Here is a 57,363-nt window from a genome sequence, read left to right as displayed (position 1 = left end):
TTGCACTCAGTCACCCCGAGCGGATCGCCGCGATCATCTCGCAGAACGGTAACGCGTACGAAGAAGGCTTGAGCGAGGGTTGGAATCCAATCCGCGCTTACTGGCAGGATCCTTCTCATGCCAATCGCGAGGCACTTCGCGCAATGCTGACGCACGAAACGACCGTGTGGCAGTACACGCATGGTGTACAGGACCCCACTGCCGTGTCGCCAGACGGCTACTCACTCGACGACTTCTACCTGAGCCGGCCAGGTGTGGACGAGATTCAGCTCGATCTGTTCCGGGACTACCGGAACAACGTCGCGTTGTATCCGGCATTCCAGCAATATTTCCGCACCCACCAGCCCCCTCTTCTTGCCGTATGGGGGAAGAACGATCCGTTTTTTCTGCCGCCCGGTGCCGAAGCATTCAAGCGCGACATACCGAACGCTGAGGTGCGTTTTTTCGACACCGGCCACTTCGCGCTGGAAACGCATGCAGCAGAGATCGCCGCGGCTATTTCCGGGTTTCTTATTCGCTGACATGCGAACAGCGAGCGATGGTTGTCGCTTGAATCCCCATTCAGGCGGCTCATTCACGAGTGAAGGAGAAAGGAAATGTCCAAGAGGGTACCAATCGTTACAGGGGCGAGCCAGGGCATCGGCCGTTCCACCGCCATCACGTTGGCGCGAGACTTCGCGTCGGTCGTGCTGGTTGCGCGCAATCGCGAGAACCTCGCCCAGACCGCTGACGAGGTAAAGAAAGCCGGTGCCGAACCGGTTCCCATCGAATCTGAAGCAGACGATAAAGTCATCGACCTCAGCGTCTGCTGCCAGGTCAGAAATGGACGTGTTCAAGTATGCCTGGTGTGACTGTCTCTGGGCCGGTTCTTGCCGTTCGATCATCGCTAGAAATCGGCCTGACAGGCGATGCCAATGCATACATCGTCGGTCCACCACTCACACGCTCCGAGCGCCGGAATCGACAACGACGCCCTGAGCCGCCATCGCAAGCAACAAGCGTTCTGCACCGATGCCGAAACCCGCACCCTCCCGATAAGCGCCACCGCCGACGATCTGCTGTTGCGCCCCGAGTTCGCGACAGCGCATCTCGAAGCCCATGCCATTCAGGTAATAGCTCAGACCGCGCCGGGCCGTGCTGTCGACTTCGTAACGCAGTCCGAATGAATCCAGAAAACCCGTCACGACCTCCTGACTGCGTGCGTTAGCCCGCTGAGGATCCGCGCAAAGATATTCGAATCCGAGTTGCGAGAATTCGCGGTACCGCCCCGCCTGAGGCCGCTCGTAGCGATAGCACCGCGCCACATAAAACAACATGCGTTCAGTCTGCCGCCCCAGCAATTCCTTGCAGCGCTCCTGGAAAAGCGCCGTTGCTTCCGGGATCAGACAGCAGGGTCTGCCTTTCTTGTCCGGGAAGGCCCACATCTGTCCGATGACCTCGCTGCCGCCTGCTTTCTCGATGAAGGTGTCTTGTCCCCACAACGCAGGAACGATCGCCTCCTCTGCCCCGGCTTCAATGAAGATAGCTCCGGAAGCGGTTTTCGAGAGCACGAATCTGTGCGGCTTCGTTTCCGACGATAAAACGGGTTCCACGAATCATGGTCATGTCTGGTCCTTTGTGCGTAGAAATAAAAAAAGGCGCCATAGGCGCCTTGGTCGTTTATGCAGGAAACGGGATCGGTGAAGTTCCGTTTCCTTGCTATGGACGTAACGAACCACGGCACAACAGCATGCGGCCGTGATGGTGGTGAGCGTTGAGCAGGTCGTTACGGAGGTCCATGGCGTACATAGTCGCATATTGACTTGAATTTGGGAACACGTCGGTACAGCCCCTTTCCATAGCCGTCTCCGACGTGTCAGTTTCGTCGTCGCAAGCTTGCGGCGATTGCGCTCCCAGGCAATCGCCGCAACGCGCCGATCAATGCCGCCACGACCCATGCGGTAACTCGACGTCCCGCTTCGCCGCAGCCAATCCTTCAGCAATGCCCGCGCGATCCAGCGCGATACAGTAGACCGGTTTCGCACGCTCGAAGCGCCAACTGTCGGCGAGCACGCCGGCATCGACCGGATCGAAACCGAACTGATCGAGAAGTCCGCTCACCACGTGTTTAGCCTGCGTGTTATCGCTGGCAATCGGCAGTGCCCGGCGCTTCGGCGCACCGGCAGGCTTGCCGTCCGTTTCGAGGTCCCTCGCCAGAATCGCGTTGAACGCCTTCACCACCTTCGCGCCCGGCAACGCGGCCGCCAGCAACTGACTGGTGGTCGTCGACCGACTGTCGAGTGCTTCGATCTGGCCGTCACGATCGGGATAGTAGTTGCACGTGTCGATCACGATCTTGCCGTCGAGTGCCGCAACCGGCAGCGCATCAATGCTGCTGAACGGCACGGTCACCACGACCACGTCACCGAACTTCGCCGCCTCCTCAGCGGTACCGAGTGCACAGCCTAGTGCCGCGGCCGTGCTGATCAAGGTCCGCGGATTACGGGAATTGCTGATCATCACGTCGTGACCATGGTTCTTCGCGAGCGTCGCCATCGCGCGGCCGAGAAAACCGGCGCCGAGAATGCCTATCTTCATGTTTCACACTCCATGTCGTTCAGGGGATCGCTCGGTTGAGCGCACCCATCGGTGAGAAACACTATGATTCAAAACCTCAATCGGGTAAACAGGCATAATTTGACGACTGTCGAAACTACCAATAGGGAATAATGGATCGTTTGACCAGCATGGCCGTGTTCGTGAAAACAGCCGACAGCGGTTCGTTCGCCGCGGCCGCACTCGCCTTCGGCATCTCCTCGCAGATGGCCGGCAAGCATGTCAGCACGCTAGAGGAGCGCGTCGGCGCGCGTTTGCTCAACCGGACCACGCGCCGCCAGAGCCTCACGGAGATCGGCCAGATTTTTTACGAACGCTGCAAGGCGCTGCTGGCGGACGCCGAAGCGGCCGAATCGGTCGCGCAGGAGCTGTCGGCCTCGCCGCGCGGACGTTTGCGCATCACCGCGCCGGTTACCTTCGGCACCTGCTGTCTCGCGCCGATGATCACGCGCTACCTGAAGGCCCATCCCGAGGTTCGGGTCGAGTTGGCGCTGACCGATCGCTTCGTCGATCTGATCGACGAAGGGTATGAGGCCGCGATCCGTCTCGGCTCGCTGTCGGATTCGTCGTTGATCGCGCGGCCGTTAATGCCGTACCGGCTGATCGCCTGCGCGTCGCCCGGCTACCTGGCCGAGCGCGGCGAGCCGCAGACGCCGCAAGCGCTGGCAGAGCACGAGTGCCTGAGCTTCGTCTATACAAGCTTGCCGGTTGAGACTGAATGGCGTTTCGCTAACGCACAAGGCGAACACGTGGTGCCGATCTCGGGCCGCTTTCAGGCAAACGACGTGAAAGCGCTGCTGGCCGCCGCCCTCAATGGCGGGGGCGTGATCCTCGCGCCCGAAGTGGCGGTGAAAGACGAACTTGCGGCGGGCCGGCTGGTACGGCTGCTCAACGGCTATGAAGCGCCCGCGCGCCCGATGCATCTGGTGTTTCCGGCAAGCCGCGCCACCCCGAAATTGCGCGCATTTATCGACCAGGTGGTGGCCGAATTCGGGCCGCACGCCGCCTGAAATCAGCAGCCGGGCATCGCTCGCGGGCATCCTTCGTCATCCGCCAATCTCCACCCATTGACCGCTAGAATGGCCGGCTTTGCCCGCTTCGGGCGCGCGACAAGGCAAAATACGGGTTTGCGCGCGCAAAACGCGCCGCAAGACCGGATGAATCAGACCTCGGTGGCATGCTTGCCGCCGACCCTCGCAAAGACGCATGACGACAGCCCATCGCGCCAATCTGGCACGTCGGGCCGGTAGCGTGCGGCGCAGCCAGGACAGCTCGTCCTTTAACAGAGCCCCTCAGGAGCATTCATGACCGATTCGAACCCGTCTTTCCTCGGCAGGATTTCACTTGCCGTCAGTACGTTTTTTAGCATCCTCGGCGATGGTGAGTTCGCCGGCGGGGTGCTGCGCCTGCGTAAGGGCGGCGCCGCTGCCGCGAGCGCTGCACCTGCCGCTGCACCCACACCCGCGCCTGCCGCTGCGCCGGCGCCCGCCCCGCAACCGGTGCCCACGCTGAAGGAAGCGAGCCCGGACGCTGCGCTCCAGTTGCTCGGCCTGCTGCAACGCGACGCGCGCTTCATCGATTTCGTCGAAGAAGACATCAAGGGCTATAGCGACGCTGACATCGGCGCCGCGGCCCGCCTCGTGCACGACGGCTGCCGCGCGACGCTGCGCGAGCATTTCACGATCCGTCCGGTGCGCGACGAAGCCGAAGGCAGTCGCGTGACACTGGCCGAAGGCTTCGACGCGACCTCGATTCGCCTGACCGGCAACGTCGTCGGCAAGGCGCCGTTTAACGGCAGCATCAGCCACCGCGGCTGGTGCGTCGACGAAGTGCGTCTGCCGAAATTGACCGACAGCCATAACGCCAAGGTGATCGCGCCGGCCGAGGTGGAGCTATGAGCGACGCACGCTTCTCGATCGGTATCGACCTCGGCACCACGCACTGCGCGCTGTCCTACGTGGACACGACCGCCAGCGACGGCGAAAAGACCACTCAAGGCGTGCTCCCGGTCGCGCAACTCACGGGCCCCGGCGCGATCGACAACCTCGATCTGCTGCCCTCGTTCCTCTACCTGCCGCATCCGGACGAACTCGCCTCGGGCGACCTGTACCTGCCGTGGACCGGCCAGCGCGAATTCGCGGTCGGCGAATTTGCCCGCAGCCGCGGCGCGGCTACGCCGATCCGGCTTGTGTCGAGCGCCAAGAGCTGGCTGTGTCATCCGGGCGTCGACCGCCGCGCGGCGATTCTGCCGAACGATGCGCCGCCTGAAGTCGCGCGCGTCTCGCCGCTCGAAAGCTCGGTGCGCTATCTGACGCACCTGCGCGAAGCGTGGGATCACGCGCATCCGGACGCACCGTTCAGCCAGCAGGACATCACGGTAACGATCCCCGCATCGTTCGATCCAGCCGCGCGCGAATTGACCGCCGAAGCCGCGGAAGCTGCCGGCTACGGCCGCATGACGCTGCTCGAAGAACCGCAAGCCGCGCTGTATAGCTGGATTCAGAAGAGCGGCGGCCAGTGGCGCAAGCAGGTCAAGGTCGGCGACATCATTCTTGTGGTCGATGTGGGCGGCGGCACGACCGACCTCTCGCTGATCGCCGTGATCGAGCGCGAAGGCAACCTCGAACTGCATCGCGTCGCGGTCGGCGAACACATTCTGCTGGGCGGCGACAACATGGATCTTGCGCTGGCTCACGTGGTCGCGCGCAAGCTCGCGGCACTTGGTACCCAGGCCGACGCGTGGCAACTGCGCGCCCTCACCTACGCCTGCCGCTCGGCGAAGGAAGCGCTGCTTGGCGACCCGTCGACCGATACGGTGCCGCTCGTCGTGCCGAGCCGCGGTTCGAAGCTGATCGGCGGTTCGATCCGCACCGAGCTGACGCGTGCGGAGTTGACCCAGACGATTCTCGAAGGCTTCTTCCCGCAGGTGGAAAGCGCGGCGCGTCCGGTGAGCCGCGCGCGTGCCGGTCTGACGCAACTCGGTCTGCCATATGCACAGGATGCGGGCATCACGCGGCATCTGGCGGCCTTCCTTGGTCGGCAGGTTGGCGCCCTGGCCGAACTCGAAGGCTTGCGCGATATCGCCACGGCGGAAGGCGCGACCTTCCTCCACCCCACCGCCGTGCTCTTCAACGGCGGCGTGTTCAAGTCGCCGCTGCTGGTCGAACGGATCATGGGCACACTCAATGGCTGGCTCGGCGCCGAAGGTGCACCACCAGCACGCCTGCTCGAAGGCGCGGATCTCGATCTCGCCGTCGCGCGCGGCGCGGCTTATTACGGCTACGTGCGACGCGGTCAGGGCGTGCGCATTCGTGGCGGCACGGCGCGCGCGTACTACATCGCGATCGAATCGGCGATGCCCGCCGTCCCCGGTCTAGAGCCGCCGGTGCAGGCACTGTGCGTCGCACCGTTCGGCATGGAGGAAGGCACGGACGCCGAACTGCCGGCGCAGGAGTTCGGACTGGTCGTCGGCGAGCCGGTGCATTTCCGCTTCTTCGGATCGTCGGTGCGTCGTCAGGATCAGGTCGGCACGCTGCTCGACTTCTGGGGCCCCGAGGAACTGCAGGAGCTCGAAGAAATCCAGGCGACGCTGCCCGCCGCCGGCCGCACGGCCGGTGAGATCGTGCCGGTGAAACTGCATGCGCGCGTGACGGAAGCCGGCACGCTCGAACTCGAAGCCATGCCGCGCGGCACCGACGAACGCTGGAAGGTCGAGTTCGACGTGCGCGGCGGCGTCAATGCATGACTGAGTTGAAGCGCTACAGCGTCGGCATTGATCTCGGCACCAGCAACACGGTGCTGGCCTATGCTGCGGCGGGCGACCCCGCTGCGGGCTCGCAGCAGATCCGCGTCTTCGAGATCGATCAGTTGGTGAGTCTCGGTGAAGTCGCTGCGCGGCCGCTCCTGCCGTCGGTGCGGTATCACGCGGCGCCGGGCGAGCTGAGCGCGGGCGATTTGCACTTGCCCTGGCGTACGGCAAAGGGTTCGGTCGATGGCGCTGGCGGCGCTCAGGTGGATCAGCCGGTCGTGATCGGCAGGCTCGCGCGTGCGCTCGGCGGCCAGGTGCCTGGACGGCTGGTAGCGAGCGCGAAAAGCTGGCTGTCGCACGCATCAGTCGATCGCACCGCGCCGATCCTGCCATGGGGCGCCGCGGACGAGGTCCGCAAGGTCTCGCCGGTCGAGGCCAGCGCGAGCTATCTGGCGCACGTGCGGGCGTCCTGGAATCAGCGCTTTCCAGACGCGCCGCTCGAAGCGCAGGACGTCGTGCTAACGGTGCCCGCTTCCTTCGACGAAGGTGCGCGAGCGTTGACTGTAGAAGCGGCGCGGATGGCGGGCCTGCCCACGTTGAGGCTGCTGGAAGAACCGCAGGCGGCATTCTACGACTGGCTGTTTCATCATCGCGAAAGCCTTGCAACGGAACTGTCGGATACACGGCTCGTGCTGATCTGCGACGTGGGCGGCGGCACCACCGACCTCACGCTGATCGAAGTCAACATGCGCGACGGCGAGCCGCAGCTCACGCGCATCGGCGTGGGCAATCATCTGATGCTCGGCGGCGACAACATGGATCTCGCGCTCGCGCATCGGGTCGAGGCGCGGTTGCCTCAAGCAGGCAACGAGCGCGCGCGTTTGTCGGCGGCGAGTCTGTCGCAACTGGTCGAGCGTTGCCGCGGCGCGAAAGAGCAACTGCTCGGTCCGCAAGCGCCGGAGTCGGCTTCGATCACGCTGCTCGGCGCAGGTTCGAAGCTGATCGGCGGCGCGCGCACGGCGCAGATCACGCGCGAGGAAGTCGAGCAGATCATCGTCGACGGCTTCTTTCCGGCGGTGGCGTCGAACGAACGGCCCGGACGGCCGCGAGGCGCGATCGTCGAGTTCGGCTTGCCCTATGCCACCGATGCAGCGGTCACGCGTCATATCGCGGCGTTTCTGAGTCGCTTCGCAGCGCAGTCGCGCAAGGCACTGGGTTCCTCTCCCGCTTCCCCTCATGCGGGCGAAGCTCAGGACGAGCCTTTACCCGTGCCTGACACGCTACTGCTGAACGGCGGCGTGTTTCGCGCCGAGGCTTTGACGCAGCGTCTGTCCAGCACCTTGGGCACGTGGCGCGGCGAACCGCTCAATGTTCTGCACAACGACAATCCCGACGTCGCCGTGGCGCGCGGCGCGGTTGCTTACGCTCTCGCCCGCACGGGCCAGGCGCCGAAAATCGGCGGCGGCTCGGCACGCAGTTACTTTCTTGTGCTGGACGAAGCCGCTGATAGCGAACGCGATGCCGACCCGGCGCAACGCGGCATCTGCCTGCTGCCGCGCGGCACCGAAGAAGGCCACGAAATTCGTATCGAAGACCACACATTTGCACTGCGCCTCGGGCATCCGGTGCGCTTTCACCTCGCCTCTTCAAGCGCGGATACGGTCTACCAGCCAGGCGAGCTGGCCGATCTTACGCAAGGCGATTTCGTTCGGCTGCCACCGATCGCGACGATCGTGCAGCCGCGCGGCGCAAGCACGGCGCGCGGCGAAACCACGGTACACATCGCGACGTCCCTGACCGAAGTGGGCACGCTCGAAGTCCACTGTATCGAGCTCGACAATCCCGCACAGCGCTGGCTGCTTGAATTCCAGTTGCGTCGTGAAGATGCCCAGGTGAACTTGCAGGCGGATCCGGCACAAAGCCGGCACCCTGCGCTCGACGAAGCGATCGACCATATCGACCGATGCTTCGGCTCCCGTACGCAAAAAGTCGACCCGAAGGAAGTCAAACGCCTGCGCTCGCAACTCGAACAGCTGCTCGGGCCGCGCGAGAGTTGGAATAGCGCGCTACTGCGCGAACTGTTCGGTGCGCTGTGGGAACGCGCGCGCCGCCGGCGGCGCTCGGCGGACCACGAGCGCTTGTGGCTGAATCTCGCCGGTTATTGCGTACGGCCGGGCTTCGGCTATCCGCTCGACGAATGGCGCGTCGAGCAGCTCTGGTCGCTCTTCGACGACGGCATTCAATACGTCAACGAAAGCCAGGTCTGGTCCGAATGGTGGACGCTGTGGCGCCGCGCTGCGGGCGGCCTCGATGAAAGCGCGCAACTGCGCGTGCTCGACGCGATGGCCTATCTGCAAACGGCCGCGCAATCGCGCCACAAGCTGCCATTCGACGTGTCGAAAACCGGTTTCACCGACATGGTCCGGCTGAGCGCATCGCTCGAACGCATTCCGGTCGAACGCAAGATCGAGCTCGGCGAGTCGATACTCACGCGGCTCAGGAAGCCCACGGAAAACCATCAGAGCTGGTGGGCTGTCGGCCGCATCGGTGCGCGGCGGCCGTTCTATGGCAGCGCGCATAGCGTCGTGCCGCCGGACATCGCGGCACAATGGCTGAACGCGATCCTCGCGCTCGACTGGAAGAAGGTCGACCCTGCGGCATTCGCCGCGGTACAGATCGCCCGTATGACCGGCGACCGCTCGCGCGACCCGCCCGACGACTTGCGCCATACCGTGGTGCGCCGGCTCGAAGCAGCTAACGCGCCGCGCGCGTGGATCGCGATGGTCAGCGAGACCGTGGAGCTCGATAACGCCGACGAAGGCCGGGTGTTCGGCGAATCGCTGCCCGCAGGGCTGAAACTGATCACGGCAACGCAATGACGGATCGACGAACACGTATTTCGCACTAACATGATCAATCTTTTTCAGGCCATGCAGGCTTTCGTCAAGGTCGCCGACGCGGGCAGCTTCGCGCAAGCCGCCGAGCAACTCAATGTCTCGACCTCGGTCGTAACGCGCCATGTGTCGAGCCTCGAGAAGCACCTCGGCATCCGGCTGTTCCAGCGCACCACGCGCAAGGTCGTGCTGACCGAAGCCGGCGCGGATTATGCCGACGGCTGCCGCGTTCTGCTGGCGGAACTCGAAGAGGTCGAATCACGTGCGACCACCACCTCGAAGGAAGTCGCGGGGGATCTGCGAATCGTGGCATTGGGCAGTTTCTCGCTGTTCCGGCTCACACCACTTTTTGCGGAGTACCAGGCAAATTTTCCGCAGGTGAATCTGCGCGTCACACTCACCGAAAAACGTGTCGATCTGCTCGAAGGCGGCTTCGATGTGGGTATCGTGACCGAACATATGATCCGCTCGGAATCGCTGGTGGCACGCCGCCTCATCAACGCTCACGCGGTACCGGTGGCGTCCACCGCCTATCTGGCCAAGGCCGGCTATCCGGCAAGCCCGGCCGATCTCGCGCAACATCGGGTGATCGCCGCGCCGCTCGACACCAGTCCGCAAACCTGGGTGTTCAGTAACCGCAATGGCAGCGAAGAAAGCATCACGCTCGATCCGTCGTTCACAGTCAATAGCATGATCATGCAGAAGCAGGCGACACTCGGCGCAATGGGCATCGCGTTGCTGCCGCTTGAAATGGTCAGCGATGAATTGCGCGCCGGCTCATTGGTGCGGATCCTCAACGAATACACCATGCTCAATGGCGACGTCGCGGTCTCGCTCGTTTATCCAAGCCGAGAGTTCGTGCCGCGCAAGATCCGTGAATTCATCGATCTCGCTGTCGGCTACTTCAACTGACATTACAAAAATAAAAGTCAGACTGACTGAATTGAAAGCCCAGGCACGGCTTCGCGCCACGGCAAAATCTTCATAAGCCCATTGCACACCGTCATCAGTTTGACTACGATTGGTCGCGCGAACAAAACGCTCGCGGAAAGTGAAAGCCCCCTAGGCAAACGCCAATGGGACGTCTGGGAAACATGGAGGTAGTTCTATGTCCGACGAAAATAATCAGGCTTCCGCATCAAAACGTAGAGGTTTTCTAAAGGGTGTCGTTTCAGTCGGTATCGCCAGCGGCATCGGCACCGTCGCCGGAGAAGCACTGGCACAAACCGCAGCCGGTCCGGCGGCTACCGGCATTGGCTTCAAGCCACCCACCAAGGCCACCCGAGAGGCCAACGCGGTTTATGCAAATCAGCTAGCATTCAACGATACACAAGACTTTCAGGACGCCAGCCGCGGGCTGATCGCGACCTTGCCGGACGGCGTCATTCCAAGTTCAAAGGGTGGCGCAGCCTGGGATCTTAGCCAGTTTGCCTTTATTAAAGGCGGCCCGGAAAACAACGCTCCCGACTCGGTCAACCCCAGCTTATGGCGCAATGCCAAGCTGAATATGAATCACGGTCTGTTCGAGGTCGTCGACGGCGTCTGGCAGGTGCGAGGTTACGATATCTCGGTGATGAGCATCGTCCGCGGCGACACCGGCTGGATCGTGATCGATCCGCTGATGACAGCGGACGTATCGACCGTGGTGTGGAAGCAATTAGTCGTTCCGCATCTCGGCGACAAACCGATCACCCATGTGATCTACACGCATAGCCACGCAGACCACTACGGCGGCGTCCGCGGCATTGTCGACGAAGCCGATCTGAAGTCGGGCAAGGTCAAGATCTATGCACCGGCCGGCTTCACGGAAGCCGCGGTGGGTGAAAACGTGATCGCCGGCAATGCAATGAGCCGCCGCGCGGCCTACATGTACGGCAACCTGCTGCCGCGCGGACCGGCCGGCGTAGTGGATGGCGGCCTCGGCAAGACCACGTCGGTCGGCGCGATTACGCTGATCGTGCCGACCGACTTTGCGACCACAACCGGACAGAAGCTGGTGCTCGATGGCGTCGAGATGACGATCATCATGGCGCCGGAGTCCGAGGCGCCGTCGGAGTTCATGTTCTACATCCCGAAGTACAAGGCGTTCTGCGCAGCCGAAGACGCAACCCATACGCTGCACAATCTCTACACGCTGCGCGGCGCGAAAGTACGCGATGCACTGTTGTGGTCGAAGTATCTGCAAGCCGCGATCGACATGTTCGGCAGCGACATGCAGGTGCTGTTCGCGTCTCACTACTGGCCGACGTGGGGGAACGAACGCATCATCGCCTTCCTGAAAGCACAGCGCGACATGTACCGGTATCTGCACGATCAGACCATGCGCCTTGCGAACACCGGCTATACGCCGCTGGAAATCGCCGAGTCCGTGCGTCTGCCCGACTCGCTTGCCAGGCAATGGTATTGCCGCAGTTACTACGGCACGGTGTTCCATGATCTCGTCGCGCAATACAACTTGCGCCTCGGTTTCTTCGACGGCGTACCAGCGAATCTGCATCGCTTGCCGCCGGTCGAGAACGGCAAGCATTATGTCGAATTCATGGGTGGCGCCGCCGCGGTTCTGCACAAGGCGCAGCAGTCCTACGACAAGGGCGAATACCGCTGGGTCGCTGAAGTCGTGAACCACGTGGTATTCGCGGATCCGCAAAATGTAGCCGCGAGGCACATGCTGGCGGACGCCTATGAGCAAATGGGCTACCAGGCGGAATCGGCGAGCTGGCGCAACTTCTATCTGACCGGCGCGATGGAGTTGCGTAATGGCGTGCATAAAGTGCCGTTCGGCAGTTCGCAAAGCCCGGACACGATCAAGGCCATGCCGCTGGAGATGTTCCTGGATTATCAGGGCGTCCGTTTGAACGCGGAGCGCGCCGCCGGCAAGACCATTTCGTTCAACTTCGTGATGACCGATACGAACGAAAACTATGTAGTCGGTGTCGAAAATTCCGCGCTTCACTATTCGAAAGGCATGACGTCGAATACCGCGGACGCCACCGTCACGATGACACGCTCGGATCTGAACGACGTCATGATGGGCAACACGTCGATGGAAAAACTCGTGATGGGCGGCAAGGCAAAGCTCACCGGCGACACCAAAAAACTCGGAGAGTTTGTGTCGTGGCTCGACAACTTCGACTTCTGGTTCAACATCGTCACGCCCTGAACTTCACGCAACATCTGACCAAGGACGGAAAAGACGATGTGCGCTATCTGTGAGTTGAAGATCGAGTTCAACATCAGCCATCCACTGGCGCTCTCGGTGGCGGTTGCAACGCGAGAAGCGATCGACGCGGGGACGTTGCCCGAGAGCCTGATGGATGGTGCGTTGAGCAATGTGAAGATGCGTATGGCGGCGATCGATGCATTGAAGGGCTTGACGGCCCGGCTCGAAGCATCGAAGTCCGCCAGCGAGTTGCAGGCGCTGCCGGACTTTTATGTGCTGCTGATCGAAATCGGTACATGGGGATTTTTTCAGGCTACCGAAACCGGCTTCGATCCGGACGTGACGCCGGAACCGCCTAACGTCACGTCGGACGATCAGGCAGAGCGGGACGTGGTGTTCGTGACGTCGGAAACGGCGTTGCGCGCCGTGCTCGATGGCCGGATGACGATCGATGCCGCATTTGCCAGCGACCTGGTGATGCTGGACGCGAATGCGGACCACACGGCGCAGCTTCGCGCCGTGTTGAACGATGCGCTTCTGGCAAACGGTTCAGCGGTCTCCGTTTGGGACGATGCGCCGGTGCCCAAAATCGCGTAAGGCGGTTGTTTCTCTGTTGGTGTGACGTAGGGCTGCATGTGTGAGTTTTTAAGCAGCCCTACTCCACCCGTTCCCATTTTTTCTCTGACAGCGCAGACCGCGGTGTTTGCGGTGGAATTGACGAACGCCGTTGCCGTGACGGCTCAGTAGAACAGAACGCCACCGGGCAAGTGTTGCCCGGTGGCGTTTTCATGCTGTCCTGAAGCGGTGAGCGTGGTTCGGGATGGTGCGTCGCCTCACGACGCAAGAATATGCGAACACACGCTGCGCATCAGCCTGTTACCGTGAACCGCCACTGGCGATCAGGCTTTCACCGGTCATCCAACGCGAATCGTCGGAGGCAAGGAACACGGCAACGTCGGCGATATCGTCAGGCTGACCGATGCGGCCAAGCGGTGTCGTGCTGATCGCCCATGTTTCGAAGTCCGAGCCGACAAAGCCGGCACTATGCGTACCTTCCGTTTCCACCATGCCGGGATTCACGGAGTTGACGCGAATCTTGCGTGGGCCGAGTTCACGTGCAAGCACGCCGGTAATGGCGTCCACCGCGCCCTTGGTGGCGGTATAGACCGCGCTGCCCGGGGGCGTGATGCGGCTGACGACCGAACTGACGTTCACCACGCTGCCGCCTTCGCCCAGATGCTTCACCGCCGCCTGCGTGACCAATAGCAGACCCAGCACGTTCACATTAAAGTGCTTATGGAAATGCGCTTCGGTGATCTCTTCGATCGGCGCCATCTCATACACGCCTGAATTGTTGACAAGAATGTCGAGGCGGCCATACGTTTCGACCGCCGTATCGACGATGCCTTTCGCGTCGGCTGCCTTGGACACATCGCCTGCAACGGCCACTGCCTTGCCGCCCGCCGCGGTGATCGAGGCGACGACGTCGTCCGCGCCTGCCTTGCTGGACGCATAGTTCACCACTACCGAGGCGCCCTGCGCGGCCAGTGCCTTCGCAATCGCGGCACCAATGCCTTTCGATGCGCCCGTTACAACCGCAACCTTACCTGTGAGCTTGCTCATGATCGTGTCCTTTGGATGGAGTTCGCGCCGACGTCGCCATGGCGAAGATTCGCGGGGCTGACGTGGATGAAGCCGGAAAATGCAATGGCGCTGTCACAGGACACAATGTAGGCACACAAGCCGCATGGATAAAGCGGCTCAAAACGAATAGATACGTCGGATGAGCCGAACAATCGGTACGTGGCGCCCAGGAAACGCGTGCAGTGGGCCACGGTGGCTCACTACGCGCCGCGCAGCGAGTCAATGTCGCGATGAGCGAGTCACTATAATAGCCACCGGCAACGCCCTCGCTTGTCATCTTCAACCTGTTCGCTCCGTATCTGGCGCGCCCTTTTTCACCTTGAATCGTGCATGGAAAACGACAATAAATATTCTGTTCCCGGACTCGAGCGCGGCCTGCGAATCCTGCGCTGCTTCTCCGCGAAAGAACCCGTGCAGAACGGCGCCGATCTATCGCGACGCCTCGGTATTCCGCGCTCCACTGTATTTCGCCTGCTGCAAACGCTTGAAGCCGAGGGCTTCATCGAACGTGCCGGCGACGACAGCAACTATCGGCTCGGCATTGCCGTGCTGCAAATCGGTTTTGAGTATCTGAGCTCGCTTGAAGTGACCGATCTCGGCGCGTCGGTGATCGAGCGGCTGTGCCAGGAGACGGGTTTTTCCAGCCATATCGTCGCGTTGGACGGCCGCGAGGCCGTGTTCGTCGCGAAGGCTGCAAGCCCGGAGCGCGTCTTCGGCACGGTCAAGATCGGCACGCGCCTGCCCGCGCATGCGACCGGTGTAGGCCAGGTGCTGCTTGGCGACTACAACAAGGACGCGCTGCGCAAGCTGTTTCCCGAGCGCAAGCTCGAAGAGTTCACGCCGCATACGCCGGCCACCGTCGCGGCGCTCTACGACGCGGTGCAGGAAAGCACGCAGCGCGGCTACGGCGTCAGCGAGTCGTTCTTCGAGCAGGGCATTTCGACCATTGCGGCGCCTGTGCGCGACCATCAGGGCAAGATCGTCGCGGCGATCAGCATCACCGTGCCGCAACAGCGGCTCGACGCGGAATTGCTCGCGGACGGCCTGATCGACAAAGTCCGGGCTGCCGCCGCGGAACTGTCGCAACGGCTGAACTACCGGCCGGCCGCGCTCGTCGCCCGCTGACGCGGCACCCGCGGGCGAGCCGTCCGGCTCGTCCGCCAAAAACCTCCCTCTCGTCTTTACTGTCCACGCCTCGCAGGCCTCGCACGCTGGGCTGCACACGTCCACGGCACCCCCTCGCGCAACACATGTAGCGCTTCCGACAATTTATTTTCCACTTTGCGCTTACGCGCGACACTCCTATAATCGTCTCACTAATAAAGCACTGTCTCATATATAAAACACATAACAATCTGATCCGGCCCCCGGATCGTACCTTGGAGAACTGAAAGTGAAGCGTTGGACGGGGTTTTTTCTCGCAGCAGGCATCGCCACGGGCGCGAACGCGCAGAGCTCGATCACCTTGTACGGCACGGTCGATAACGGCGTGAACTACGTCAGCAATGTCGGCGGAGCCAGGAAGTATTTCACCTCGGCGGGTATCGGTCAGCCAGACCGGCTCGGCCTGCGCGGCGAGGAGTATCTCGGCGACGGCATGCGCGCTATCTTCCAACTGGAAAACGGCTTCAATACGACCACCGGATCGCTGATCAATAGCGGCGTCCTGTGGAATCGCGAAGCCTACGTCGGACTGGCAAGCAGCACCTACGGCGTGCTCACGCTCGGCCATCAGACCGATTTCCTGCAAGACTTCGCGCTACGCTATTCAAACGGTTTCTTCCAGCACAACCTGTACGCGTACCACCCCGGCAACCTGGACAACCTCGCCAACTCGTCGCAGGTCGACAACTCGGTGAAATACATCACCAACGATTATCGCGGCTTCATGGCCGGCGCGATGTACGGCTTTTCAGGCGGCGCAACCTCGCTCGGTCGCACACTCGGCGGCTTTGCGCGCTATCAGAACGGGCCGCTGTCGGTCGCGGCGATGTATGTGAGTATCAACGGCCGCACCTTCGATTTCAGCTCGCGGATGGGCTTCAACAGCCTGTTCGGCCAGAACGGCTTGACCAGCACCAACGTGTTCCGCTCGGAGGCCGTGAACAATACCGCGATCGGCGCGTCGTACCGGTTCTCGCAACAGTGGAACGTACATGCGCTCTACACACGCAGCGAAGTGAAGGCGGCGGGCGGCTCCGGCAACATGTTCAATTACGATACCGGTGTCGAATACCAGAACACCGTCGCCAATGCATTGACACTGGGCTATTCCTATTCGGCGTTCAATCACGTGCACTGGAATCAGCTCGAAGCGGGCGACATGTACTCCTTGTCGAAGGCGACCCAGTTGCAGGCACAAGTGACCTATCAACAAGCCAGCGGCAATGGCGTCGCCGACATTTACACAGTCGGTCCGGCAAGCGGGCACGAGCAACTGCTGGTGCGCGTCGGCATGTATCACCTGTTCTGAATTTCCCGAGTTTGCTGAGCGGCGTTGTCTGAACGCGCCGCTCACCGTTACCTTGAACGAGAGCCTGTCATGTCCGCTTCACGCCCCACCCGGGTACGCTACTGGATGCTGTTGCTGGTATTCGTTGGCACTGTCATCAACTATCTGGACCGCGCCAATCTCGCGGTCGCCGCGCCGCTGCTGAAAAACGAATTCGGGCTCGGCCCGGTCGAACTCGGTTTCATCTTCTCGGCATATTCATGGACGTATGTGCTGGCCAACATTCCGGGCGGCTGGGTGGTCGACCGCTTCGGCTCGCGCGTGATGTACGCTCTGGCGATTTTCAGCTGGTCCGTCTTCACCTTCGCACAAGGTTTCGCGGGCCGCTTCGCGACGCTGTTCGGTTTGCGTCTGGGTGTCGGCGTGGCTGAAGCACCGACCTTCCCTGTCAATAACCGCGTCGTCTCGATCTGGTTCGCGCAGCGCGAGCGCGGTTTTGCGACCAGCGTGTACCTGGTCGGTCAGTACATCGGCATGGCCGCGCTCACGCCGGCGTTGTTCTGGATCGCGCATAGCTACGGCTGGCGCGAGATCTTTATCCTGACCGGCGCACTCGGCATCGTGTGGGCCGGCATCTGGTATGCGATGTATCGCGACCCGGATCAAAGCAAATGGGTCAACACCGCAGAACTGGAGCATATCCGCAGTGGTGGCGCCCTGGTCGAAGCGAAGGACGCGCCGCAACAGCGTTCGTTTCCATGGCGCAAGCTCGGCATACTGTTTCGCAACCGTCAGATCATCGCGATCTGCGCCGGCAAGTTTGCGTCGCTGTCGTCGCTGTATTTCTTCCTGACCTGGTTCCCGACCTACCTGATCTCCGAACGTCATATGACGATTCTGAAGGCCGGCAGCGTGAGCGCCGTGCCTTTCGTCGCGGCGTCTTTCGGCGTGGTCGCGGGCGGCTTGTTGTCGGACTGGATGCTACGCCGTGGCGCGTCGGTTGCAACCGCCCGCAAGACGCCCATTATGACCGGCCTGCTGCTGGTACCGACCATGACCCTCGCGGTATTGACCGACACCAACTGGGTCGTGATCGCGATCATGTCGTTTGCGTTCTTCGCACAAGGCGTGGCGTCCGCGTCGTGGTCGCTAGTGGCGGACATTGCGCCGGAAGGGATGGTGGGAATCACCGGCGGCGCAGTCAATTTCGCCGGCAACCTGTCGGGTATCGTCACGCCGATCGCGATCGGCTTCATCTTGCGAGCAACCGGGTCGTTCGGCTGGGCATTGGGGCTCATCAGCATCTTCGCGGTGATCGCCGTGTTGTGCTACACCTTCCTGCTCGGCGAAGTGAAGCGTATCGAGATCGACGATGCGCCCGACGACCGCAATGGCGGCCACCGCAATGGCGGCCACCGCAATGGCGACCGCCGTGCGGCTAGCGACACGGCGCGCGAAACGAGCGTTTGACGCGCTCGGCACTGGTCGACATGGGCGAGTGAGAGGTGGATATAGAACAGCCTCGCCGGGTTCCGATCCGGCGAGGCTTCGTTGAGTGAAGCAGCGGCGTCGAGTTGCCCCGTCCGCTTACTTTATCGTTTCGACGTGAACCCGCCGAAGAACGATTGCGCGTTCGCGTCGAGCGACTCGATGTGATACCCGCCTTCCTGCACGATCAGCGTCGGCAGCTTCAGCGCGCCGAGCTTACCGCCTAGTTTGCCGAAGCCTTCGGTCGTCACGGCCACCATCGATTGCGGATCGTCCTTGTAGATGTCGAAGCCCAGTGCAACGACCAACGCGTCCGGTTGGAAACGTGCGACCACACGCAACGCCGCATCCAGTTGCTCGAAAAACACCGCTTCCGACGAGCCATGCGGCATTGGCAGATTGACGTTATAGCCCTCGCCTTGCTGCGCGCCACGTTCGTCTTCGAAACCGGCCACCACGGGATAGAAATTCGTGGGATCGCCATGAATCGACACGTACAGCACGTCGTCACGGCCGTAGAAAATCTCCTGAATACCTTGGCCGTGGTGCATGTCCGTATCGAGAATCGCGACGCGCCCGTACTTCTGCCGCAGCGCTTGCGCCGCGACCGCCGCGTTGTTCAGATAGCAGAAGCCCCCTGCCGCTTCGGCACGCGCATGATGGCCAGGCGGGCGGCATAACGCGTACGCTTCACTCGCGCCGTCGAGAATCGCGTGCGCGCCGGCCAACGCGCTTTGCGCGGACCAGTAAGCGGATTCGTAGGTATCCGCACCGACCGGGCAACTGCCATCGGCGAGATAGCGTGCCGCTTGCGCAAGCACACCACGTAAAGGATTATTCTCGCGGATGTATATGTTCGACATCACCTCGTCGCCCCATTCCGCCGGAATTTTCTTCCACTCGCGCTGCGCTTCTTCAAGGAAGCGCAGATAGTTCATCCCATGCACGTCGGCGAGCGGCGCAGCGCCGAAATCCGCCGGTTCACGCACGTCGAAGCCGAGCTTCTTCGCGGCTTCGACGAGCCGCAATGCGCGCTCGGGCACTTCCTGCGGCGAGCGCATCTGGCCACGCGACAGATAGCTGCGCGGATGATGCTTCAACTGTGCCGGGTGAAAAAATGTCTGCATGGTCCAGTTCCTTTGCTTCAGGCGTATTCAGCTGTATTCAGGCGCACTCAGGCACACTCAGGCGTAAGCCGGTGCGGCCACCTTCGCACGCGCCAGCACCGCATTGATCAACACATTCGCACCGGCGGTCACGTCGCCGGGCAATGCATCCTCGGCTTCATTGTGCGAGAGGCCGTCGACACACGGAATAAACACCATCGCGGTCGGCACATGCCGTGCCAGATGAATCGCATCGTGCCCCGCACCGCTGACGATACGCTCATAAGCGTAGCCGAGTTGCTGCGTCGCCTGTTCAACCAGCGCGACACAACCGGTATCGAAGGGTGTCGCAGGACTTTTCCAGTAAGTCGAGACCGCGGCTTGCAAACCGCGTTGCGTGGCGATTTGCTCGAATGCGACGCGCACGTCGCGCTCCATGGCGTCGATCTGTGCGTCGTCGGGATGACGAAGATCGACGGTGAATGAGACTTTTCCAGCGATCGTATTGCGCGATGAATTCGGCACGTCGATCTGGCCGATCGTGACCAGTCCCGAAGGCGCGTAGCGTTGGGCGATGGTCTCAAGCTCGAGCGCCATAGCCGAGGCGGCAAAGAAAGCATCTTTTCTATAAGGCATCGGCGTCGTGCCGGCGTGCGCCGCGACGCCGGTCACTTCGACGTCGAGCCAGCGAATCGCCTGACCGCCGGTGACGACACCGATCGGATGCCCGTGGCTTTCGAGAATCGGTCCCTGTTCGATATGCGCTTCGAAATACGCTTCAACCTGATTCGCATCCAGATGACGTGCATTTTCATAGCCACACGCTTTGAGCGCATCGGCCAGCGTCACGCCTTGTGCATCTTGCGTATCCAATGCCGCTTGCAAGGGCGTCGCACCGACGAACACCGCCGAGCCGAGCATCGCAGGCGTGAAGCGTGCGCCTTCCTCGTTGGTCCACGCGACGATTTCAATCGGGTGATGCGTCTGGATGTTCTGATCGTTCAGACTCCGAATCACTTCCAATGCGGCCAGCACCCCATAGACGCCATCGAAGCGGCCGCCTTCCGGCTGTGTGTCGAGATGGCTGCCGATCAACACAGGCTTCACGTCAACACGTGTTCCTGCGCGGCGCGCAAACAGATTACCCACTTTGTCCGTATGCACCGTCATGCCCGCCTGCTCGCACCAGCCGGCAAATAACTCACGCCCGTGGCGGTCTTCTTCCGTCAGCGCCAGACGCCGGACGCCACCGCGCGCGGTCGCGCCTATCTTCGCCATCTCCATCAAGCTCGCCCAAAGGCGTTTTCCATCGACTTTCAACATCTTTGATTTCCCTCTGATTCAATGTACCGGCAGTGCTTCGGGGGCATCGGCACGACGGTGTTTCAGCGCATCCAGCGCGACGATGCACGACAACGAGATGCCCGCGAGACACGTGTAAAACACCGCAAGCGGCCACCACTGGCCAACGAATTTGTGGGCGATCCATGTCCCCGCCAGCGGCGTCAAACCGCCTGCGATCGCTCCGCACACCTGGTACGAAAGGGAGATCGCGGAATAGCGTACACGCACCGGAAACACACCGCTGACAAAGCCCGCGATCACCGAATAGAAACTCGCCATACACACCACCGCAAGCGCGATGCCGACAATCATCGACAGTCGGCTGCCGCTTTGCACGAGCGTGAACATCGGATACGGCGAGAGCATCGCGGCAAACGCGGCGAGCTTCAGGAAGCGCGCACCGCCAATCTTTTCAGCAAGCCATGCGGCCAGCGGCTGCGCCAGAAACTGGATGATTGCGACCGCGAACAGACAATCGAGAATCAGCGATTTCGACACGCCGATGTTTTGCGTGGTGTACGAAATCATGAAGGTATTGGTGAAATACACACCCGCAATACCGATTGTGTTCGCGCCGATGCACAGCGCAACGAGCGCGCCGGAAGAACGGAACACTTCGGCGATGGGTAACTCGACGGTACGCTTCGCATCTTTCTCGCGCTGGAATTCCGGCGATTCGTTCACGCCCATGCGGATAAAGATGCCGACCGCGAGCAGCACCGCGCTCGCCAGAAATGGCAGGCGCCAGCCATATGCAATGAAATCGTCGTGCGGCATCGACGTGACCGCGCGAAATGCGATGAGCGAAAGAATCAATCCGGCCGGGCTGCCCAGTTGCGCGAACGAAGCGAAGAAGGTGCGCCGCCCTTGCGGCGCATGTTCGCCGGCCATCAGTACGGCGCCACCCCACTCGCCGCCCACGGCCACACCTTGCACCACGCGCAGCAACACCAGCAGCACGGGCGCAAGTACGCCGACTTTCGTATAAGCCGGCAGCAAGCCCACGCAAACGGTCGCGACGCCCATCATCATCAGCGTCGTCATCAGCGCCTTCTTGCGGCCGATGCGGTCGCCCAGGTGGCCGAAGATCACGCCGCCGATCGGCCGCGCAAAGAAGCCGACCGCGAAGGTCGCGAACGACGCCATCGTGCTGACAAACGGATCGTGCGAGGGAAAGTACAACTCGCCGAACACCAGCGCGGCGGCGGTGGCGTAGATGTAAAAGTCATACCACTCGATCATCGTGCCGATGAAAGCGGCGCTTGCCGCTCGCACGGGCTGACGGGTGGCTTGGGTTGAAGCGTTCATGGCGGCTCCTCAGTCGCGATTCCTGAGATCAGGGCATCTTGTGAGGTCTTTTATCGCCAGCCATAAAACATTAGTCAAATTTCGGTTTATTATCTCAACTATAAATTTGGCTAATATAGAAGGCGGTTCCATGACGCAACTGCGTGCGGACGTGACGCGTTTTTTGAATGACAGGCTCGACTGGAACCTGCTGCGCACCTTCCTCGTCATCATGCAGGAGCGCAGCGTGAGCCGTGCCGCGGCCCGTTTACATCTGACGCAACCCGCGGTCAGCCAGGCGCTCAAGCGGCTTGAAGACACGCTCGGGCGCAACCTGATCCAGCGCCGCGGCCCGCACTTCGAACCGACCCGCGCCGGCGAGGAGGTGTACCGGATCGCCAGCGATATTTACGGCCACATGTCGCGGCTCGAAACCGAACTCGACGACCGCAGCGACGACATCACCGGGTCGATCCGGCTCCTGACGGTAAGCCGCATCGACTCCGGCGTCTATGACGAATTCCTCGCGGAATTCCACAAGACCTATCCGCGCGTGGACTTGCAGATCGAAGTGATGCGCTCGTCGGACATCATTTCGTCGTTGCTGCAAAAGACGGCCACGGCCGGTCTCGGTCTGTGCCGAACACCCGTCGACAAACTCGAGCAACGCTGTTTTCTGCGGCAACGATATGCGCTTTTTTGCGGGCGGCATCATCGGCTATTCGGGCGGCATGCCCTCTCGATCGATCAATTGCTCGCGGAAAACTTCGTATCGTTCACCAGCGACCAGATCGGCGACAGCCTCTCGCCGCTTACCGTGTTTCGCGATCAACGCGGCTTCACCGGACGCATCGTGGCGGCCTCGCCGAGCCTCGACGAAGTGCGCCGGCTGATCTTCGCGGGATATGGCATCGGCTGCCTGCCCGAGCACATCGTGCGCGACGATCTCGCGCAGCAACGGCTATGGCGACTGCCGCCCGAAGAGGGACTGGTGGATGTCGACATCGATCTGCTGTGGTTGCGCGCCCGCAAGATGAACGCCGCCGAGCAGGCGTTTCTCGACGGCATGGAGCGCACAATGCAGCGCTACGCGCTACCCGAGCGGCTTGCGCCGCGTTGATTGGGGATCAACGGGAAGCCTCGCTGATTTCAGCGCTTACGGTTGAGCGCAATCTGCGTCGCGATGCTTGCCAGCACCGCCAATGCGCCGAGCGTATCCAGAATAGTCGGCCACACGATCCAGCCCTCCTTCATACACGGTACGATTTTCTATCAAACGAATGCACGCGCCAGCAACTGAATGCCCAGGGCGGGCAGCACGGCGAGCAGGGATTCGCCCAGATCGCCGACGGCAAACGCGGCGACCGGAGAAAGCGCTAGTGCGGCACCTGGCGGGTGTCCAGGGATAGCGACGGTGCACGGCTTGACACCCCTATTATCAGCGGCATTTATTCCATAACCGATTTTTAATCGATTTGCCTGATTGTCGGCGGTTTCTTATCCTTGACGCACAACCGGACGCCGCGCAATGCATGCGGCGTCCGCTCTGCCCCTCTCTGTCCTTTGGCCAGCAAGATCATGGAAAGAACCACCTTCAGCGTACGCGTCGACAGCGTGCGTGACGAAGCGCACGGCGTGCGCTCGTTCAGCGTATCGCGTGTGGACAGACAACCGTTCGACCGCTACGAACCCGGCGCCCATATCGACGTCACTGGGCCCTCTGGCATCACGCGGCAATATTCTTTGTGCGGCGACCCGGATCATCGTGAAGCGCACCTGTTTGCCGTCAAGCGTGAAGACGCGTCGCGCGGCGGCTCGCGCTCGCTGCATGACGACGTGACGGTCGGTTGCGAATTGACGATCGGCGCGCCGCGCAATCTGTTCCAACTCGCGTCCGGAGCGAGCGAACACATTCTGATTGCGGCAGGCATCGGCGTCACACCGTTATTGAGCATGGCGTACCGGTTGCTCAAGCAGGAGCAGCGTTTCGTGTTGCATTATTTCGCGCGCAGTGCGGAGCACGCGGCGTTCTTGCCGTTGCTGTCGCGCGCACCGTTCAGTGATTTCGTGCGGCCTCATTTCGGCGTCGAAAAAGAACTGCTCGATGCGGTGCTGGCCGACTGTGTGGCAAGTGCGCGCGAGGGGTCGCATATTTATACTTGCGGCCCAGGGCCCTTCATGGAGCGTGTGGTGGCGATCGGCGAACAGCGCGTGGCTGCCGAGGCGATTCACCTTGAACGCTTCGCCGCCGGGCCCGCTTCGGCGGCCAGTGACGAATCGAACATGCTCGATTCATTCGACGTGCGCATCGCCAGCAGCGGTGCAACGGTACACGTGGACAAACACACCACGATCGTCGCGGCGCTGGCATCGATCGGCATCGAAGTCGATACGTCATGTGGTGAAGGCGTATGCGGGACCTGTATGGTCGACGTGGTGAGCGGCACACCCGAGCATCGCGATCATTGCCTGAGCAAAGCGGAACGCGCAAGCGGCAAGGTGATCTGCTGCTGCGTCTCACGCGCTACTTCGCCACTGCTGGTACTCGATCTTTAAGACTTAATCTTCCATGCAATCCGGTGCTGCATTCGCAGCACCTTCTCTCTCGCGTCCTTACCGGTCGTCGTCGCGAATCGACGATGCATGCCGGCACAGCGCGCGTACTTCGACATTCATATATGGAAACAGCGGCAACTGGCTCAGCACATCGTGCAGATGCGCGGGGCTTTCCACGTCGAACACGCTGATATTCGCGTAGCGGCCGGCAATGCGCCACAGGTGGCGCCATACGCCCTCCTGCTGCAGCTTCTGCGACATCGCTTTTTCATCGGACTTCAAACGCGCAGCGCGCTCCGCGTCCATGTCGGGCGGCAGGTTGACGGTCATCTCAACGTGAAACAGCATGATTGCTCTCCTTCTCTTATCGGTAATAAAAAACCCTGGCTAGCCGGAAAACTACGCCGCGCAGCCAGGGTCGATAGATTTATGCGGTACGTCTATGCCCTTTCGGGCCTCAGAGCGTCAGAACCTCAGGCTTCGGCTCGCACGCGCTCCACTTCCGCGCCCGGCAGATTGTCGCGGTCCTTGAACAGCGTGAAGTCGAAATCGATCAGCGCGAACTTGCCCTCCACGCCGTAGGGCTTGCCTTCCGCACCCTCGGCCTGCTTGACGGCCGGCACGAGGCCGTCGCGCGTGGCGAAGGCGAAGTCGTCCCACAGATACGGATCGCCGTCGATGTTGATCTGCGTGGTCAGCTTGCGGCAGTCCGGCGCCGAGATAAAGAAGTGGATATGCGCCGGACGATGCCCATGACGGCCTAACTGATCGAGCAACAACTGCGTCTGCCCTTGCGGCGGCACCGAGTAACCCACCGGCACCACGCTGCGGAAGCTGTACCTGCCTTCGGCGTCCGTGCGAATCGAGCGGCGCAGATTGAAGGCCGGCTGCGACTTGTCGAAGTACGAGTAGTTGCCAAGGTGATTCGCGTGCCACACCTCAACCAGCGCATTCGCGAGCGGCTTGCCGTCTTCGCCGAACACGCGACCGCGCATTACCAGCGTCTGACCGGGATCGGTGCCGTCGTCGAGTCGTGCATGTCCCTCGGACACGGGTGCGCCGGCCACATACAACGGGCCTTCGATGGTGCGCGGCGTGCCGCCTTCGATCCCGGCCTTGGCTTCCGCTTCGTCCATACGCAGATCGAGAAAATGCTCGAAGCCGAGGCCTGCGGCCAGCAGGCCGAGCTCGCCGCTCTTGCCCGCGTCGCCGAGATAGTTCAGCGCGGTCCAGAATTCGGCCGGTTGCACGTCGAGGTCTTCGATCGTATAGAACAGATCGCGAACGATGCGGTTGACGATCTGCTTCGTGCGCGGATTGCCTTCGCTGGTGGCGCTGTCGTTGATCTTCTGCAGCAGCGCGTCGATAGCTTGCTTGTTCATGGGGTATCTCCTTCGTTTAATGGTCTTGGCGGCTAGCGGATGAACCGTCAGTTCGTGGTGACGCTTGCGCCCTTGCGCGTATCGCGCCGCAGGCGGTCGATCTTGTCCCAGTCGAGCGTGATGCCCAGACCCGGCCCTTCCGGAAGATGCAAAGCAAAATTCTCGTAGCGCAGCGGTTCAATGAGAATCTCTTCGGTCAGCAGCAACGGTCCGAACAGTTCAGTGCCCCACTTCAGTTCGCCGAAGGTGCTGAAGAGTTGCGCCGAGGCAATCGTGCCCACCGCGCCTTCGAGCATCGTGCCGCCATACAGGTCGATGTTCGCGGCGAGCGCAATCGCCGCCACATTCGCAGCGCCAGTCAGACCGCCCGATTGCGCGATCTTGACGGCGAAAACATCGGCCGCACGCGCGCTGGCGATGGCGAACGCATCCGCCGGGCCGTGCAATGCTTCGTCCGCCATGATCGGCACCAGAGCGAGATCGGTCAGACGTTTGAGGCCCGCGCGATTCTCCGCGGCGATTGGCTGCTCGATCAGTGCAACACCTGCGTCGGCGAAGCGCTTGCCGGCCCAGATCGCTTCGGATTCGGTCCACGCCTGGTTCACGTCGACACGCACTTCACCGCGTCCTTCCAGCGCTTTCTGAATGGCCACAACGTGCGCAACGTCGTCGGCAACGGCGCGCGAGCCGATCTTCAGTTTGAACACGCGATGCCGCCTCGCTTCGAAAACGCGCTCGGCCTCGTCGATATCGCGGGTCGTGTCACCACTTGCGAGGGTCCACGCCACGTCCACCGAATCGCGTACGCGGCCGCCGAACAGCTCCGACAAGGGCACGCCGAGGCGCTGTGCCTGGGCATCGAACAAAGCAGTTTCGACCGCCGATCTGGCAAAGCGGTTGCCCTGAAACAGCGCGCGCAGCTTCGCCATCGCCGCGCCTGGACGGGTTGCGTCCATGTCTTTGAGCAGCGGCGCGAAGTACGTATCGATGTTGACCTTGATACTTTCCGGGCTTTCCTCGCCGTATGCGAGGCCGCCAATGGTCGTGCCCTCGCCCACGCCGACCACGCCGTCGGCGCAGCGAATGCGCACCAGCACGAGCGTCTGGCAGTTCATCGTTGCGACCGAGAGCCGGTGTGGACGAATCGTCGGTACGTCGACGAGAATCGTCTCCACGCTCTCGATCTTCACGGGTGTTGCTATCATTCGTTGCCCTCCTGAACCGCTTTCCGGGAGCTCCATAGTAGAAACAACCCGCGAAGCAGTCCAACACCGATTCCGACTACTTCCATACCTTAGAGGTATGCATGGAACTTCGCCAACTCCGCTATTTCATCGCGGTCGCCGAAGAAATGAACATCACGCGGGCAGCTAACCGCCTGCATATGACGCAGCCGCCGCTCAGCCGCCAGATCCAGCAGATCGAGGAAAGCGTCGGCTTGCCGTTGTTCGAACGCGGCTCGCGGCCGCTGCGGCTGACCGAAGCCGGCCGGATTTTCTATGCGCAGGCGAGCCGTCTGGTCGGGCAAGCCGACGAACTCGCCCCGCTCACGCGACGCCTCGCGCAACTGGCCGAGCGCATCGTGATCGGCTTCGTGCCGTCCACGCTCTATGGCGCGCTGCCCGCCGTGATCCGCGCGTTTCGTGAGGCTGCGCCGCATATCGAGTTGTCGCTGATTGAAATGTTCACGATCGAGCAACTCGCCGCCCTCAAGGGCGGCCGTATCGATGTCGGTTTCGGCCGCTTGCGTTTCGACGATGCGCAATTGGCGCGCGAAGTGCTCGTCGAAGAACGGATGATTGCCGCACTGCCGCAAGACCATCCGCTCGCGCGCCAGAAGAAGCCGTTGACGCTTGCCGCGCTCGCGCAGGAAACGTTGATCGTCTATCCGAGCACGCCGCGACCGAGCTATGCGGACCAGCAACTATCGGCGATGCATGACCATGCGCTGGAGCCCAAGGCCGTTCATGAAGTGAGGGAATTGCAAACCGCACTGGGCCTGGTCGCGGCGCAAGTCGGCGTGTGTCTCGTACCGGAAAGTGTGGAAGGTTTGCGCGCGCATGGCGTGGTGTACCGGCCGGTTCCGGCCGCCAATATCGTGTCGCCGATTATCATGAGCCGCCGTCTGCAGGATGAATCGCCGACGACTATCCTGTTGTGTTCGCTAGCTCGGGAGTTGTTCAAACGGGCCTGAAGCGTCAACGCTCGTCGAACCGCCGCACGATGTCGCCCATCAGATCGCGCAACCACACATTGCCCTCGTCCTGATCGAAATGCTCGTGCCAATGCATTGTGACCGCCGCCATGGGCAACGTGACAGGCAACTCATAGAGCTGGAACTCGCCGTCCCGATTGAAAATCTGTGCAAGACGCCGCGGCAGCGTCGCGAACAGATCGGTCACGGCCAGCACGCTCGGCAAGGCCACGAAATGCGGCAATTCCAATGCAATATGGCGGCCCACACCTTGCGCGCGAAACGCGTCGTCGAGCGCGTAGTGGCTGTGCTCGACCGAGGTGATCTGCACGTGCGACGCGTCCAGAAACGCCTTCATGCTCAGCTCTTTTGTGCGCGGCAAACCGCGCCGTTTGCGTGTCATGCAAACGTAAGTCTCTTCGAATAACGCCTGATGACGCGTGCGCGCGGTCAACGTCGGCAGATTGCCGATTGCAAAATCGAGCCGGCTGCCACGCAAGGCATCTTCGATTTCTTCCACCGGCAGCGGCTCGATGCGCAATTTCACGCGCGGCGCCTGCCGGTGCAACGCCTCACAAATCGGCGGCAGGTACGCCAACTCCCCCGCATCGGACAGCGACAAGCGGAACGTGCGCGTGCTCACGGCCGGATCGAAGTGCTCCGCGTAACGCAGCGCTTCACGAACCGTATCCAGCGCCCGCGCAACAATACCCGACAGTTCGAGCGCAATCGGCGTGGGCTGCATGCCGGCACGCGTGCGAATGAACAGTGGATCGTCGAACAGCGTCCGCAAACGCCCCAGCGAATAACTGATCGCGGGCTGTGACAACGCAAGCCGCAGGCCGGCCCGCGTGAGGCTGCGTTCCTCGACGATCACCTGGAAAACGCGCAGCAGATTGAGGTCGACGTGATCCAGCGAATTCATCGAGATATCCATGAGATTGATCTTATGGTTTATTTTAGATCAATTTGACGCATATCAGTCGCTCAGCGAGACTTTGCTTCATCGACCACCCACATACGACTCCGATGAGCGAATCCTCATATCAGACCGTCGATGCAAGCGCTTTGTACCAGCGCGCGCAGTCCGACCGCGTCGCCCCTTCCCTGTATTACGATCCGGCGGTTTTCGAAGCCGAACTCGAGCGGATTTTCTACAAGACGTGGATCTGGGTCGCGCACGAAAGCGAACTGCCGAATCCGGGCGACTTCCGCACCACCACGATCGGCCGCCAGCCAGTGATCGTGGTGCGCGACAAGAGCGGCGCCGTCAACGTGCTGCAAAACCGCTGCCGCCATCGCGGCGCGACGGTCTGTGAGCAACACAAGGGCAATGCGAAAGGCTTCACGTGCCCGTATCACAGCTGGACCTATGGCCTCGACGGCGCATTGCGCGCACTACCCTATGGCGACGGCTATGAAGGCGTGATCGACAAGACCGAGTTGCCGCTCGCCAGTCTGCGCGTGGGCATCTATCAAGGTCTGATCTTCGCAAGCTTCAATCAGGAAATCGAGCCACTCGAGGATTTCCTCGGCGGTGCCAAGCCGTGGATTGATCTGTTCATGAAGCAAGGCGCGGGCTATCCGATCAAAGCCAACGGCGAACATCGCTTCCGCTTTAACGGTAACTGGAAGATCCAGCTCGAAAACACCACCGACCTGTATCACTTCCCGGTCGTCCACAAATCGTGGATGAAATCGATCGACGACGAAACCGCCGCCGCGATCACGAGCTTCATGACGAGCGACGAAGCATTCTGCCGCTCGCTCGGCAACGGCCATAGCCTCGCCGTGCTCGTGCCGGAACTCGTCGATCTCGACAAGGACGACGGTGCGCCGATTCCTGAGCGCTTCCAGGAACTCGCCGCCACGCTTGGTGAAAAGCACACGCCCGACGAAGTGCGCCGCATCGTGCGATCGTTGATGGGGGTCGGTTTCAACCTGAATCTGTTCCCGAACCTCGCGCTGTCGATGGCGTTTTTCCGCGTGCTTCGCCCCATCTCCGCGAACGAAACCGAAATTCGCCATGTCGCCCTTGCGATGGACGGTGGCCCAGAAGAAGCGAACCGTGTGCGTCTGCGTATTCACGAACACTTCCAGGGCCCGTTCGGTTTCGGCAGCCCGGACGACGCCGAAGCATGGGAACGCGTGCAACGCGGCTCGCACGCCGGTCCCGATCTGCCGATCCTCGTGAACCGCGGACTGAATCGCGAGAGCACGGCGCCAAATGGCGAAAAGACCGCCCACGCCACCGATGAAACCGGGATGCGCGAAGCGTACGCGCAATGGCGCACGATGATGGAGCAAGCATGATGGACAACAGGAACACGCTGTTCTCGCAGCAGACCTTTGCCGGCGCGATCGAACTGATCTGGCGCGAAGCCGAATTGCTGGACCGCAAGGACTATCGCGAGTGGCTTTCGCTGTGGGATCCGGCAGGCTTTTACGTGGTGCCGATCGATCCCGACACCACCGACTTCGCCGCCGCGCTGAACTACGCGTACGACGATCAGGACATGCGCGAAAAACGCGTGCAACGCATGACGTCCGGCTATTCGGCCTCGGCGAGCGACGCCGCCCGCACCGTGCGCACGGTTTCGCGCTTCACTTTGACGAGCGACGCGAGCGACGAGGTCGAGGTAAGCTCGGCGCAGGTCATCGTCGCGTACAAACGGGGCAAGTCGACCTTGTTCGCGGCGGATCTCTCGCATCGCATCAGTTTCGCGAGTGGTGAGCCACGTATCGTGCAGAAGGTGATCCGTCTGATCGATTCGACCGAGGCGCTTAGCGCCATCGGGTTCCTGTTGTGATTGACGACGATTCGAGCGAAGTAAAACGATGCCCACACTAGAGGTTTATCTTCCGACCGGTCACGCGGAAACGCGTAAAGCACAACTGATTGCCGGTCTCACTCAGGCGACTGTCGATGCGATCGGCGCGCCCGCTGAATCGGTGCGGATTCTGCTGAGCGAATTGCCGCCGCAGGATTTCGGTGTAGGCGGTGTGAGCGCTTCGGATCGTGTAAGCCGCCGTGCCTCGCTGCTCGTGATCGTCGCGATCCTGATTGCAGGTCGCACGCCTGCACAAAAAATCGCGCTGATCGCCGCGCTCAGCGAAATGAGTGCTTCCGTACTCGATACGCCGCTCGACGCTGCCCGCGTGATGATCAAGGACATTCCGAATACCGACTTCGGTATCGGCGGCCAGACCGCGAAGTCGCTCGGACGCTAGCGTCCCTTCTTCCTACCAGCGAACCAGCGAGCACGACGATGCCAAACGACACGCTTTCTTCCATGGCCGTATCAGCCACCACGCCCGCAGCGCCCGCGACCTCGCGGACACTGCGGCGGATCATCGTCGCCTCCGTGCTCGGCAACGCGCTCGAATGGTACGACTTCTTTCTGTACGGCACGGCGGCGGCCCTGATCTTCGGGCCGCTGTTCTTCCCGCTGCACGGCGATCCGCTGATGGGTACGCTCGCCGCCTTCGCCGGCTTCGCGATCGGCTTTCTGGCGCGGCCGCTGGGCGGCATCGTGTTCGGCCACATCGGCGACCGGCATGGCCGCAAACGTGCGCTCGTCGTGACGCTGATGATGATGGGCGTGGCGACCTTCGGCATCGGTCTGTTGCCGACGTTCTCGCAAATCGGCGTCCTCGCCCCCATTGCACTCGTCTGTTTGCGGGTCGTGCAAGGCATCGCGTCCGGCGGCGAATGGGGCGGCGGCGTGCTACTGATCAGCGAGAGCGCGCCGGCCAATCGCCGTGGCTACTACGCATCCTTCAGTCAGCTGGGCGTGGCGGGTGGTTTCGTGTTGTCCGCGGCCGCTTTTTATCTGGTGCAGCGGCTACCGCTCGAGAGCTTCATGTCCTGGGGATGGCGCGTCCCGTTTCTCGCGAGCGTGCTGATCTTCGGCGTTGGTGTGTATATTCGCCGGAGCCTGCCCGAGAGCCGCGACTTCGCTACCGCCAAGCCAAAGCACATGCCGGTGCTGACCGTGCTGCGTAATCACCCGAAGCAGGTGTTGCAGGCGATGGGGCTGCGCGTGGCCGAAAACGGCGGCACGTATATTTTCCTGTCGTTCGTACTGGTGTATGGCAAGACGATCGGCGTGCCGGTTTCGGTGATGCTCGGTGGCGTGATGCTCGCGATGCTGCTCGAACTCGCCACGATCGTGCTGTGGGGCCGGTTATCGGATGTGATCGGGCGGCGACCGGTGTATATGATTGGCGCGCTTGGTCTCGTCGTGATCGCGTTTCCTGCGTTCTGGCTGATCGATACGCATGAACCGCTGCTCGTGTTCCTGTCGCTCGCATTAGGCTTGCCCTTCTGCCACGCCGCGATGATCGGCACACAGCCCGCGCTGATGGGCGAACTCTTTCCTACCGAGGTCCGCTATTCGGGCATGGCGCTAGGCCACGAAATCGCTTCGGTGTTTTCAGGCGGACTCGCGCCTCTGGTCGCTATCGCGCTGTATTCGAAGGTGCATGCGCCGTGGCCGGTCGCCCTGATGCTGATCGGTTTCGGTCTCATCACCGCGATCACGCTCGTGACCATTCCGAAGAACATCAACACCACGCATGATTGACAATGCGCCCTGCTCGGCTCATACGGCGGGCGCTTCCGTTGCGCCGCCCCTTGCGCACCTGCTGCAATCAGCGGGCGGGAATGGCCGCCATTGGCAGCGTAAAACTGCACTGAAGGCCGCCCTGCGGTGCCGGTTTGGCCCAGATTTCGCCACCATGCCGCATAACGATGTTTTTGCACAGCGACAAACCGATGCCATTGCCCCCGGCCTTCGACGAAGAAAACCCGTCGAACAGCCGGCCATGCGCGTCAGCGGCCACGCCTGGGCCGTTATCGATCACCTGCACGAGCGCGGACTTGCCCTGCAGGCGGGTGACAAGGCGCAATTCACCGCGCCGTGCAGCCGCATTCGGGCGCTCCGTCGTGTATTCCGTCAGCGCCTCGATCGCATTGAACGCCAGATTCAGTACGACCTGGCCGATCAGCACGCGCTCGCAATACACCGGCAAGGCTGCAGGCGCCTGCTCGATGGTGACCGCAATTCCCGCCTCTTTGGCGCGCAATTCGACGAAGTACGCGACGTCCGCGATGATGTCGCGCAGATCCGCATACGTCTCGCTCGGCTCTCGCTTGACGATGTAATCGCGCACGCTCTTGATGATGACCGCCGCGTGCTCGGCCTGACGATCGGCACTGCGCAGGCCCCACAACGCGTCCTCGACGGAACCGGGTTGTGCGAGCCGCCGGATCGCGCCTTCGATGAAATTGCGCACCGCGGCGAGCGGCTGGCTCAACTCGTGCGCAATGGCGGTCGCCATTTCGCCCATTGCGTTGTAGCGCCCCGCGTATTCCAGCAGCCGCGCCTCTTGACGACGCGCCTCTTCAACATCGACTTCGTCCGTGACATCGCGAAAGTGCAGCAGGCGGCCGTTGAGGTCGTCTTCGATCTCGATTCTTCTACACGTGATGCGCAACCAGCCCGCCGTGCCATCGTGGCGCGTGATGCGATAGCGCTGCGGTGCCGAAGGCTGGATGCGCGGCGCGCTGGCGAGCTGTTCGAGCAGACGGTCGCGATCAGACGCGCTGCAGTAGTCGAGCACGTCGCCCATCGGCGCGCCCTCTTCAAGACCCAGCACGCGCCGTCCGGATTCGCTGACGAATTCCACTTCACCCGCCGGTGTCAGTACCGCGACGCCTTCGCCGAGATCCTGCATGAACTCGCGCAGCCGCGACTCGTAGCGCCGCAGCGTCTGCTTGAGCGTGTCTTCGACGCTGATGTCGCGAAACTGCACCATCACCACCGCACGCTCGCGCAAGGGCACGTAGGTGGCAATGGCCTCGGACAGCATATCGGCCCCGCTACGCGAGCGGTAACACCACTCGTAGACCTGCGGGCCTTCGGTAATCGCACGGTCCATTGCGCCGACGCCGATCTCGCGCCGGTACTTCGGCACGGGGCGGGTCATGTCTTTCGCCTTGAGCGGCAGCATTTCTTCGAGCGTAAAGCCGAGCGCCTCGCAGGCCGCGCGATTGGCCCATACGATCGCCTTCGTTTCGGCGTCGTGCAGCAGCACGCACAGCGTCAGTGCGTCGAGCAGGCGGTGGAAATCTTCTTCGGCGGGGAAATTCATCGGGTGAGGCGGCGGCAAAATTCGATCACGTATGGGATGGAACATAACACCAGTCGGCACGATTCGCGTCTGAAGATTTCTTTAGATACCCCCGGCGCGTTACCTAAAAGTGCATCCCGTGTCCCAATTGAAGCGTTCTTTTTGCATTTCTAGACTGGCCTTACCGTGCACGCGTCGTCGCCTGCCTCATTGCCCGCGAACGAATCGTGCCTCGTGTTTCAGCCGATAACGAATCAAGGAGAAGCCCCCGCCATGTCAGACACCGCCACCGACAATATTGCCGCCGCGGACGCCAGCCGCGATGCAACACATTTGCCACTCGCCGACGTCATCGTCGAAATCGCGGCACGGCGCGAGGAGTTCGATCGCCTGTCACATGTGCCGCGCGACGTAATCGCCAAACTGAAGCGCGCCGGCGTGTATCGCGCGGCTACACCGAAGCGTTTCGGCGGCGATGCGCTCGCGCCCAGTGCGTTCCTCGAGATGATCGAACGCATCGCGGTGGCGGACGGTTCGGCGGCATGGGTCGCGAGTTTCGGCTCGGCAAACGTGTATCTCGCGGCCTTGCCTCTGGCAACTCAGGCGCACATTTACGCCGACGGCCCCGACCAGGTGTTTGCAGGGGGCCTCTTCCCGGTACAACCCGCGCAACCCGCCGACGGCGGCTGGCGTGTGAATGGCACGTGGAAATTCGCGAGCGGCTGCAAGGGCGCGGATTGGCTCGGCGTGGGGATTGGTGCGGCCGGCTCAGGTGCGGCCGGCTCAGGCGCGCCCGGCAAGCCACGCACGGCCGTGTTCCGCCCGCATCACGTCGAGATCGTCGAGAATTGGGATGTGGTCGGCATGCAAGGCACCGGCAGTCATGATCTGCGCGTCACCGATCAGTTCGTCGCCGACGACTGGACCTTCGTGCGCGGCGGCGAACCGTGCGTGGACGAACCGCTGTATCGCTACCCGACGATCGCCTACGCGGCGCAAGTGCTGGCCGTGGTCAATCTTGGCCTGGCACGTGCGGCGCTCGATGTCGCCAACCAGATGGCCGGCGGCCGCAAGACGACGACCGGCGCGCCGCAACTTGCCGACCGCGCGTACTACCGGATCGAACTGGCGAAAGCCGAAGCGCAATTGCGCTCGGCCCGCGCGTTCTTCTATGACACCACCGACGACGTCTGGCAATCGATCCTTGCCGGCAACCCCGTAACACCGGAGCAGACCAGCCTGCTGCGCCTCGCCGCCACGCAGATAGCCCGCGAAGGCGCCGATGTCGTGCAGCGCGCCTACCGGCTCGGCGGCACGATGGCGATCTACCGCACGCATCCATTACAGCGCCTGCTGCGCGACGCGATGGTGGTCACCCAGCACGCGTTCCTCGGCGAAGGCAACTTCGACGGCGCCGGTGCGGTGTTCGTCGGCGTACCGCCGATTCCGGGCTACCTGTAAGCCATTTTCTGCATTTTTCTCTTCAACCGATTTCATGGAGCACCCAACAATGTCCGATAACCAGAAGCTGCCCTTGCGCGTTCTGTTCTGCTGCGGCGTGACACAGAATTTCTTCGACTTGCCGCGCGAGAAGATCGGTGAAGTCTGGCAGGCCTACGGCAAGATGCTGGCTGCGGTCGAATCGATGGAAGGCGTCAACGTGCTCGGCATCATGGACGACGACCGCCTCACCGTCGGCAATGCCGACAACTCGCCGTGGACCTTCTACATCATGGCCGACGTGCGCGACTTCGATACCGCGGTGTCGGTGTGCAATCTGTATCGCACCACGCCGGTCGGCGAGTACAACCTATGGCGCTACGGCAAGATCGAAGCGCGCGTCGGCCGCGCGCTGGAAGTGCCGCCCCAACATGCCAACGCGGCTTGAGCATGCCGGAGCATGACGCGATGAACGAGACCCCGGATACGCTTGTCATGTTGACCGAACGGCTCGCCGCGCTCGAAGCCGAAGCTGCGGTACGTCGCACGATGGTGCGCTATATGGCGCTATGCGATGTGCCCTCGGGTGCGCTCGAAGGCGAGTCGCTCGCGGCCCTCTTTGCTGCCGACGCGATCTGGGAAGGCATCGGCCCGCAGTACGCGAGCAAGTTCGGTCACCTCACCGGCCAAGCGGAAATTCTCGCGATGCTCACGCGCTACTTGCCGCCGTCGCCGCATTTCTCGGTGAATGTGCACTTCCTCACCTCGGAAACCATCGAGGTACAGGGTGCAACCGCCAAAGGCCGCTGGATCATGCTGCAGGCGTCCGGCTATGTCGACACGCAGGCCGAGTTGATCTCGGCGCGCCTCGAGGTGGATTTCGCGCCCGCCGACAATGGCCGCGACTGGCTCATCACGCACTTTCGCACCGAACGTCTCTTCGATGCGCCCTGGCAAGTCAATGCAAGGAAACCGAACCCATGAATGAGTTTATCCAGACCTTGTCGTTAGGCGGCACAGGTCCCAGCATCGCGATCAAGGACACGATCGATATCGCCGGCTACGCGACTACCGCCGCGAGTCGCGCGTTGGCGGACACGCCCCCCGCCGCCCAGCACGCGGAAGTCGTGGAGCGATTGCTCGATGCCGGCTGGCACATTGTCGGCAAGGCGAATATGCACGAGCTGGCGTTCGGCATGACCGGGATCAACGACTATACCGGCACGCCGCAAAATCCCCAGGACGCCTCACGTATCCCCGGCGGCTCGTCGAGCGGGTCGGCGGCGGCCGTTGGTTTGAAGCTTGCCGATGCCGCGCTCGGTACGGACACCGGCGGTTCGATTCGCGGCCCCGCTGCGTGCTGCGGCGTGATCGGGTTGAAGCCGACTTATGGGCGCGTATCCCGGCGCGGTGTTGCACCGCGTGAATCCACACTCGATTGCGTCGGACCGTTCGCGCGCGAGATGCAGATGATCGTCGCCGCGATGCAGGCGATCACCGCCGACTTCGACATGCATGCCGCCCACGCGCCGCAAACAGGTGGGTGGAATGTCGGCATCGTGCAGGTCGACGCAACGCCTGAAATCCTCAAGGCCGTTACGCGCGCAGCAGGCCAGGCAGACTGCGCCGCGCGCACAGTGGAACTCGCGGGCTTTGCCGCCGCCTTCGAAGCGGGTCTGTCGATCATCAACGCCGAAACCTCGCATGCGTTCGGGCACCTCGTGGCAAGCGGCAAGCTCGGTGCCGACCTCGACGCGCGGTTGCGCGCCGCAGCAAAAACGACAGCCGTGCAACGCGATGCGGCGGAGTCGGTACGCCGGCAGTTCACCGCGGCCGTCGATTATGCGCTTGAAAGCGTGGACGTATTGATTCTCCCCACACTGCCCGCGCTGCCGATCACGCTCGACGAAGCACGCGGCGGCACCTCGGTCATCGCCATGTCGTCGTTGATCCGGCCGTTCAATCTGAGCGGCCATCCGGCACTGAGCTTACCTCTGGCTATCGACGGCTCACCGCTCAAGGCGGGTTTGCAGATTGTCGGCCGCAAAGGTGCGGATGAACAGGTCTGCGCAATGGCGGCGCGCTTTGAAACGGCCCTCGCCAGCTAAAGCGGATAATTGAGGTTGGAAAATACGGTTGCCATTTTCAACCGCCATTTTGCAGCGGAAGAATGCGCCTGGCAGATGAACCCGGTCGATGGGCCAGACAAACGGGCAACGCACCAAACCGCTGCACAGGCGGCAGTTTTCTCAAGGAATAGAAGCAATGCAGAAAAGAATCGTACTCGTCACCGGCGCTGCGCGCGGTCTCGGCGCCGCGATTGCCATACGCTTTCATGCAGCGGGTTACGCGGTTGCCATCGGCGACATTGCGTTCGATGCCGCGGAAGCCCTCGCCCGCGAACTCAGCGCCGACGGTTCGAGCGCCTTCGCACTCAATCTCGACGTCACCTCGAAGGCCTCGTTCGAATCCGCACGCGATGCCATCCTGCAACGCTGGGGCCGCCTCGACGCATTGATCAACAATGCCGGCGCATCCAAAGTCGTCCCCGTGATGGAGATCACCGCCGAACAGTTCGATCAGGTGATCAACGTAAATCTGCGCAGCGTGCTGTTCGGCTGCCAGGTGTTCGGTCAGCATTTCGCCGACGTCGGCGCAGGCCGCATCGTCAACATAGCCTCGCTGGCGGGACAGAACGGCGGCTCGGCTACCGGTGCACATTATGCAGCGGCCAAAGGCGGCGTCATCACGTTGACCAAGGTGTTCGCACGCGACCTCGGCGCGGCGGGCGTGACCGTCAACGCGATTTCGCCCGGGCCGATGGATTTGCCGATCGTGCACGAGAGCGTGGCACCCGACAAGCTGAAGGCAGTGATCGCCAACATCCCCGCCGGACGTCTGGGCTCAGCGGACTATGTTGCCGATGTCGCGGTCTTGCTGGCTGCGGAGAATGCTTACTTCGCGAACGGCGCGTGCTGGGATGTGAACGGCGGTTTGTTCATGCGCTGACGCTTTTTCTGGCTCACGTGGTGGCGCAGTGCCTCAACGAAGCGCACCGTTCGCGGATGTGTCCCGATCCCACACCGCCATCACGTCGCGCACCAGCATCGCGATCGAGGCCGCGCCGAGCTTGTCCTTGATGCTCGCACGATGCACGTCGACGGTCTTCACACTGATCGACAGATCGGAGGCGATGCGCTTGCTGCCCTTGCCGTCGATCACACCGCGCAGCACTTCTTTCTCGCGTGCCGTCAGCGACTCCAGGCGCTTCTTCAAATCGCGCTGCTTCTGATTCGCGGCATGACGCTGCGTGGCGAGTTTCAACGCGCGTTGCACGCGGTCGAGCATCTGCTGCGAGTTATACGGCTTCTCGACAAAATCGATCGCGCCGTTCTGCAAGGCGCGCACCGACATTGGAATATCGCCGTGACCACTGACAAAGATGATCGGCAGCGTCGCACCTTGACGGTTCAGCTCCGCTTGCACGTCGAAGCCGCTTTGCTCCGGCATGCGCACATCGAGCACGAGACATGCAGGCACGCTGGGATCAAAAGCGCTCAGAAATTCATTGGCGTTGGAAAAGCCCGCCGACTTCACGCCGACCGATTCGAGCAGCCACGCAAGCGACGTACGCATGCCGTTATCGTCGTCGACGATATAGACGATCGGTGCGAGGGACGGTGTGGATTGAGACGGGTGGGGCATGGAGTAAGCCGGAACGGTTCGGGGAGTGTGCGATTCGAAGCGTCTTGCCGCCTCATGATAACCAGTGAAAAAAGCGCTGCAAAGCGATAGTTACCCTGTAGCGTCGATTAACGTCCCCCACGCGCCCGCCATTGGGGCACGTATTGGGGAAAGCTTTAGACGGATTGGGAAAGACGCCCCCTTGCGCACCGCTCGCGCGGATTTTCTTCCGTACGTGGATTGATTACGCTTGAATCCAGATCCCTTCCGCGCCTCCTGAGGAACCCAGAACATGAAGCCGAATCCGCAATCGACTCCCGCCGTTGACACCGGTCTGGAAGCAAAACAGCAATTCCGTCAGGCCATGGCACATCTATCCGCGGCAGTGAATGTCATTACGACAGCCGGCCCACACGGACGCTGCGGCGTCACCGCAAGCGCCGTGTGCTCCGTCACCGATGTGCCGCCCACCCTGCTCGTCTGTCTGAACCGTTCGAGCGCGATGCACGCCACCTTCGAACACAACCGGCATGTTTGCATCAACGTGCTGCCCGGCGAGCACGAATTGCTCGCGCGCCACTTCGCCGGCATGACACAGGTGCCGATGGAAGAACGCTTTGGCTGGCCGATCTGGGACGAAGGCACGCACGGTGTGCCGGTATTGCGCGACGCGCTCGCGAGCCTGCAGGGCGAGATCGTCGATCTGAAGGAAGTGGGCTCGCACTCGGTGATGTTCGTCAAAACTACATGCATCAGCGTGCGCACGGACGGCGATGGATTAATCTATTTCGATCGCAACTTCCACCGCATCAAGCGCTCTGCATCGCATTGAGCGCGCCGGAAAGCATTGAGTGCAGCCGCGGCGTGAAGTCTGCTTAAACCACACCCGCGCTATCGGTATCAAACTGAAACTGCGGCACGGCTACGACGGCTTCGACGAAACAGTCGATCAAATAATCGCAGGCTGAGGTATTCAATGCATCGCGCCGCGAGATGATGCCCACCGACACGCGCGGCAAAGGCTCACGCACGGGTATCGAAACGAGCCGCTCGCGAATCCAGTCGGTTTCCAGAAAACTCTTCGGACAGCACGACAGCAGATCGCTGCTCACCGTCAGCGAAAAGCTCGCACTGAACGAACTGCACTCCACGACCACATGCGGCGCGCTTGCCCCGTGCTGCACAAAGAAATCCTGAAGCGACTGGCCGATACTTTCGGGCGTGGTGTTGAGCATCCACTCCGCGCCTTCCAGATTCGCGATCGATTCTGCATTCGCCAACGGATGCCCCTTGCGAGCGGAAATGATCAACTCGCCCTCGAGCAATGAGCGGAACACGAATTCCGGCGCGAGCTTTTTTTCATCGACGATAGCGATTACGAAGTCGAGCGAGCCATCGCGCAGCCGCGCCAACGCCGCCGTCAGAAAACCCTCCTGAACCGAGAGCCGCGTTTTCGGCATGCGCTGCCGGAATGAATGAATGGCGCGCGACAGAAACTTCAGCGATACCAGCGGCGTGACCGCACACGACACCGTACCGCCCGCCTGACCGGATAGATGGATCACGTCCTCTTTCGCATGCTGCATCTCGGCAAGGATGAGTCTTGCACGCGCGCACACGGCCTGGCCGAACTGCGTGAGTTGCGCGCCACGCGCGCTGCGCGACACCAGCGGCACGCCCAATTCCTGTTCGAGTTCGCGAATCGCCTTGGTCAACGCGGGCTGGGACAGGCACACCGTTTTGGCCGCGGCGCGAATGCTGCCGTGCTGGGCAATCGCCACTAAAGCGCGCAACTGGTTGTATTTCACGGGTAAGCGGTCGGGTAAACGGTTAGAGAAAGAGGCACGACGGTTGGCATCAACCCCCGGCTGAAATCAGCGGCTGACGGCTTGAATCGATGGTACACCGCGAGAAAACCCGCGGCCATGCTCCCAAATACCCATGCTGTGCTGCGCACATCAGCCGTAACCCGTACCCAGCCGGGCGCGATAACCCATCGTTATCACAATAAGAAAAAGCAAATCCAGCATGCTTTTTTGACTCCCTAGACTTTTCCTGTCGTCGTCATTGAGGGCGCTCCGTTCGGTCAAAGCGCACTCGCAATGATAGCGAAGCATCACGGCTTGATTCACCTCCAGAGGGATCCCGTTCATGAAGTCACCTTCACTCAGTTCTTCGCCGCACGATGTCAGTCAAAGCGCGAGGCATGGCGTATCGACCCGCGGGCTGATCGTCGCGACGACGATCGGCAACGCATTCGAATTCTTCGACCTCACCGTCTACAGCTTCTTTGCCGTGCTGCTTGGCAAGCTGTTCTTCCCCCTCGCGTCGTCGCAACAGCAACTCTTACTCTCAGTCGGCACGTTCGGCATTGGCTTCATCGCGCGCCCGCTGGGCGGTGTGCTGTTCGGCGTACTGGCGGACCGCTTCGGCCGCATCGCCGCGATGAATCTCACGCTCGTGACGATGGCGGTCGGCACCGGCCTGATCGGCGTGATGCCCACCTACGCACAAATCGGCTTCGCGGCACCGCTCGCGATCGTCGCCGCGCGTTTGCTGCAAGGTTTTTCCGCTGGCGGTGAAGTCGGCGTCGCGACTACCCTGCTCGCGGAACGCGCCTCTTCCGCGCGACGCGGCTACATCACGAGCTGGCAGTTCGCGAGCCAGGGTGCAGCAGCGCTGGCCGGCTCACTGGTCGGATTTCTACTGTCGCATTACCTCGACAAGGCTTCGCTCGAAACCTGGGGGTGGCGCATTCCGTTTCTTGCGGGCGTGCTGATCGCGCCGCTTGGTCTTTATCTGCGCTCGCGCCTGGGCGGCGAAGCGGATGCGCCGGCCGACGGCGCGCCCGAAGCCACCGGCGTGCTGAAAACGGTTCTGCAACGCGACTGGCGCCTCGTCCTGGTGGCCCTTTTTCTGGTGGTCGGCGGTACGTCGGCGCATTTCATCGTGATCTATTACATGTCGACGTATGCGATCAAAGTGCTGCATCTGCCGATGGATGCCGCGCTCTGGTGCGGGATTCTCGCAGGCGCCGTGATGCTGGTGGTGTCGCCGGTGGGTGGCATCTGGTCCGACACGTTCGGCCGCAAACGCGTCGCGTTCATTTCGCGCGTGCTGCTGACCGTGCTCATTTTGCCGGGCTTCTATCTGATCCAGCATTCGCCTTCGGTCAGCACGTTATATCTGGTGGTCTGCGCACTCGCTGCGTTGCACTCCCTCAACGCAGGCGCGACCGGTTCGATGTTGCCGGAGATGTTCCCCCGCAACACTCGTGCAACGGGGCTTTCGATTGCTTACGCCGCGGGGGTGTCGATCTTCGGTGGCTTCGCGCAGTTCATCGTGACGTGGCTGATTCAGGCGACCGGGAATCCGGCCGCGCCCGCCTGGTACGTAATCGTCTGCGGGGTGTTCTCGCTGGTCGCGCTGCTGTTCGTGGTCGACCGCACGCGTCAGGATATCTAGGCCGCCACATACGCGTCATTACCCCTTCAACATCACGAAATTCTCATGTCAGACACTCTTCATGCCGGTACCCCGTTCGCTACGAACAGCGAACTCTGCGACCTGTCCGCGCACACCCTGCTCGATCTGCAGCGAAAGAAGGAAGTGAGCGCCGTCGAAATTCTGAATGCGCACCTCTCACGCATCCACGCCGTCAACCCGCAGGTCAACGCACTGGTGACGATCGCCGACGATTCCGCCTTGAAGCACCGCGCCACAGAAATCGATGCACAATGGGCGCGCGGCGTCTGGCAAGGTCCGCTGCATGGCCTGCCGGTTTCGCAAAAGGACCTGACCGCGACGCGTGGTGTGCGCACCACGTTCGGTTCGACAATCTTCGAGCATCACGTCCCGCAGCACAGCGCACTGGTCGCGCGCCGCTGCGATGCCGCAGGTGCGCTAACGATCGGCAAATCGAACACGCCTGAGTTCGGCGCCGGCTCGCACACCTTCAATGATGTGTTTGGCGTGACACGCAATCCGTGGGACCTGAGCAAATCCGCCGGCGGCAGCAGCGGCGGCGCGGCGGCGTCTGTCGCGTGCGGGATGAATCCACTTGCTTGCGGCAGCGATATGGGGGGCTCGCTGCGCAACCCGGCCGCGTGGAATGCGGTGGTCGGTCTGCGTCCATCGCCGGGACGCGTGCCGCGCGCGCCGGATTCGAACGGCTGGGCGACGCTCGGTGTCGACGGGCCGATGGCGCGCGACGTCGCCGATACCGCCTTGCTGTTAAGCGCGATCTCCGGGCCCTCCGGCGAAACCGCGACCGAAATCAGCGAATCAGGATCGCGCTTCGCGCAACCGTTGCACCACGATTTTCGCGGTACACGTATCGCCATGTCGGTTCAGCTCGCCGGTCTTGCAGTCGATCCCGAGATTCAGCGGGCCGTGCAAGCCCAGGCCGCGGTGTTCGAGTCAATGGGTTGCGAAGTGGAATTCGCCGACCCCGACCTCGGCGATGCCGAGGACGTGTTCCGCATTGAGCGAGCGTGGATGATCGGCAGCGTGGTCGATCGGCTCGATGCCGATGCACGCGCCCAACTGAAGCCGGAAATCGAAGCCGAGTGCCGCTTGCACCGTTCGCTATCCGCGGCGGATCTGGGCGATATGTTCGTGCGCAAGACGGCCTTGTTCGAGCGCATGCGCGGCTTCATGGACAAGCACGCATACTACGTGCTGCCCGCCACGCAGATGCTGCCCTTCGATGCCGATCTGCGCTGGCCCACTGAATTCATGGGCATGCGGTACGACTCGTACATCGACTGGATGCGCATCTGCTGGTATCTGTCCTCCACCGAATCGCCGGTGCTCGCTTTGCCGTGCGGCTTTAGCGCGGCCGGCTTGCCGATTGGCTTGCAGATCGCAGGACGTTTTCGCGACGACTGGGGTCTGCTGCAGTTCGGCCACGCCTATGAGGCCGCTGCGGCGCACGGCGCGATGCGGCCACCGCTAGTTGCCGGGCGCCATTAGCGTTATCCATGAAGGTTTGGGTTATATGAGCAATGCGTGAGGGTTGTTGTGCGGCATAGGTTTTGATTTGTTGCCTACGGGTGCTTTTTTCTGTTTGCCTACGGCGTTGGGGTTTGCCTGAAATTGTTTGCCTGCGTGGTGCTTTGTTTGTCTGTGCTTTTGTGGTTCTGGTCTTTCGTTGATCTGACTTTTTTGGCCTTTCCTTGAATTTTTATTGGTTTATTAGCGTCGCCCCTGTGCGGGGCAGGCACCTACTTTTCTTTGCCTGCTGCAAAGAAAAGTAGGCAAAAGAAAGCAGCTCACACCGCTAATTCTTAAGTGGGTCCCCTGGCTTGGAGGTGGTGCATCTGGAATCTGTGTCTTCGCGCATTCAGCTTTGGTGACAAGGGCGTCATACTTCCGGCGGCGCTGCGCGCGCCGAAGCGCACTTCATAAAACCATCCACTACGTTTTCGTACTCGCGTTTCATTCAACCCCTCGCCGAGGCGAAGCCGATGGCTTCCACCGAGCGCAAACGAAGCCAGTGTTTCCCATGCATACCCATCCGCGACGCACGCAGTGCGGAGTGGGCGCTGATGAGCGCTTTGTCACTAGTGCCGAATGTGCGGGGGCACGGATTCCAGATGCACCACTACCGCAACTGTGCGGGGGACCCGCTTAAGAATTAGCGGTGTGAGCGGCGGATTCTTTGCTTATCTTTCTTTGCGGCGGCAAAGAAAGTAAGTGCCTGCCCCGCACAGGGGCGAACGCTAATAAACCAATAACAATTCAAGGAAAGGCCAACACCATAAAAACACAAACAAACAAGCGCCGCACAGGCAACAAATCAACCTACTTCACATCAAACGCGTAATCCCCATGCGTGCGATGCCCGTCGGAAGCCACGGCCACCCAGTGCACGGTGTAATGACCCGCCGCGAGCGTCGGTAGCGGCACAGCGATCGCCGCCGCCTGATGCGCGTCGACTACGGATTTCTCCGTGTTGACCTGCTTGCCGCTCGCGTCGGTCACCGTCAGCGAGCTGAATGACGGCTCGAGCGGCCCGTCGAATATCAAGCGAACCTGAGCGGGCGACGCCACTGTCGCGCCCGCACCCGGCTCCTGCTTCTGCGGAAACACATGGGCGAAAGCGGCGCTCGCGAACGCGAGCCCGGCAATCAGCAAGGGCATCTTCGCTGCGGCACGCAGCTGGTCACGTCGGTCGTTTTTCATCGTTTGCTCCTGCATTGCTGTATTACTGCGTTACTGGAATAGCGGTTTGCCGATCGTGGTCGGCGCGACATCGTCGAAGAAGATATGCGCCTGAACCAGAATGCCCACGTGCGAACCGCTTGCGTGGTTGATCGGGATTTGCGCTTCAACGCCGAACTGGCCATAACGGTTGATCCAGATGAAGCCCGGATTGACCGTGCCGGTTGTCTGCCCCTGGCTTCTCGATAGCGGAATTTCCACCAGCGGGATGACGTTCGCCAGGGGCTGCGGCAGGCCAATGTCGCGCACGTGCTGCTGAAGATACGGCAAGCTGTATTGCACAGTGAAGCCGTAGTTGAATGCGTTCGGCTGCCCCGCCCCTGTTGTCAGCGCCGGGCCGGCTTCACCCGTGATCGCGATCGGCCGCAAATACGCAAGCGATGCAGGAAGATCGCCCATGCCCTTGCCGGCGTAAATCGTCGGCGAGATCGTCGAAAAGTTGTCCGCGACCGCGCGGCTTCCCGTGCCACCGAGTTCGGCATCCACGCCGATCGAAGTCATGAACTCATGTTCATCGTTGACGTACAGCAAGTACTTCAAACCGACGCCGAAATTGTCAAAGCCGTGCGCCTTCGGATTGTTTTGCATCGCATAGGTGCCGTCTACCGACACCGCCAGCCGCGGTGTGATCAGCTTGTCGTACTCGAAGTCGAAGGTATTGATGCTTTGATCGCCACTGTCGCCTGGCACGCGCTGGTGACCGTATTCGAAGTTGGCTTCGTCGCCGACACCGGGATCGTCGACAGCCATCGTCGACGGAAAGACGCGATTACCCGCAATCGCGTGAGCACTGGCGAGTGAAGGAGTGAAGAGAAATACGCTGGCGGTAGCCGCAACGAGCGACGCCGCGCGCAGCGGTATCGCGCTGCGCGTTGCCTGGGTTTGCATGGTTCATCCTGTTCATGGGTCGTGACAATGCCGGCGCGCGCCTTGACAGGCGGACGTGCGGCGGCATCGCGATGCGGTCATGGCATCGCAACGGCGTGACTCGAATCAGGATGTGAACGGAGGGGCGCGGGGCTGCGCGAAGGTGAGCGGTTCGACACGGCGAACGCGCTCGAAGCGGGTGGCGACAGTGTGCTGAAGCGCGCGGACGGTGACGGAGAACAGCGCCTCGACGCTCGGCACCACGGGCATGTGGGCGAGCAGACTGCAATAGCCGCAGGCGTCGCCGTCGGACATGGCTGCGTGTTGAGCGTGTTTGCTGCCGGGGTTGTCCGATGCCTGATCGTGCATGGAGGACATCGAGGATGTAGCACCCATCTCCGGCATGGACGCCATCGAGGATGTAGTGTCCGTCTCCGCCATCGACGCCATCGAGCAATGCTCGGCGTCCATTCCGGTTTCACCGCCATCGCGCGCAGCGAGCGAATGCGAGATCGTCGGCGCGAGTGTGGCCATAAGGATCGCAAACAATCCCAGCCAACTGCCGATCTTCCGATGGAAACGACTCAAGATGCGCCCGGCGACACGTTTAGAAGCTGTCGTGGATTATGCCATGGCCTATGGTATGTCCTGATCGGCATGGCGCCGCTTATGCCGGACATTTCACCTGCCTGCAGCGCATGCATCCGTTGCGGCGCTGCAGCGCTCCGGCACCGCAATGGCGGGAATTCGTTCGAAGCCCGACGGTCCGGCGGCCACCCGCGGTCAATAGAGCAAACTGCCGACGGCAAACCCGCTGCGGACGGTAGACAATGCTTCATCCCGGCTATCTGCACGGAGTATCCATGAAAGCGCATCGCCCGCGTCCTCCGCACTTTCCCGGCGATGCTTCGCACGCGGAGTGGCGCGATCACACCTTGCCTTACATCATCGTGGCCGCGCTGATCGTGCTGATCATCACGCTGATCGTTTGGGTGGTCGATCCGGCGCCGCCGAAGACCATCACCCTAAGCGCGGGTCCGCACGATAGTTCGTTCCTCGTTACCGCGAATCAGTACAAGAAGATCCTCGCGCGCAACGGCATCACGCTGAAGGTGCTGGAGTCCGATGGCTCGGTGCAAAATCTGGGCCGTCTGCTGGACCCGAAGCAGCATGTCGACCTCGCGCTCGTGCAAGGCGGCGTGGCCGACGGTCTCGATACGTCGTCCCTGATGTCGCTCGGCAGCGTTTTCTATATTCCGGTAGTGGTGTTCTATCGCGGCACGGGTATCAGCGAGCTTTCACAACTGGAAGGCAAACGGATTGCAATTGGCCGCGAAGGCAGCGGCACGCGCCTCCTCTCGCTCAAACTGCTGGAAGCAAACGGCATCCAACCGGGCGGCAACACGGTACTGGTGCCGAGCGACGGCATGCAGGCCGCCACGCAACTCGTGGCCGGCGATGTCGACGCGGCGATCCTCAACGGCGACTCCGCGACGCGCGGCCTGATGTTGCGGCTCCTGAAAGTGCCCGGCATCTCCGTGATGGATTTCGACGAAGCGAGCGCCTATACGCGTCTCTTTCCTTATCTCGACGAGATCGACCTGCCGCCCGGCGTGCTGGATCTCAGGCGCAGAATTCCGCCCGACACCATCCATCTGATCAGCCCGACGGTCGAACTCGTGGCCCGGACTGGTCTGCATCCGGCAATTTCCGACTTATTGATCGAGGCGGCGCAGGAGGTGCACGGCATGCCGGGGCTGTTGCAGCACGCGGGGGAGTTTCCGAGTTCGGTCGCTCATGAATATCAGATCAGCGAAGACGCGCAGCGCTACTACAAGACCGGCAAGAGTTTTCTGTACCGCACGCTGCCGTTCTGGGTCGCGAGCATCGGCGATCGCACGCTCGTTCTGCTGCTGCCGATGGCAGTGTTGTTGTTTCCGGCGATGCGCCTGATCCCGGCCCTATACCGGTGGCGCGTGCGCTCGCGCATCTATCGCTATTACGGTGCGCTGATTGCGATCGAACGCGGCGCACTGGCCGACTCGGCCGAGGAAGAACGCAAGCAGCTTTTCGCGGAGCTCGATCATATCGAGGCGTCGCTGAGCCGCTTGCGTATGCCGCTCGCATACGCCGACGCGTTCTATGTGCTGCGCGAGCACGTCGGCTTCGTGCGGGTCCGGCTGGCGGCGCAAGGCGGCCGCCTTTAACAGGGTGGCGGCCCTTTACGCTTCGGCGGTGGCCGACGGTGCTGCCGGCGGCGTAGTCGATTCAGCGGCGGGGGTGTCCGTCGAGGCAGCCTGCGGCTGGCTCTCAGTCTCGACTTGCGGAGTGGCCGCTGCTTGCGCTGCTGCATCGACCGAAACGGCCGATGCAGCAGAAGCATTGGCGGACGCATCAGCCGACGAGGCCGCTGCTTTCGCCGCGCCCCTGCCCGCGCGATGCGCCTGCAGACGCTGCGCGCCCGCCGCTTCCTGCGCCGTCACCTTGCCTGCTTCGCCGCCCGTCAGATCGACGCGCGCGGCGCCTTCAACCAGGCATTTCCAGTAGCGGCTGCCACGGCACCAGGTCTTGATCGCGTCGCGCAACTCCGCTTCGCTCAGCGACAGCTCCTTCGCGTGAACCACGAGATCTTCGAAGATGCCAACCTTCAGCGGCAGCTTGGGCGCAGGATTCTTCGGGAAAACATTCGGGAAGCGCTTCTGCAGTCTCCCGATCGATTTCACCACCGGGTCCACCGGCTTCGCGTCGACCGCCGGCCTGGCGTCAGCCGCCGGCTTGGCGTCGATCGCTGGCTTGTGACCAGGCGCCGCACGACGCGGCGGCGACGGCTTGCGCGCGGGCTTCGCACCGGGCTTGGCGACCGGCTTGGCCGCAGGCGCAGCTTCGGCCCGTGCCGCAGCCAGTTGCTTCTTCAATTCAGCGAGTTGTTCGAAACCCATAGCGCACAATCAATCGAGAAAGACAGGATTGTAGCAGCGTGTTGAAACATACTCGTGAGAGGCGGTGAGACAGCGCGCGCCAGCGGCGGCGAACGTTCTGCTGTGGCACGATTAAACTCGATACTTTCGGCCCCTCTTCCCGCTTTCCCATTTCATGGACGGCAAATAAAACCCGTATTTCATTGCGCTTTTCGAAGGCTGGAGTTGAAGATCCTATTTTTGCCGCCAAGGTAAAAAATTAGCTTTTGACCGCCACAGGCACCCTCATCTCAACCGCGGTCAGGCCAAAAACCGACACGCACAAGCCGGGCCAGCCGGCGTTGTTGCGCAGGGAAAGCTGCAGTTGGTGCCGTGCGGCGATCCGGGCCACAATCGCCAGCCCAAGTCCGCTACCGTCGCCCTGGGCTTCCTCCCCGCGATAGAAGCGGTCGAAAACCCGCTCGATCTCAGCCTCCGGTATCCCGGACCCGCTGTCCACGACATCAAATCCCACGCGCTCACCGGACCGCTTCAGAATCACATCCACGCGCCCGCCCCGCGGCGTGTGCCGGATCGCGTTGTTAATCAGATTCCCCAGCAACACACTCATCCCGTGCGGCTCAGCCAGCACCCTATAAGGGTCGTAGCCCGCACCCGCGTCTTCGCACTCGAGCCCGAGATCAATCTCCCGCATCTCCGCGAGCAGCGACAGGTCTCCCACCGCCTGTTCGCCGATCCGGCGCAAACTCACCGGCACCATCGACGTCACCGGATGCGCATCCTCACGCGCCAGCGTCAACAACTGCTGCACCAGGTGAATGATCCGGTTGACTCGCTCCTCGACGCGCTCCAGCGCTTGCCCCTCGCCCTTTAACGAACCATCGCGGGAAGCCGCCTGCAATTGCAGCTTCAGCGCGGCAAGCGGCGAACGCAACTCATGCGCGGCGTCGGCGATAAACGTGCGCTGCGCCTGCGAAGCAACGTTCAGCCGTTGCAACAGGTCGTTGAGCGCTTCGACCAGTGGCTTGATTTCGACCGGCACGCTGCCATCCAGACGCAATGGTTCCAGCGAATCGATCGAACGGGTTGTCAGCGCGCGCGTCAGGCCGCCGATCGGCGCGAGCCCCCTTGCCACCACCAGCAGCACCAGCACGATCGTCACCGGCACCAGCACGCCGAGCGGCCACAGTGTATGCAGCGCCAGTTGCAGCGCCAGGTCTTCGCGCACGGAGATCGGCTGCGCAACTTGGATATACCGGTCCGGCTGCTCCAACCCGAACGCGCGCCAGTGGCTCTCGCCGCGCTCGACCGTGCTGAAACCCGCTGGCAAACGCGAGAATACCGGCGCCTGCATCGAGTGATAGATGAGCTTGCCGGAGTGGTCCCAGATTTCGATCACGACCCGGTCGTCGGCCAGATCACCCAGGTCAGGATTGCGATGCTCGCCGTCGCCCGCGCCGGCCAGACTCGACGGCAACGACAGCGCCACCGTACGCAGCTCGTAGTCGAACAGTTCGCCCGCTTCCTCGCGCGCGGTGTGAAAAATACCGAAGCCGGCCACGCCCGAGGCCGCGGCCAGACCGAAAATCAGCCAGCCCAGCAGCCAGCGGCGAATCGACGTCATCAGCACCTCTTCAGACGATAACCCACGCCGCGCACGGTCACCACCTGCTCTGCGCCGATCTTGCGCCGCAAGCTGTGCACGTGCACTTCGATGGTGTTGCTGCCCACCTCCTCGCCCCAGCCGTATAGCTTCTCTTCCAGCTCAGGCTTGGTGAACACGCGCGTGGGCTCTTCAATCAATGCCTGCAGCAAGGCGAACTCGCGCGGCACGAGCGGCAGCAGTTCGCCGCCTTTGGTGACTTCGTGCGCCGCGGGATCGAGCGTGAGCTCGCCGTGCGCATAGATGGGTTGCTTCTGGCCCGTGCGCCGCCGCAATAGCGCGCGTACCCGCGCAGCCAGTTCGTCAAGGTCGAATGGCTTGATCAGGTAATCGTCGGCGCCCGCATCGAGGCCGCGAATCCGCTCATCGACCGCGTCACGCGCGGTCAGGATGATCACGGGCGCAGCGCCGCCGCTCTTTCGATAGGCATTGAGCACATCGATGCCGTCTTTCTTCGGCAAGCCGAGATCGAGCAGCACGAGGTCGTACACCCCGTTACCCAACGACAGTTCCGCCGCGCGGCCGTCTTCGGCCCAATCGATCGCGTAGCCCGAGCGGCGCATCGCGCCCAACACCGTCTCCGCAATCATGTGGTCGTCTTCGACCAGTAGCAGACGCATGGCCTCTCCTCTCTCCAATTTGCCCGCATTGTCCGGCCCGCTTGCTTAAGGCTTCCTTATCGGGTCCTTAGGGGACGCTTAGGCGACGCTGAAGGGAGGCTTATGGGACGCTTAAATTTCGGTTAAGCGTTCCTTAAGCTCCCCATCAGCAGAATCAGCACCTGTTCTGCGACATCCGTTCGCGGTTGTCCCACCTTTGTTTCAGGAGCCGGATTTTGCCCGTTTTCAACGCCGCAGCAACGGTCATTTCAGCGGCTATCGCAGCGAAGCGGCCTGCCGGACTGGCTGCCTCGCTCGCGGCTAAATCACCAGCCACCTCGGAAGCGAGGCGACGGCCGGGACCGGTCACCGCGCTCGCCGCTCAACCAGCGGCCGCCCCCGCAGCGCGCTGGCGCGTGCTCGTGTCCGTCTGCGCAATGCTGTTAGGCGGATGCACGTGGTATCACCGCGCGCCGCTTGCGCCGCAGGATACATCCACCTCCACCCGCTCGCTCGAACGCATCCAGATCGATCCGTCGACCATGCCGCTGCCCGAACTGGCCGCACATCGCTTCGATCCGTCCGACGGGCTCGACATCGACGAAGTCGCGATGCTCGCGGTGGCGAACAATCCCGACCTGAAGCTGGCCCGCGACGATCTCGGCATCGCTCATGCGCAAGCCTATTCCGCAGGGCTGCTACCCGACCCGCAACTGAGCGTGTCGAGCGATTACCCAGGCGCGGCCGGCACCACGCGCGCGTTCAATTATGGCCTGAGCATCGACGTGATGGCGATCGTGCTGCGCAGCGCAAATAAGCAATCCGCCGATGCGACGGTGGCCAAAACCGATCTCGGCCTGCTGTGGCAGGAATGGCAGATCGTCGTAGAGGCGCGGCAGTTGTTCATCAAAACGCGCTTTCAGCAGGACACGCTGCCGCTGCTACTACAACTGCGCGACCTCGCGCGCACGCGCTACGAGCGTATGGCCGAAGCGCACCGCGACGGCAATCTCACCGACGACGCATTGACCGCCGCGCTGATCGCATACAGCGACGCACGCAAACAATACACCGACGCCGAACGTGCAGCGGAACAGACGCATCACGATCTGAACGCGCTGCTCGGCCTCTCGCCCGAGGTGCAACTGCAACTCACCGGCAGCGAAGACACGTCCGAACTGCCCGACGCCAGGCTGGATGCAGCGCTCGCCAAACTCGCGCAGCGCCGTCCCGATCTGATCGCGCTGCAAGCGGGTTACGAAGCGCAGGAACAGAAATATCGCGCGGCGATTCTCAGCCAGTTCCCGAGCCTGTCGGTGGGTTTCGTGCGTGCCCGAGACACCTCGAACATCTACACCAGCGGCTTCCAGATCAATCTGAGTCTGCCGATCTTCAATCGCAATCAAGGCAACGTCGCGATCGAAAAAGCGACCCGTCAGCGCCTGCGCGACGAATATCAGTCGCGCCTGAATCAGGCTTATGCCGATGTCGCCCATATGCGTGCGGACGGCGTGATTCTCACGCGACAGTTGCAGCAGACCGAAGCCGCGCTACCCGATGTCGATCTCGCCGCGCAACATGCGGCCGCGGCCTACGCGCAGCACAATCTCGTGCTTGGCGCCTACACCGATGCGCAAAGCGCCGCGCTGACCAAACGTGTCGACGTCGCTACGCTGCGAGAATCGCTCGCCGAACAACGCGTCGGCTTGCAGGCACTGCTGGGCAGCGCGATTCCCGATGCCTTTTCCTCCGCTCAGTCCTTCACCGAAATTCATGCGAAATAGCCCACTTGCCGCGCGTTGGCCGCGCATCGCTTCCTATGCGATTACCCTTGTTTGGGTCGCGCTGACAAGCGCCGGCATCCATGCGGCCGATGCAGTCGGCGCGCCCGCTGGCGACGGAGCAACCGACCAACCCGTCGTATCCGTACAGACCGTGCGGGTGCAGCGCGCCGTCATCGCCCAACCGGTACGCGCGTATGGCATCGTCGCGGCGTCCACATCGAACCTGACCACCGTTAATCTGCCGTACGTCGCGCGTATCGTGCAGATGCGCGTGCAGGCCGGCCAAAGCGTGACGCGCGGCACACCGCTTTTCGTCGTGCAAGCCGACCCCGCCGCAGTACTTGCCGCCACTCAGGCAAAAAGCGCCGTGACGCTGGCGCAAGGCGAGCTCGCGCGCACGCAATCGCTGTACGACAAAGGGCTTGCCACGCAATCGCAGCTCGCCACCGCGCGCAAGGCCGCCGACGACGCGCAGCAGGCGCTCGCCGCGCAGAATCAGACGGGCGTTGCGGGCGGCAACAAGGTCATCGCGGCGCCGATCGACGGTGTGGTGTTACAGGTATCCGCGGCACAGGGCGATCAGGTCCAGCCCGGCGCCGCGATCCTGCAACTGGCCGGTGGGAGCGGCAAGGACGCGCGCGCGAACGTGATGCTGGGCGTCGAACCGTCGGATGTCGCCGCTATTCATGCTGGCGACACGGTCACCCTGCACGGCTTGTCCACCTCGCTCGCAAAAGCTGCGGCGGATGGCCGCGTGGTGCTGGTCGGCGCATCGGTCGATCAACAGAGCCAGCTCGTCAACGTCGGCGCGAATGTCCCGCTCGGACAGACCGCATTCATTCCGGGCACGCGTGTCAGCGCCGACATCGCGACGCGCAGCGGCACGCATTGGGTCGTGCCGCGTGCCGCCGTGCTGAAAGACGCCACAGGCACGTACGTGTTCCAGATCACGCCGCAAAACAAGGCCCGCCGCGTGGCAGTGGTCACGCAGGTCGAGAACGGTGAGCGCTACGGCGTGGACGGTTCGATCGACGGCGGCGAAGGCCTCGTCGTCAGCGGCAACTATGAGTTGAAGGACGGCATGGCGGTGCGCACCGGTGGAGGCGCGCCGCGATGAATTTCGGTCAATGGATGCAGAAGCACCGGCGCTCGCTGTTGTTCGTGATCGCGTTGCTGGCGATCGCGGGCGCGCTGACCGCGTTTCGCCTGCCGATCTCGCTGTTCCCGAACGTCGCCTTTCCACGCGCCGTGGTCTCGCTCGACGCGGGCGACCGCCCCGCCGAACAGATGGCGACGCTCGTCACGATGCCGGTCGAAGAAGCACTGCGGCGCGTGCCGAACGTACGCGACGTTGAATCGACCACGAGCCGCGGGTCGGCGGAAATCTCGATCAATTTCGACTGGGGCACCGATATGGCGCAAGCCACGTTGCAGGCACAGTCGGCCATCAGCGAGATCCTCGCGACGCTTCCGCAAGGCACCTCGATGCAGGTGCGGCGCATGGACCCGACCGTGTTCCCGGTGCTCGCGTATAGCCTGACGTCGAAACAGCAGTCGCTGTCGGCGTTGCGCGATCTTGCACAGTTCCAGATGCGTCCGTTGCTGTCGTCAGTGGAAGGCGTGGCGCGCGTCGAAGTGACGGGTGGCGCGCAGGACGAATTCGAAGTCGCGATCGATCCGGCGCGCCTCGCCGCTTACAAGCTCTCGCTTTCCGATGTGTCGAAAGCGATTGGCGCGAGCAACGTGCTGATGGCTACCGGCCGCATTGAGGATCACTACAAGTTGTACCTCGTGATCGCCAACAGCACGATCACGCGACTCGACGAACTGCGCAACGTGGTGGTGTCGGCCAACGGCGCGACGCAGATCCGTCTCGGCGACATCGCGACGGTCCGTCAGGGCGTCATGCCGCAATGGATGCGAATCACCGCCGACGGCCAGGACGCCGTGCTGCTGAACGTCTATCAGCAGCCGGGCGCGAACAGCGTAGCAATGGCCAAGGCAATCCGTGCGAAGCTCGCCGACTTCCAGCATCAGATGCCGGCTGGCGTGCATCTCTCGAACTGGTACGACCAGAGCGAATTGGTGATTGCCTCGGCGACCAGCGTGCGGGACGCGATCATGATCGGCGTGGTGCTCGCCGCGTTCACACTGTTTGCTTTCCTGCGTAACTGGAAAATCACGGCGATTGCGGTTGCCCAGGTGCCGGTCGTGATGGCCGCGACGATCCTGCTGCTCGACGTGTTCGGCATGGGCTTCAACATCATGACGCTCGGCGGGATGGCCGCCGCGGTCGGCCTCGTGATCGACGACGCGATCGTGATGATCGAACACATCGTGCGACGCATGCGCGAAGGCGGTGCGCACCAGTTCCATGGCCGCGTGATGGCGGCGGCACTCGAATTCACGCGGCCGCTGGCCGGTTCGTCGGCTGCGACGCTGATCATTTTCGTGCCGCTCGCGTTTCTGTCCGGCGTGACGGGCGCGTTCTTCAAGGCGCTTTCGGTGACGATGGCAAGCGCCCTGTTCATTTCGTTTCTCGTCACCTGGCTCGCGGTGCCGATTCTGTGCGACCGCTGGCTAAAGCCGAGAGATGCCGAGGAGCACAAGGAAACCCGTTTCGCCTCATGGATGAACCGGCGCTACGGTTTCCTGATCGAGCGCGTGACGGCACGCCCGATTCTCGTGCTGCTCGGCCTGCTGCCGCTGATTGTCGTGGCCGCGTTCGCGTTCACACGTGTGGGCAGTGGTTTCATGCCGAGCATGGACGAAGGTGGTTTCGTGCTCGACTATCACACCGATCCGGGCACGTCCGTGACCGAAACCGACCGGCTGATGAAGCAGATCGAAGGCATTATTCGCGCGAATCCGAACGTTGCGACTTACTCGCGCCGCACCGGCGCCGGTCTCGGCGGCGATCTGAACGAGCCCAACAAGGGCGACTTCTTCGTGCGCTTGAAATCGAGTGGCCGCGAGCCGATCGAAACGGTGATGGAAGAGATCCGCTCGAAGATCGAGACGCAGGTGCCGGGCGTGAATATCGAACTCGCGCAATTGATGGAGGACCTGATCGGCGATCTGACCGCGGTGCCACAGCCGGTCCAGATCAAGATCTACTCCGACGACCAGAACACGCTTGACACTACCGCACGCAAGGTGGCCGCGCAGATCGGCAAGATTCAGGGCGTGGTGGACGTGAACGACGGCATCAACCCGGCGGGCGACGCGCTCGAACTGAACATCCGGCCGGAGGCCGCGGCGGCCGAGGGCATGGACCCGCAGTCGATTGCGCAGGCGGTTTCCGACATGGTGGAAGGCAATGTAGCGACGCAGTTCCAGACCGGGCCTAAGACGGTGGGCGTGCGGGTGCGTGTGGCCGGCGCACTGAAACTAACCGATACGCAGCTGGGGCAATTGCAGATTCGCGCACCGGACGGCCACCTGTTCGCGCTGAATCGTGTCGCCGATCAGGTGACGGTGACCGGCCAGCCGGAAATCAGCCGCGACAACCTTAAACGGATGGTGGCCGTGACGGCGCGAATCGACGGCCGCGATCTCGGCTCGACAATCGCGGACGTACAGAAGGCGCTGAGCGACAAGAGCTTGTTGCCGACTGGCGTGTATTACGAGTTGGGTGGTTTGTACCAGCAACAGCAGATTGCCTTCAAGGGTTTGTTGAGCGTGTTCGGTGCTGCGATTGCGTTGGTGTTTGGATTGCTGCTGTTTTTATATGAACGCTTTCGCGTGGCGCTGGCGGTGATGGCGATGCCATTGTTGGCGACGGGTGCGGTGTTTATTGGACTGTGGATTACCGGCATCGAGTTGAACATCTCCGCGATGATGGGGATGACGATGATTATCGGCATCGTGACCGAGGTGGCGATTTTTTATGTGTCGGAGTTGCAGGGGCTGATTCGGGATGAAGGTATCGGTTTTGAGAAAGCGCTGATCGCGGCGGGGCGGAATCGGTTGCGGCCGATTGCCATGACGACTATTGCGGCTATTCTGGCGCTGTTACCGTTGGCTTTTGCCCTCGGGCAAGGGTCGGCTATGCAGCAGCCTTTGGCGGTTGCCATTATTTCTGGGTTGATTGTGCAGTTGCCGTTGGTGTTGTTGTTGTTGCCGGTGGTGTTGAAGTTGTTGATGAGGGAGGCTATTTAAATTGGTTTTTTTTGCCTGCGCGGCGCTTAATGTTGTG

51 protein-coding genes (1 of these 51 only partly in view) are annotated in these 57,363 nt (G+C 62.1%); 31 read left to right on the top strand and 20 right to left on the bottom strand.

Annotated features, from left to right (window positions below; genetic code table 11):
- Together PQQ52_RS26070 and PQQ52_RS26065 are read left to right on the top strand one after the other, a co-directional pair.
- On the top strand, positions 1–521 hold the 3' portion of the coding sequence (locus tag PQQ52_RS26070) for an alpha/beta fold hydrolase (protein ID WP_408217699.1). It extends 334 nt beyond the left edge of the window; only the last 521 of its 855 coding nucleotides appear in the window; its start codon lies off the left edge, out of view; the stop codon is at positions 519–521.
- Between the two features lie 75 nt (positions 522–596).
- Positions 597–851, top strand: a complete 255-nt coding sequence (locus PQQ52_RS26065) for an SDR family NAD(P)-dependent oxidoreductase (protein WP_408217697.1) — start codon at positions 597–599, stop codon at positions 849–851.
- An 87-nt stretch (positions 852–938) separates the two neighbouring features.
- On the opposite strand, the gene PQQ52_RS26060 is transcribed toward PQQ52_RS26065, so the two are convergent.
- Together PQQ52_RS26060 and PQQ52_RS26055 are read right to left on the bottom strand one after the other, a co-directional pair.
- Positions 939–1,550, bottom strand: a complete 612-nt coding sequence (locus PQQ52_RS26060) for an ATP phosphoribosyltransferase regulatory subunit (RefSeq protein WP_408217694.1) — start codon at positions 1,548–1,550, stop codon at positions 939–941.
- Between the two features lie 367 nt (positions 1,551–1,917).
- Positions 1,918–2,577, bottom strand: a complete 660-nt coding sequence (locus PQQ52_RS26055; RefSeq protein WP_408217692.1) for an NADPH-dependent F420 reductase — start codon at positions 2,575–2,577, stop codon at positions 1,918–1,920.
- Positions 2,578–2,708: 131 nt separating this feature from the next.
- Between PQQ52_RS26055 and PQQ52_RS26050 the strand changes: the two genes are divergently transcribed.
- From PQQ52_RS26050 to PQQ52_RS26020, 7 genes are all read left to right on the top strand, one after another.
- A complete protein-coding gene (locus PQQ52_RS26050; protein ID WP_408217689.1) occupies positions 2,709–3,605 on the top strand; it encodes a LysR family transcriptional regulator in 897 nt (298 codons plus the stop codon).
- Between the two features lie 294 nt (positions 3,606–3,899).
- Complete coding sequence (locus PQQ52_RS26045) at positions 3,900–4,493, top strand: DUF2760 domain-containing protein (RefSeq protein ID WP_408217686.1); 594 nt, start codon at positions 3,900–3,902, stop codon at positions 4,491–4,493.
- The gene (locus PQQ52_RS26040; protein WP_408217683.1) at positions 4,490–6,340 is read left to right on the top strand and encodes an Hsp70 family protein; all 1,851 of its coding nucleotides are present in this window, start codon (positions 4,490–4,492) and stop codon (positions 6,338–6,340) included. Before PQQ52_RS26045 ends, PQQ52_RS26040 begins: the two co-directional genes overlap by 4 nt.
- The gene (locus tag PQQ52_RS26035; RefSeq protein WP_408217680.1) at positions 6,337–9,222 is read left to right on the top strand and encodes an Hsp70 family protein; all 2,886 of its coding nucleotides are present in this window, start codon (positions 6,337–6,339) and stop codon (positions 9,220–9,222) included. The genes PQQ52_RS26040 and PQQ52_RS26035 overlap by 4 nt, the downstream gene beginning before the upstream one ends.
- Before the next feature lie 30 nt (positions 9,223–9,252).
- Positions 9,253–10,149, top strand: a complete 897-nt coding sequence (locus PQQ52_RS26030) for a LysR family transcriptional regulator (protein WP_408217677.1) — start codon at positions 9,253–9,255, stop codon at positions 10,147–10,149.
- A gap of 196 nt (positions 10,150–10,345) precedes the next feature.
- Complete coding sequence (locus tag PQQ52_RS26025) at positions 10,346–12,397, top strand: alkyl/aryl-sulfatase (RefSeq protein ID WP_408217675.1); 2,052 nt, start codon at positions 10,346–10,348, stop codon at positions 12,395–12,397.
- 36 nt (positions 12,398–12,433) lie between these two features.
- On the top strand, positions 12,434–12,994 hold the full coding sequence (locus PQQ52_RS26020; protein ID WP_408217672.1) for a hypothetical protein: 561 nt from the start codon (positions 12,434–12,436) through the stop codon (positions 12,992–12,994).
- A 279-nt stretch (positions 12,995–13,273) separates the two neighbouring features.
- Here the strand turns inward: PQQ52_RS26020 and PQQ52_RS26015 are convergent, their stop codons facing one another.
- A complete protein-coding gene (locus tag PQQ52_RS26015; protein ID WP_408217669.1) occupies positions 13,274–14,020 on the bottom strand; it encodes a glucose 1-dehydrogenase in 747 nt (248 codons plus the stop codon).
- A 351-nt stretch (positions 14,021–14,371) separates the two neighbouring features.
- On the opposite strand from PQQ52_RS26015, the gene PQQ52_RS26010 reads away from it, so the two are divergent.
- From PQQ52_RS26010 to PQQ52_RS26000, 3 genes are all read left to right on the top strand, one after another.
- Positions 14,372–15,166: an IclR family transcriptional regulator gene (locus tag PQQ52_RS26010; protein ID WP_408217667.1), complete on the top strand. Its 795-nt coding sequence runs from the start codon at positions 14,372–14,374 to the stop codon at positions 15,164–15,166.
- A gap of 268 nt (positions 15,167–15,434) precedes the next feature.
- Complete coding sequence (locus PQQ52_RS26005; protein ID WP_408217664.1) at positions 15,435–16,514, top strand: porin; 1,080 nt, start codon at positions 15,435–15,437, stop codon at positions 16,512–16,514.
- 69 nt (positions 16,515–16,583) lie between these two features.
- The gene (locus PQQ52_RS26000) at positions 16,584–17,963 is read left to right on the top strand and encodes an MFS transporter (RefSeq protein ID WP_408217661.1); all 1,380 of its coding nucleotides are present in this window, start codon (positions 16,584–16,586) and stop codon (positions 17,961–17,963) included.
- A gap of 122 nt (positions 17,964–18,085) precedes the next feature.
- Here PQQ52_RS26000 and PQQ52_RS25995 read toward each other — a convergent pair whose 3' ends face one another.
- From PQQ52_RS25995 to PQQ52_RS25985, 3 genes are read right to left on the bottom strand one after another with little or no spacing between them, the layout of a single operon-like run.
- Entirely contained in the window at positions 18,086–19,108 is a 1,023-nt protein-coding gene (locus tag PQQ52_RS25995) for a histone deacetylase family protein (protein ID WP_408217658.1), read from the bottom strand.
- A gap of 57 nt (positions 19,109–19,165) precedes the next feature.
- Positions 19,166–20,410 (bottom strand): Zn-dependent hydrolase, encoded by a 1,245-nt coding sequence (locus PQQ52_RS25990; protein WP_408217656.1) that lies wholly within the window; start codon positions 20,408–20,410, stop codon positions 19,166–19,168.
- Positions 20,411–20,428: 18 nt separating this feature from the next.
- Complete coding sequence (locus PQQ52_RS25985; RefSeq protein WP_408217653.1) at positions 20,429–21,739, bottom strand: MFS transporter; 1,311 nt, start codon at positions 21,737–21,739, stop codon at positions 20,429–20,431.
- A 139-nt stretch (positions 21,740–21,878) separates the two neighbouring features.
- Between PQQ52_RS25985 and PQQ52_RS25980 the strand changes: the two genes are divergently transcribed.
- Together PQQ52_RS25980 and PQQ52_RS25975 are read left to right on the top strand one after the other, a co-directional pair.
- Positions 21,879–22,838, top strand: coding sequence for a LysR family transcriptional regulator (locus tag PQQ52_RS25980; RefSeq protein WP_074285949.1), 960 nt, complete (start codon positions 21,879–21,881; stop codon positions 22,836–22,838).
- 458 nt (positions 22,839–23,296) lie between these two features.
- On the top strand, positions 23,297–24,274 hold the full coding sequence (locus tag PQQ52_RS25975) for a PDR/VanB family oxidoreductase (RefSeq protein WP_408217650.1): 978 nt from the start codon (positions 23,297–23,299) through the stop codon (positions 24,272–24,274).
- A gap of 57 nt (positions 24,275–24,331) precedes the next feature.
- Here PQQ52_RS25975 and catC read toward each other — a convergent pair whose 3' ends face one another.
- From catC to catB2, 3 genes are all read right to left on the bottom strand, one after another.
- Complete coding sequence (catC, locus tag PQQ52_RS25970; protein WP_408217647.1) at positions 24,332–24,622, bottom strand: muconolactone Delta-isomerase; 291 nt, start codon at positions 24,620–24,622, stop codon at positions 24,332–24,334.
- A gap of 125 nt (positions 24,623–24,747) precedes the next feature.
- A complete protein-coding gene (gene catA / locus PQQ52_RS25965) occupies positions 24,748–25,656 on the bottom strand; it encodes a catechol 1,2-dioxygenase (RefSeq protein WP_408217645.1) in 909 nt (302 codons plus the stop codon).
- A 47-nt stretch (positions 25,657–25,703) separates the two neighbouring features.
- Positions 25,704–26,861 carry a muconate cycloisomerase CatB2 gene (gene catB2 / locus PQQ52_RS25960; protein WP_408217643.1) on the bottom strand — a complete coding sequence of 386 codons (1,158 nt, stop codon included), beginning with the start codon at positions 26,859–26,861 and terminating at the stop codon, positions 25,704–25,706.
- A gap of 101 nt (positions 26,862–26,962) precedes the next feature.
- On the opposite strand from catB2, the gene PQQ52_RS25955 reads away from it, so the two are divergent.
- Positions 26,963–27,850 (top strand): LysR family transcriptional regulator, encoded by an 888-nt coding sequence (locus PQQ52_RS25955; protein ID WP_408217641.1) that lies wholly within the window; start codon positions 26,963–26,965, stop codon positions 27,848–27,850.
- Positions 27,851–27,854: 4 nt separating this feature from the next.
- Here the strand turns inward: PQQ52_RS25955 and PQQ52_RS25950 are convergent, their stop codons facing one another.
- The gene (locus PQQ52_RS25950; protein WP_408217638.1) at positions 27,855–28,775 is read right to left on the bottom strand and encodes a LysR family transcriptional regulator; all 921 of its coding nucleotides are present in this window, start codon (positions 28,773–28,775) and stop codon (positions 27,855–27,857) included.
- 104 nt (positions 28,776–28,879) lie between these two features.
- Between PQQ52_RS25950 and PQQ52_RS25945 the strand changes: the two genes are divergently transcribed.
- From PQQ52_RS25945 to PQQ52_RS25930, 4 genes are read left to right on the top strand one after another with little or no spacing between them, the layout of a single operon-like run.
- On the top strand, positions 28,880–30,163 hold the full coding sequence (locus PQQ52_RS25945; RefSeq protein WP_408217635.1) for an aromatic ring-hydroxylating oxygenase subunit alpha: 1,284 nt from the start codon (positions 28,880–28,882) through the stop codon (positions 30,161–30,163).
- Positions 30,160–30,660 carry an aromatic-ring-hydroxylating dioxygenase subunit beta gene (locus tag PQQ52_RS25940; RefSeq protein ID WP_408217632.1) on the top strand — a complete coding sequence of 167 codons (501 nt, stop codon included), beginning with the start codon at positions 30,160–30,162 and terminating at the stop codon, positions 30,658–30,660. Before PQQ52_RS25945 ends, PQQ52_RS25940 begins: the two co-directional genes overlap by 4 nt.
- Positions 30,661–30,688: 28 nt before the next feature.
- Complete coding sequence (locus PQQ52_RS25935; protein ID WP_408217629.1) at positions 30,689–31,081, top strand: tautomerase family protein; 393 nt, start codon at positions 30,689–30,691, stop codon at positions 31,079–31,081.
- Positions 31,082–31,119: 38 nt separating this feature from the next.
- Positions 31,120–32,436 carry an MFS transporter gene (locus PQQ52_RS25930; RefSeq protein WP_408217626.1) on the top strand — a complete coding sequence of 439 codons (1,317 nt, stop codon included), beginning with the start codon at positions 31,120–31,122 and terminating at the stop codon, positions 32,434–32,436.
- 67 nt (positions 32,437–32,503) lie between these two features.
- Here the strand turns inward: PQQ52_RS25930 and PQQ52_RS25925 are convergent, their stop codons facing one another.
- Positions 32,504–34,006, bottom strand: a complete 1,503-nt coding sequence (locus PQQ52_RS25925; RefSeq protein ID WP_408217624.1) for a PAS domain-containing sensor histidine kinase — start codon at positions 34,004–34,006, stop codon at positions 32,504–32,506.
- A 252-nt stretch (positions 34,007–34,258) separates the two neighbouring features.
- On the opposite strand from PQQ52_RS25925, the gene PQQ52_RS25920 reads away from it, so the two are divergent.
- The 5 genes from PQQ52_RS25920 (at position 34,259) to PQQ52_RS25900 (ending at position 38,434) form a co-directional block, all read left to right on the top strand.
- Positions 34,259–35,446: an acyl-CoA dehydrogenase family protein gene (locus PQQ52_RS25920; RefSeq protein WP_408217621.1), complete on the top strand. Its 1,188-nt coding sequence runs from the start codon at positions 34,259–34,261 to the stop codon at positions 35,444–35,446.
- A gap of 49 nt (positions 35,447–35,495) precedes the next feature.
- Positions 35,496–35,873 (top strand): hypothetical protein, encoded by a 378-nt coding sequence (locus PQQ52_RS25915; RefSeq protein ID WP_408217618.1) that lies wholly within the window; start codon positions 35,496–35,498, stop codon positions 35,871–35,873.
- Between the two features lie 20 nt (positions 35,874–35,893).
- On the top strand, positions 35,894–36,409 hold the full coding sequence (locus PQQ52_RS25910) for a nuclear transport factor 2 family protein (protein ID WP_408217615.1): 516 nt from the start codon (positions 35,894–35,896) through the stop codon (positions 36,407–36,409).
- Complete coding sequence (locus PQQ52_RS25905) at positions 36,406–37,533, top strand: amidase (protein ID WP_408217612.1); 1,128 nt, start codon at positions 36,406–36,408, stop codon at positions 37,531–37,533. Before PQQ52_RS25910 ends, PQQ52_RS25905 begins: the two co-directional genes overlap by 4 nt.
- A 157-nt stretch (positions 37,534–37,690) precedes the next feature.
- Positions 37,691–38,434 carry an SDR family NAD(P)-dependent oxidoreductase gene (locus PQQ52_RS25900; protein ID WP_408217610.1) on the top strand — a complete coding sequence of 248 codons (744 nt, stop codon included), beginning with the start codon at positions 37,691–37,693 and terminating at the stop codon, positions 38,432–38,434.
- Between the two features lie 33 nt (positions 38,435–38,467).
- Here the strand turns inward: PQQ52_RS25900 and PQQ52_RS25895 are convergent, their stop codons facing one another.
- Positions 38,468–39,130, bottom strand: coding sequence for a response regulator transcription factor (locus tag PQQ52_RS25895; RefSeq protein ID WP_408217607.1), 663 nt, complete (start codon positions 39,128–39,130; stop codon positions 38,468–38,470).
- A 271-nt stretch (positions 39,131–39,401) separates the two neighbouring features.
- Here PQQ52_RS25895 and hpaC point away from each other — a divergent pair, with 271 nt between their 5' ends.
- Positions 39,402–39,941 (top strand): 4-hydroxyphenylacetate 3-monooxygenase, reductase component, encoded by a 540-nt coding sequence (hpaC, locus tag PQQ52_RS25890; RefSeq protein WP_408217604.1) that lies wholly within the window; start codon positions 39,402–39,404, stop codon positions 39,939–39,941.
- A 43-nt stretch (positions 39,942–39,984) separates the two neighbouring features.
- On the opposite strand, the gene PQQ52_RS25885 is transcribed toward hpaC, so the two are convergent.
- Both PQQ52_RS25885 and PQQ52_RS25880 read right to left on the bottom strand, forming a co-directional pair.
- Positions 39,985–40,917 (bottom strand): LysR substrate-binding domain-containing protein, encoded by a 933-nt coding sequence (locus PQQ52_RS25885; RefSeq protein WP_408217601.1) that lies wholly within the window; start codon positions 40,915–40,917, stop codon positions 39,985–39,987.
- A gap of 150 nt (positions 40,918–41,067) precedes the next feature.
- On the bottom strand, positions 41,068–41,262 hold the full coding sequence (locus tag PQQ52_RS25880) for a hypothetical protein (protein ID WP_408217599.1): 195 nt from the start codon (positions 41,260–41,262) through the stop codon (positions 41,068–41,070).
- Here PQQ52_RS25880 and PQQ52_RS25875 point away from each other — a divergent pair.
- Both PQQ52_RS25875 and PQQ52_RS25870 read left to right on the top strand, forming a co-directional pair.
- Positions 41,261–42,574 carry an MFS transporter gene (locus tag PQQ52_RS25875; RefSeq protein WP_408217596.1) on the top strand — a complete coding sequence of 438 codons (1,314 nt, stop codon included), beginning with the start codon at positions 41,261–41,263 and terminating at the stop codon, positions 42,572–42,574. The genes PQQ52_RS25880 and PQQ52_RS25875 overlap by 2 nt on opposite strands.
- A 45-nt stretch (positions 42,575–42,619) precedes the next feature.
- Positions 42,620–44,083 (top strand): amidase, encoded by a 1,464-nt coding sequence (locus PQQ52_RS25870; RefSeq protein WP_408217593.1) that lies wholly within the window; start codon positions 42,620–42,622, stop codon positions 44,081–44,083.
- Positions 44,084–44,914: 831 nt separating this feature from the next.
- Here the strand turns inward: PQQ52_RS25870 and PQQ52_RS25865 are convergent.
- The 3 genes from PQQ52_RS25865 to PQQ52_RS25855 form a co-directional block, all read right to left on the bottom strand.
- Positions 44,915–45,295: a copper resistance CopC family protein gene (locus tag PQQ52_RS25865; RefSeq protein WP_408217590.1), complete on the bottom strand. Its 381-nt coding sequence runs from the start codon at positions 45,293–45,295 to the stop codon at positions 44,915–44,917.
- Positions 45,296–45,325: 30 nt separating this feature from the next.
- Complete coding sequence (locus PQQ52_RS25860) at positions 45,326–46,222, bottom strand: hypothetical protein (RefSeq protein ID WP_408217587.1); 897 nt, start codon at positions 46,220–46,222, stop codon at positions 45,326–45,328.
- Between the two features lie 105 nt (positions 46,223–46,327).
- The gene (locus PQQ52_RS25855) at positions 46,328–46,789 is read right to left on the bottom strand and encodes a DUF2946 domain-containing protein (protein WP_408217584.1); all 462 of its coding nucleotides are present in this window, start codon (positions 46,787–46,789) and stop codon (positions 46,328–46,330) included.
- Positions 46,790–47,064: 275 nt separating this feature from the next.
- On the opposite strand from PQQ52_RS25855, the gene PQQ52_RS25850 reads away from it, so the two are divergent.
- Entirely contained in the window at positions 47,065–48,408 is a 1,344-nt protein-coding gene (locus PQQ52_RS25850; RefSeq protein WP_408217581.1) for a TAXI family TRAP transporter solute-binding subunit, read from the top strand.
- A 15-nt stretch (positions 48,409–48,423) separates the two neighbouring features.
- Here PQQ52_RS25850 and PQQ52_RS25845 read toward each other — a convergent pair whose 3' ends face one another.
- From PQQ52_RS25845 to PQQ52_RS25835, 3 genes are all read right to left on the bottom strand, one after another.
- The gene (locus tag PQQ52_RS25845; protein WP_408217578.1) at positions 48,424–49,140 is read right to left on the bottom strand and encodes a ProQ/FinO family protein; all 717 of its coding nucleotides are present in this window, start codon (positions 49,138–49,140) and stop codon (positions 48,424–48,426) included.
- 238 nt (positions 49,141–49,378) lie between these two features.
- A complete protein-coding gene (locus PQQ52_RS25840) occupies positions 49,379–50,743 on the bottom strand; it encodes an ATP-binding protein (protein WP_408217575.1) in 1,365 nt (454 codons plus the stop codon).
- On the bottom strand, positions 50,743–51,402 hold the full coding sequence (locus PQQ52_RS25835; protein WP_408217572.1) for a response regulator: 660 nt from the start codon (positions 51,400–51,402) through the stop codon (positions 50,743–50,745). The genes PQQ52_RS25840 and PQQ52_RS25835 overlap by 1 nt, the downstream gene beginning before the upstream one ends.
- 215 nt (positions 51,403–51,617) lie before the next feature.
- Between PQQ52_RS25835 and PQQ52_RS25830 the strand changes: the two genes are divergently transcribed.
- The 3 genes from PQQ52_RS25830 to PQQ52_RS25820 are packed head-to-tail and all read left to right on the top strand — an operon-like array spanning position 51,618 to position 57,326.
- Positions 51,618–53,165, top strand: a complete 1,548-nt coding sequence (locus PQQ52_RS25830; protein ID WP_408217570.1) for a TolC family protein — start codon at positions 51,618–51,620, stop codon at positions 53,163–53,165.
- Positions 53,155–54,282 carry an efflux RND transporter periplasmic adaptor subunit gene (locus tag PQQ52_RS25825; RefSeq protein WP_408217568.1) on the top strand — a complete coding sequence of 376 codons (1,128 nt, stop codon included), beginning with the start codon at positions 53,155–53,157 and terminating at the stop codon, positions 54,280–54,282. The genes PQQ52_RS25830 and PQQ52_RS25825 overlap by 11 nt, the downstream gene beginning before the upstream one ends.
- Positions 54,279–57,326: an efflux RND transporter permease subunit gene (locus PQQ52_RS25820; RefSeq protein WP_408217565.1), complete on the top strand. Its 3,048-nt coding sequence runs from the start codon at positions 54,279–54,281 to the stop codon at positions 57,324–57,326. Before PQQ52_RS25825 ends, PQQ52_RS25820 begins: the two co-directional genes overlap by 4 nt.
- Positions 57,327–57,363: the final 37 nt, after the last annotated feature.

Source organism: Paraburkholderia sediminicola, assembly GCF_046030555.1.
Classification (GTDB): Bacteria; Pseudomonadota; Gammaproteobacteria; order Burkholderiales; family Burkholderiaceae; genus Paraburkholderia; species Paraburkholderia sediminicola_E.
Note: the sequence above shows the minus strand (reverse complement) of the source record. Positions and strands in the feature narration are given on the sequence as shown.

Bases quoted from the DNA above. Each gene is read 5' to 3' on its own strand.
- PQQ52_RS26065 (WP_408217697.1), top strand. From the start codon at position 597: ATGTCCAAGAGGGTACCAATCGTTACAGGGGCGAGCCAGGGCATCGGC.
- PQQ52_RS26055 (WP_408217692.1), bottom strand. From the start codon at position 2,577: ATGAAGATAGGCATTCTCGGCGCCGGTTTTCTCGGCCGCGCGATGGCG.
- PQQ52_RS26050 (WP_408217689.1), top strand. From the start codon at position 2,709: ATGGATCGTTTGACCAGCATGGCCGTGTTCGTGAAAACAGCCGACAGC.
- PQQ52_RS26045 (WP_408217686.1), top strand. From the start codon at position 3,900: ATGACCGATTCGAACCCGTCTTTCCTCGGCAGGATTTCACTTGCCGTC.
- PQQ52_RS26040 (WP_408217683.1), top strand. From the start codon at position 4,490: ATGAGCGACGCACGCTTCTCGATCGGTATCGACCTCGGCACCACGCAC.
- PQQ52_RS26035 (WP_408217680.1), top strand. From the start codon at position 6,337: ATGACTGAGTTGAAGCGCTACAGCGTCGGCATTGATCTCGGCACCAGC.
- PQQ52_RS26030 (WP_408217677.1), top strand. From the start codon at position 9,253: ATGATCAATCTTTTTCAGGCCATGCAGGCTTTCGTCAAGGTCGCCGAC.
- PQQ52_RS26025 (WP_408217675.1), top strand. From the start codon at position 10,346: ATGTCCGACGAAAATAATCAGGCTTCCGCATCAAAACGTAGAGGTTTT.
- PQQ52_RS26020 (WP_408217672.1), top strand. From the start codon at position 12,434: ATGTGCGCTATCTGTGAGTTGAAGATCGAGTTCAACATCAGCCATCCA.
- PQQ52_RS26015 (WP_408217669.1), bottom strand. From the start codon at position 14,020: ATGAGCAAGCTCACAGGTAAGGTTGCGGTTGTAACGGGCGCATCGAAA.
- PQQ52_RS26010 (WP_408217667.1), top strand. From the start codon at position 14,372: ATGGAAAACGACAATAAATATTCTGTTCCCGGACTCGAGCGCGGCCTG.
- PQQ52_RS26000 (WP_408217661.1), top strand. From the start codon at position 16,584: ATGTCCGCTTCACGCCCCACCCGGGTACGCTACTGGATGCTGTTGCTG.
- PQQ52_RS25995 (WP_408217658.1), bottom strand. From the start codon at position 19,108: ATGCAGACATTTTTTCACCCGGCACAGTTGAAGCATCATCCGCGCAGC.
- PQQ52_RS25990 (WP_408217656.1), bottom strand. From the start codon at position 20,410: ATGTTGAAAGTCGATGGAAAACGCCTTTGGGCGAGCTTGATGGAGATG.
- PQQ52_RS25985 (WP_408217653.1), bottom strand. From the start codon at position 21,739: ATGAACGCTTCAACCCAAGCCACCCGTCAGCCCGTGCGAGCGGCAAGC.
- PQQ52_RS25975 (WP_408217650.1), top strand. From the start codon at position 23,297: ATGGAAAGAACCACCTTCAGCGTACGCGTCGACAGCGTGCGTGACGAA.
- catC (WP_408217647.1), bottom strand. From the start codon at position 24,622: ATGCTGTTTCACGTTGAGATGACCGTCAACCTGCCGCCCGACATGGAC.
- catA (WP_408217645.1), bottom strand. From the start codon at position 25,656: ATGAACAAGCAAGCTATCGACGCGCTGCTGCAGAAGATCAACGACAGC.
- catB2 (WP_408217643.1), bottom strand. From the start codon at position 26,861: ATGATAGCAACACCCGTGAAGATCGAGAGCGTGGAGACGATTCTCGTC.
- PQQ52_RS25955 (WP_408217641.1), top strand. From the start codon at position 26,963: ATGGAACTTCGCCAACTCCGCTATTTCATCGCGGTCGCCGAAGAAATG.
- PQQ52_RS25950 (WP_408217638.1), bottom strand. From the start codon at position 28,775: ATGAATTCGCTGGATCACGTCGACCTCAATCTGCTGCGCGTTTTCCAG.
- PQQ52_RS25945 (WP_408217635.1), top strand. From the start codon at position 28,880: ATGAGCGAATCCTCATATCAGACCGTCGATGCAAGCGCTTTGTACCAG.
- PQQ52_RS25940 (WP_408217632.1), top strand. From the start codon at position 30,160: ATGATGGACAACAGGAACACGCTGTTCTCGCAGCAGACCTTTGCCGGC.
- PQQ52_RS25935 (WP_408217629.1), top strand. From the start codon at position 30,689: ATGCCCACACTAGAGGTTTATCTTCCGACCGGTCACGCGGAAACGCGT.
- PQQ52_RS25930 (WP_408217626.1), top strand. From the start codon at position 31,120: ATGCCAAACGACACGCTTTCTTCCATGGCCGTATCAGCCACCACGCCC.
- PQQ52_RS25925 (WP_408217624.1), bottom strand. From the start codon at position 34,006: ATGAATTTCCCCGCCGAAGAAGATTTCCACCGCCTGCTCGACGCACTG.
- PQQ52_RS25920 (WP_408217621.1), top strand. From the start codon at position 34,259: ATGTCAGACACCGCCACCGACAATATTGCCGCCGCGGACGCCAGCCGC.
- PQQ52_RS25915 (WP_408217618.1), top strand. From the start codon at position 35,496: ATGTCCGATAACCAGAAGCTGCCCTTGCGCGTTCTGTTCTGCTGCGGC.
- PQQ52_RS25910 (WP_408217615.1), top strand. From the start codon at position 35,894: ATGAACGAGACCCCGGATACGCTTGTCATGTTGACCGAACGGCTCGCC.
- PQQ52_RS25905 (WP_408217612.1), top strand. From the start codon at position 36,406: ATGAATGAGTTTATCCAGACCTTGTCGTTAGGCGGCACAGGTCCCAGC.
- PQQ52_RS25900 (WP_408217610.1), top strand. From the start codon at position 37,691: ATGCAGAAAAGAATCGTACTCGTCACCGGCGCTGCGCGCGGTCTCGGC.
- PQQ52_RS25895 (WP_408217607.1), bottom strand. From the start codon at position 39,130: ATGCCCCACCCGTCTCAATCCACACCGTCCCTCGCACCGATCGTCTAT.
- hpaC (WP_408217604.1), top strand. From the start codon at position 39,402: ATGAAGCCGAATCCGCAATCGACTCCCGCCGTTGACACCGGTCTGGAA.
- PQQ52_RS25875 (WP_408217596.1), top strand. From the start codon at position 41,261: ATGAAGTCACCTTCACTCAGTTCTTCGCCGCACGATGTCAGTCAAAGC.
- PQQ52_RS25880 (WP_408217599.1), bottom strand. From the start codon at position 41,262: ATGAACGGGATCCCTCTGGAGGTGAATCAAGCCGTGATGCTTCGCTAT.
- PQQ52_RS25870 (WP_408217593.1), top strand. From the start codon at position 42,620: ATGTCAGACACTCTTCATGCCGGTACCCCGTTCGCTACGAACAGCGAA.
- PQQ52_RS25865 (WP_408217590.1), bottom strand. From the start codon at position 45,295: ATGAAAAACGACCGACGTGACCAGCTGCGTGCCGCAGCGAAGATGCCC.
- PQQ52_RS25860 (WP_408217587.1), bottom strand. From the start codon at position 46,222: ATGCAAACCCAGGCAACGCGCAGCGCGATACCGCTGCGCGCGGCGTCG.
- PQQ52_RS25850 (WP_408217581.1), top strand. From the start codon at position 47,065: ATGAAAGCGCATCGCCCGCGTCCTCCGCACTTTCCCGGCGATGCTTCG.
- PQQ52_RS25845 (WP_408217578.1), bottom strand. From the start codon at position 49,140: ATGGGTTTCGAACAACTCGCTGAATTGAAGAAGCAACTGGCTGCGGCA.
- PQQ52_RS25840 (WP_408217575.1), bottom strand. From the start codon at position 50,743: ATGACGTCGATTCGCCGCTGGCTGCTGGGCTGGCTGATTTTCGGTCTG.
- PQQ52_RS25835 (WP_408217572.1), bottom strand. From the start codon at position 51,402: ATGCGTCTGCTACTGGTCGAAGACGACCACATGATTGCGGAGACGGTG.
- PQQ52_RS25825 (WP_408217568.1), top strand. From the start codon at position 53,155: ATGCGAAATAGCCCACTTGCCGCGCGTTGGCCGCGCATCGCTTCCTAT.
- PQQ52_RS25820 (WP_408217565.1), top strand. From the start codon at position 54,279: ATGAATTTCGGTCAATGGATGCAGAAGCACCGGCGCTCGCTGTTGTTC.